Annotated in this window: 54 protein-coding genes and 1 tRNA gene (2 of these 55 running past the window's edge); 21 read left to right on the top strand and 34 right to left on the bottom strand. The window is 64.1% G+C overall.

Annotated features, from left to right (window positions below):
• The 3 genes in view from ileS to FFS35_RS05755 are tightly spaced (each overlapping or abutting the next) and all read left to right on the top strand, a layout consistent with a single transcriptional unit that may run on beyond the window.
• Positions 1–2,010: the 3' portion of an isoleucine--tRNA ligase gene (gene ileS / locus FFS35_RS05765; RefSeq protein WP_137786168.1), read on the top strand. Its footprint begins 867 nt before the window's first position; the window shows 2,010 of its 2,877 coding nt (coding positions 868–2,877); its start codon lies off the left edge, out of view; it ends in the stop codon at positions 2,008–2,010.
• Positions 2,007–2,513 (top strand): signal peptidase II, encoded by a 507-nt coding sequence (gene lspA, locus FFS35_RS05760; protein ID WP_137786167.1) that lies wholly within the window; start codon positions 2,007–2,009, stop codon positions 2,511–2,513. Before ileS ends, lspA begins: the two co-directional genes overlap by 4 nt.
• Positions 2,513–2,923: a DUF3035 domain-containing protein gene (locus FFS35_RS05755; protein ID WP_137786166.1), complete on the top strand. Its 411-nt coding sequence runs from the start codon at positions 2,513–2,515 to the stop codon at positions 2,921–2,923. The genes lspA and FFS35_RS05755 overlap by 1 nt, the downstream gene beginning before the upstream one ends.
• 27 nt (positions 2,924–2,950) lie before the next feature.
• Here FFS35_RS05755 and metC read toward each other — a convergent pair whose 3' ends face one another.
• The 3 genes from metC to FFS35_RS05740 form a co-directional block, all read right to left on the bottom strand.
• Positions 2,951–4,186, bottom strand: coding sequence for a cystathionine beta-lyase (gene metC / locus FFS35_RS05750; RefSeq protein ID WP_137786165.1), 1,236 nt, complete (start codon positions 4,184–4,186; stop codon positions 2,951–2,953).
• Entirely contained in the window at positions 4,144–4,980 is an 837-nt protein-coding gene (locus tag FFS35_RS05745) for a sulfurtransferase (protein ID WP_137786164.1), read from the bottom strand. The genes metC and FFS35_RS05745 overlap by 43 nt, the downstream gene beginning before the upstream one ends.
• A gap of 80 nt (positions 4,981–5,060) precedes the next feature.
• Entirely contained in the window at positions 5,061–5,219 is a 159-nt protein-coding gene (locus FFS35_RS05740) for a Flp family type IVb pilin (RefSeq protein ID WP_171007535.1), read from the bottom strand.
• A 148-nt stretch (positions 5,220–5,367) separates the two neighbouring features.
• Here FFS35_RS05740 and queF point away from each other — a divergent pair, with 148 nt between their 5' ends.
• From queF to FFS35_RS05725, 3 genes are all read left to right on the top strand, one after another.
• Positions 5,368–5,811, top strand: a complete 444-nt coding sequence (queF, locus tag FFS35_RS05735; RefSeq protein WP_137786163.1) for a preQ(1) synthase — start codon at positions 5,368–5,370, stop codon at positions 5,809–5,811.
• A 131-nt stretch (positions 5,812–5,942) separates the two neighbouring features.
• Positions 5,943–8,210, top strand: a complete 2,268-nt coding sequence (locus FFS35_RS05730; protein WP_249341471.1) for a glycosyltransferase family 4 protein — start codon at positions 5,943–5,945, stop codon at positions 8,208–8,210.
• 40 nt (positions 8,211–8,250) lie between these two features.
• Positions 8,251–9,531: a glycoside hydrolase family 130 protein gene (locus FFS35_RS05725; RefSeq protein WP_137786162.1), complete on the top strand. Its 1,281-nt coding sequence runs from the start codon at positions 8,251–8,253 to the stop codon at positions 9,529–9,531.
• Here FFS35_RS05725 and FFS35_RS05720 read toward each other — a convergent pair.
• On the bottom strand, positions 9,506–11,482 hold the full coding sequence (locus tag FFS35_RS05720; protein WP_137786161.1) for an oligopeptide transporter, OPT family: 1,977 nt from the start codon (positions 11,480–11,482) through the stop codon (positions 9,506–9,508). The genes FFS35_RS05725 and FFS35_RS05720 overlap by 26 nt on opposite strands.
• Positions 11,483–11,626: 144 nt before the next feature.
• On the bottom strand, positions 11,627–11,809 hold the full coding sequence (locus FFS35_RS05715; protein WP_137786160.1) for a CsbD family protein: 183 nt from the start codon (positions 11,807–11,809) through the stop codon (positions 11,627–11,629).
• Positions 11,810–11,969: 160 nt separating this feature from the next.
• Here FFS35_RS05715 and FFS35_RS05710 point away from each other — a divergent pair, with 160 nt between their 5' ends.
• Positions 11,970–13,256: a homoserine dehydrogenase gene (locus FFS35_RS05710; protein ID WP_137786159.1), complete on the top strand. Its 1,287-nt coding sequence runs from the start codon at positions 11,970–11,972 to the stop codon at positions 13,254–13,256.
• Positions 13,257–13,288: 32 nt separating this feature from the next.
• Here the strand turns inward: FFS35_RS05710 and FFS35_RS05705 are convergent, their stop codons facing one another.
• Together FFS35_RS05705 and FFS35_RS05700 are read right to left on the bottom strand one after the other, a co-directional pair.
• Positions 13,289–13,504, bottom strand: a complete 216-nt coding sequence (locus tag FFS35_RS05705) for a hypothetical protein (protein WP_171007526.1) — start codon at positions 13,502–13,504, stop codon at positions 13,289–13,291.
• Between the two features lie 57 nt (positions 13,505–13,561).
• The gene (locus tag FFS35_RS05700; protein ID WP_137786158.1) at positions 13,562–14,794 is read right to left on the bottom strand and encodes a multidrug effflux MFS transporter; all 1,233 of its coding nucleotides are present in this window, start codon (positions 14,792–14,794) and stop codon (positions 13,562–13,564) included.
• 123 nt (positions 14,795–14,917) lie between these two features.
• Here FFS35_RS05700 and FFS35_RS05695 point away from each other — a divergent pair, with 123 nt between their 5' ends.
• Complete coding sequence (locus FFS35_RS05695) at positions 14,918–15,409, top strand: hypothetical protein (RefSeq protein ID WP_137786157.1); 492 nt, start codon at positions 14,918–14,920, stop codon at positions 15,407–15,409.
• A gap of 54 nt (positions 15,410–15,463) precedes the next feature.
• Positions 15,464–16,420 (top strand): 2-oxoglutarate and iron-dependent oxygenase domain-containing protein, encoded by a 957-nt coding sequence (locus FFS35_RS05690; protein WP_137786156.1) that lies wholly within the window; start codon positions 15,464–15,466, stop codon positions 16,418–16,420.
• Positions 16,421–16,457: 37 nt separating this feature from the next.
• Here the strand turns inward: FFS35_RS05690 and FFS35_RS05685 are convergent, their stop codons facing one another.
• Positions 16,458–16,964: a helix-turn-helix domain-containing protein gene (locus FFS35_RS05685; protein ID WP_137786155.1), complete on the bottom strand. Its 507-nt coding sequence runs from the start codon at positions 16,962–16,964 to the stop codon at positions 16,458–16,460.
• Between the two features lie 106 nt (positions 16,965–17,070).
• Here FFS35_RS05685 and FFS35_RS05680 point away from each other — a divergent pair, with 106 nt between their 5' ends.
• The 9 genes from FFS35_RS05680 to FFS35_RS05640 all read left to right on the top strand — a co-directional run bounded on the left by FFS35_RS05680 (position 17,071) and on the right by FFS35_RS05640 (position 28,118).
• Positions 17,071–17,433, top strand: coding sequence for a hypothetical protein (locus FFS35_RS05680; protein ID WP_137786154.1), 363 nt, complete (start codon positions 17,071–17,073; stop codon positions 17,431–17,433).
• Between the two features lie 101 nt (positions 17,434–17,534).
• Entirely contained in the window at positions 17,535–19,643 is a 2,109-nt protein-coding gene (locus FFS35_RS05675) for a bifunctional (p)ppGpp synthetase/guanosine-3',5'-bis(diphosphate) 3'-pyrophosphohydrolase (protein ID WP_137786153.1), read from the top strand.
• A 78-nt stretch (positions 19,644–19,721) separates the two neighbouring features.
• On the top strand, positions 19,722–21,317 hold the full coding sequence (locus FFS35_RS05670; RefSeq protein ID WP_137786152.1) for a peptidase S10: 1,596 nt from the start codon (positions 19,722–19,724) through the stop codon (positions 21,315–21,317).
• Between the two features lie 86 nt (positions 21,318–21,403).
• Complete coding sequence (locus tag FFS35_RS05665; RefSeq protein WP_137786151.1) at positions 21,404–23,206, top strand: DUF885 family protein; 1,803 nt, start codon at positions 21,404–21,406, stop codon at positions 23,204–23,206.
• Between the two features lie 98 nt (positions 23,207–23,304).
• A complete protein-coding gene (locus tag FFS35_RS05660; RefSeq protein ID WP_137786150.1) occupies positions 23,305–24,321 on the top strand; it encodes a glycosyltransferase family 2 protein in 1,017 nt (338 codons plus the stop codon).
• Positions 24,322–24,445: 124 nt separating this feature from the next.
• Positions 24,446–25,408 carry an RcnB family protein gene (locus FFS35_RS05655; protein WP_249341469.1) on the top strand — a complete coding sequence of 321 codons (963 nt, stop codon included), beginning with the start codon at positions 24,446–24,448 and terminating at the stop codon, positions 25,406–25,408.
• Between the two features lie 85 nt (positions 25,409–25,493).
• Positions 25,494–26,177, top strand: a complete 684-nt coding sequence (locus FFS35_RS05650; protein ID WP_137786149.1) for a 2OG-Fe(II) oxygenase — start codon at positions 25,494–25,496, stop codon at positions 26,175–26,177.
• 46 nt (positions 26,178–26,223) lie between these two features.
• Positions 26,224–27,981 carry a single-stranded-DNA-specific exonuclease RecJ gene (recJ, locus tag FFS35_RS05645; RefSeq protein WP_137786148.1) on the top strand — a complete coding sequence of 586 codons (1,758 nt, stop codon included), beginning with the start codon at positions 26,224–26,226 and terminating at the stop codon, positions 27,979–27,981.
• A 62-nt stretch (positions 27,982–28,043) separates the two neighbouring features.
• Positions 28,044–28,118, top strand: a tRNA-Glu gene (locus FFS35_RS05640).
• A gap of 469 nt (positions 28,119–28,587) precedes the next feature.
• Here the strand turns inward: FFS35_RS05640 and FFS35_RS05635 are convergent.
• From FFS35_RS05635 to FFS35_RS05570, 14 genes are all read right to left on the bottom strand, one after another.
• The gene (locus tag FFS35_RS05635) at positions 28,588–29,838 is read right to left on the bottom strand and encodes a copper chaperone PCu(A)C (RefSeq protein ID WP_171007524.1); all 1,251 of its coding nucleotides are present in this window, start codon (positions 29,836–29,838) and stop codon (positions 28,588–28,590) included.
• A 1-nt stretch (position 29,839) separates the two neighbouring features.
• A complete protein-coding gene (locus FFS35_RS05630; protein ID WP_137786146.1) occupies positions 29,840–30,196 on the bottom strand; it encodes a copper resistance CopC family protein in 357 nt (118 codons plus the stop codon).
• The gene (locus FFS35_RS05625; protein WP_212742174.1) at positions 30,193–31,383 is read right to left on the bottom strand and encodes a methanobactin export MATE transporter MbnM; all 1,191 of its coding nucleotides are present in this window, start codon (positions 31,381–31,383) and stop codon (positions 30,193–30,195) included. The genes FFS35_RS05630 and FFS35_RS05625 overlap by 4 nt, the downstream gene beginning before the upstream one ends.
• A 2-nt stretch (positions 31,384–31,385) precedes the next feature.
• On the bottom strand, positions 31,386–32,240 hold the full coding sequence (locus FFS35_RS05620) for an MbnP family copper-binding protein (protein WP_171007523.1): 855 nt from the start codon (positions 32,238–32,240) through the stop codon (positions 31,386–31,388).
• Positions 32,241–32,296: 56 nt separating this feature from the next.
• Positions 32,297–34,333, bottom strand: coding sequence for a TonB-dependent receptor (locus FFS35_RS05615; protein WP_137786144.1), 2,037 nt, complete (start codon positions 34,331–34,333; stop codon positions 32,297–32,299).
• Positions 34,334–34,366: 33 nt separating this feature from the next.
• A complete protein-coding gene (locus FFS35_RS05610; protein ID WP_137786143.1) occupies positions 34,367–35,089 on the bottom strand; it encodes a superoxide dismutase in 723 nt (240 codons plus the stop codon).
• Between the two features lie 23 nt (positions 35,090–35,112).
• The gene (locus FFS35_RS05605; RefSeq protein ID WP_171007507.1) at positions 35,113–37,260 is read right to left on the bottom strand and encodes a TonB-dependent siderophore receptor; all 2,148 of its coding nucleotides are present in this window, start codon (positions 37,258–37,260) and stop codon (positions 35,113–35,115) included.
• A 20-nt stretch (positions 37,261–37,280) separates the two neighbouring features.
• Positions 37,281–38,399, bottom strand: a complete 1,119-nt coding sequence (locus tag FFS35_RS05600; protein ID WP_137786141.1) for a PepSY-associated TM helix domain-containing protein — start codon at positions 38,397–38,399, stop codon at positions 37,281–37,283.
• 155 nt (positions 38,400–38,554) lie between these two features.
• Positions 38,555–39,475 (bottom strand): alpha/beta hydrolase, encoded by a 921-nt coding sequence (locus FFS35_RS05595; RefSeq protein ID WP_212742173.1) that lies wholly within the window; start codon positions 39,473–39,475, stop codon positions 38,555–38,557.
• Positions 39,472–41,391, bottom strand: coding sequence for a TonB-dependent siderophore receptor (locus FFS35_RS05590; protein WP_137786140.1), 1,920 nt, complete (start codon positions 41,389–41,391; stop codon positions 39,472–39,474). Before FFS35_RS05590 ends, FFS35_RS05595 begins: the two co-directional genes overlap by 4 nt.
• On the bottom strand, positions 41,392–41,571 hold the full coding sequence (locus FFS35_RS05585; RefSeq protein WP_137786139.1) for a hypothetical protein: 180 nt from the start codon (positions 41,569–41,571) through the stop codon (positions 41,392–41,394).
• A 34-nt stretch (positions 41,572–41,605) separates the two neighbouring features.
• Positions 41,606–42,040: a DUF2244 domain-containing protein gene (locus FFS35_RS19910; protein ID WP_283214525.1), complete on the bottom strand. Its 435-nt coding sequence runs from the start codon at positions 42,038–42,040 to the stop codon at positions 41,606–41,608.
• A gap of 430 nt (positions 42,041–42,470) precedes the next feature.
• Positions 42,471–42,872 carry a DUF2946 family protein gene (locus FFS35_RS05575; protein WP_249341468.1) on the bottom strand — a complete coding sequence of 134 codons (402 nt, stop codon included), beginning with the start codon at positions 42,870–42,872 and terminating at the stop codon, positions 42,471–42,473.
• 382 nt (positions 42,873–43,254) lie between these two features.
• Positions 43,255–43,935, bottom strand: coding sequence for a tRNA (guanine(46)-N(7))-methyltransferase TrmB (locus FFS35_RS05570; RefSeq protein WP_137786137.1), 681 nt, complete (start codon positions 43,933–43,935; stop codon positions 43,255–43,257).
• 97 nt (positions 43,936–44,032) lie between these two features.
• Here FFS35_RS05570 and FFS35_RS05565 point away from each other — a divergent pair, with 97 nt between their 5' ends.
• Complete coding sequence (locus tag FFS35_RS05565; protein ID WP_137786136.1) at positions 44,033–44,797, top strand: hypothetical protein; 765 nt, start codon at positions 44,033–44,035, stop codon at positions 44,795–44,797.
• Between the two features lie 44 nt (positions 44,798–44,841).
• On the opposite strand, the gene metK is transcribed toward FFS35_RS05565, so the two are convergent.
• Positions 44,842–46,047: a methionine adenosyltransferase gene (gene metK / locus FFS35_RS05560; RefSeq protein WP_137786135.1), complete on the bottom strand. Its 1,206-nt coding sequence runs from the start codon at positions 46,045–46,047 to the stop codon at positions 44,842–44,844.
• A gap of 45 nt (positions 46,048–46,092) precedes the next feature.
• Positions 46,093–47,649 carry an apolipoprotein N-acyltransferase gene (lnt, locus tag FFS35_RS05555; RefSeq protein WP_137786134.1) on the bottom strand — a complete coding sequence of 519 codons (1,557 nt, stop codon included), beginning with the start codon at positions 47,647–47,649 and terminating at the stop codon, positions 46,093–46,095.
• Between the two features lie 134 nt (positions 47,650–47,783).
• On the opposite strand from lnt, the gene FFS35_RS05550 reads away from it, so the two are divergent.
• A complete protein-coding gene (locus FFS35_RS05550; protein WP_137786133.1) occupies positions 47,784–48,224 on the top strand; it encodes a VOC family protein in 441 nt (146 codons plus the stop codon).
• Positions 48,221–48,523 (top strand): polyhydroxyalkanoic acid system family protein, encoded by a 303-nt coding sequence (locus FFS35_RS05545; RefSeq protein WP_137786132.1) that lies wholly within the window; start codon positions 48,221–48,223, stop codon positions 48,521–48,523. Before FFS35_RS05550 ends, FFS35_RS05545 begins: the two co-directional genes overlap by 4 nt.
• Positions 48,524–48,559: 36 nt before the next feature.
• Here the strand turns inward: FFS35_RS05545 and FFS35_RS05540 are convergent, their stop codons facing one another.
• From FFS35_RS05540 to FFS35_RS05495, 10 genes are all read right to left on the bottom strand, one after another.
• A complete protein-coding gene (locus tag FFS35_RS05540; RefSeq protein WP_137786131.1) occupies positions 48,560–49,900 on the bottom strand; it encodes a sorbosone dehydrogenase family protein in 1,341 nt (446 codons plus the stop codon).
• Between the two features lie 51 nt (positions 49,901–49,951).
• Positions 49,952–50,863 (bottom strand): hemolysin family protein, encoded by a 912-nt coding sequence (locus FFS35_RS05535; RefSeq protein WP_137786130.1) that lies wholly within the window; start codon positions 50,861–50,863, stop codon positions 49,952–49,954.
• 1 nt (position 50,864) lies between these two features.
• On the bottom strand, positions 50,865–51,374 hold the full coding sequence (gene ybeY / locus FFS35_RS05530; protein WP_137786129.1) for an rRNA maturation RNase YbeY: 510 nt from the start codon (positions 51,372–51,374) through the stop codon (positions 50,865–50,867).
• On the bottom strand, positions 51,371–52,375 hold the full coding sequence (locus tag FFS35_RS05525) for a PhoH family protein (RefSeq protein ID WP_137786128.1): 1,005 nt from the start codon (positions 52,373–52,375) through the stop codon (positions 51,371–51,373). Before FFS35_RS05525 ends, ybeY begins: the two co-directional genes overlap by 4 nt.
• Before the next feature lie 107 nt (positions 52,376–52,482).
• Positions 52,483–53,823, bottom strand: coding sequence for a tRNA (N6-isopentenyl adenosine(37)-C2)-methylthiotransferase MiaB (gene miaB / locus FFS35_RS05520; RefSeq protein ID WP_171007533.1), 1,341 nt, complete (start codon positions 53,821–53,823; stop codon positions 52,483–52,485).
• On the bottom strand, positions 53,820–54,584 hold the full coding sequence (locus FFS35_RS05515) for a lysophospholipid acyltransferase family protein (protein ID WP_137786126.1): 765 nt from the start codon (positions 54,582–54,584) through the stop codon (positions 53,820–53,822). Before FFS35_RS05515 ends, miaB begins: the two co-directional genes overlap by 4 nt.
• Positions 54,556–54,978 carry a Fur family transcriptional regulator gene (locus FFS35_RS05510; RefSeq protein WP_137786125.1) on the bottom strand — a complete coding sequence of 141 codons (423 nt, stop codon included), beginning with the start codon at positions 54,976–54,978 and terminating at the stop codon, positions 54,556–54,558. Before FFS35_RS05510 ends, FFS35_RS05515 begins: the two co-directional genes overlap by 29 nt.
• 71 nt (positions 54,979–55,049) lie before the next feature.
• Entirely contained in the window at positions 55,050–56,927 is a 1,878-nt protein-coding gene (gene sppA / locus FFS35_RS05505; RefSeq protein ID WP_137786124.1) for a signal peptide peptidase SppA, read from the bottom strand.
• 32 nt (positions 56,928–56,959) lie between these two features.
• Positions 56,960–57,616: a glutathione S-transferase family protein gene (locus tag FFS35_RS05500; protein WP_137786123.1), complete on the bottom strand. Its 657-nt coding sequence runs from the start codon at positions 57,614–57,616 to the stop codon at positions 56,960–56,962.
• 34 nt (positions 57,617–57,650) lie between these two features.
• Positions 57,651–57,671, bottom strand: the final stretch of a protein-coding gene (locus FFS35_RS05495; RefSeq protein WP_137786122.1) for a (2Fe-2S)-binding protein. 531 nt of this gene lie beyond the right edge of the window; only the last 21 of its 552 coding nucleotides appear in the window; its start codon lies off the right edge, out of view; it ends in the stop codon at positions 57,651–57,653.

Raw genomic sequence — 57,671 nt, 5'->3', positions numbered from 1 at the left:
GGCCCATATATTGTTGCCAAGACTTTGGTCGATTCCTTTGTGAGTCGACTTGAGCGAGCCGAAACGAATGAGTTGGCTGGCGACCTATCAGGCCAAAAAGTCGAGGCGGACGTCGGCTTATCCGAGCCTTTTCTCGGAGCTAAGCTCGCCGGAGCGGTCGCCCATCACCCTATGCACCACCTCGGCGGCTTCTTCGCGAAGCCCCGTCCGTTCCTCGCCGGCGATTTCGTCACCACGGACGCCGGCACAGGCCTTGTCCACATGGCCCCGGACCACGGCGAGGACGATTTCGAGCTGTGCAAGGCGAACGGCATCGACCCTGTGTTCGCGGTCGATGCGAGCGGCTTCTACCGCGAGGATTGGGCGTGGCTCGGCGGGCAGGGCAGCGTCATCAACAAGAAGTTCGTCGCCAGCGATGGGCCGATCTGCACCGACCTGCGCGCGGCGGGGGCGCTGCTCGCGGCGTCGGACGATTTCAAGCACAGCTATCCGCATTCGTGGCGTTCCAAGGCGAAGGTGATCTTCCGCTGCACGCCGCAATGGTTCATCCCGGTGGACAAGCCGATCGAAGGCGGCGACACGCTGCGCCAGAAGGCGGTCGCCGCGATCGCCGCGACACGGTTCGTGCCTGAGAAGGGGCGTAACCGCATCGGCGCGATGGTGGAGGGGCGGCCCGATTGGGTGATCTCCCGCCAGCGCGCGTGGGGGGTGCCGATCGCCTTGTTCGTGAACCGCAAGACGGGGAAAGAGCTGTGCGATCCGGCGGTCAACGCGCGGATCGTCGCGGCCTTCCGCGCCGAGGGCGTCGATGCGTGGAGCGACGAGGCCGCGCCCGCGCTGCTCGGCCCGGATTACGATTTCGCCGATTACGAGCGCGTCACCGACATTCTCGACGTGTGGTTCGATTCAGGCTGCACCCACGCGTTCGTGCTGGATAGCGGCCGCTGGCCCGAACTGCGCTGGCCGGCGGACCTTTATCTCGAGGGGTCCGACCAGCATCGCGGCTGGTTCCAGTCATCGTTGCTGGAAAGCTGCGGCACGCGCGGGCGGGCGCCTTATGACGCGGTGCTGACGCACGGCTTCACGATGGATGCCAAGGGCATGAAAATGTCCAAGTCGCTGGGCAACACCGTCAATCCGCTCGATCTGATGAAGGAATATGGCGCGGATATCCTGCGGCTGTGGGCGCTGTCGGTGGATTTCACCGAGGACCATCGCATCGGGAAGGAAATCCTCGCCGGCGTGGCCGATCAGTATCGCAAGCTGCGCAACACCTTCCGCTATCTGCTCGGCGCGCTCGACGGGTTCGACGAGGGCGAGCGGCTGCCGGTTGCCGAATGGCCGGAGCTGGAGCGCTACATGCTCCATCTCGTCCACGCGCTCGACGGCCAGCTTCGGCAGGCGATCGCGGACTTTGACTTCAATACCTACGTCCGCCTGCTGAGCGATTTCGCGAACGAGGATCTGTCGGCGTTCTTCTTCGATATCCGCAAGGATTCGCTCTATTGCGATGCGCCGACCGATACGAAGCGGCGCGCCTATCGCACGATGCTGGACGTGCTGTTTCACGCGCTGACGCGCTGGGCCGCGCCGGTGCTGACCTTCACCGCGGAGGAAGTGTGGCAGTCGCGCTTCCCGAGCGAGGATGGATCGGTGCATCTCCTCGAATGGCCGGAATTGCCCGTCGAAAGCGGCGAGGACGTAAGCCAGCGCTGGCTCGCCGTCCGCGCCCTTCGCGTGCGCGTGACCGAAGCGATCGAGCCGCTGCGCCGCGAGAAGATCGTCCGCTCCAGCCTGGAGGCCGAGGTGACGGTGCCGGAAATGCCGCTCGCGGCGGATGCGCTTGCGGAAGCGTTCATCGTGGCGCAGGTTTCGCCGGGCGACGACGTGACTGTGGCGCGCACCGACTATCACAAATGCGGGCGCTGCTGGCGGTTGCTGCCGGAGGTCGCGGAGGATGACGGGCTGTGTAACCGCTGCGCCAAGGTCGTCGCCGGGGTGACGGCATGACGCGCACTATCCCCCGCATCGGGCTGATCGCGGCGGCGGCGCTGTTCGTGCTCGATCAGCTCGTCAAATGGATCGTCACCGGGCCGCTCGGGCTCGATTATCTCGGCGCGGTGCGCGAGATCGCGCCGATCTTCGATCTGCGCTTCGTGCAGAACGTGGGCGTCAGCCTGGGCATGTTGCGCGCGGAGAGCGAGACGGGGCGCTGGCTGCTGGTGGCGTTGACCGGCGCGATCGCGGCGGGCGTATTGTTCTGGATGTGGCGCGAGAGGAACCGCGTTGATCAGATCGCGCTCGGGCTGGTGCTGGGCGGGGCGATCGGCAACATCGTCGATCGGGTGCGGTTCGGCTATGTCGTCGATTTCGCCGACCTGCATTTCGGCGAGTGGCGTCCGTTTTTGGTCTTCAATGTCGCCGATGCGGCGATTACGATTGGTGTGCTTATCCTGCTGGTGCGCGCGCTCCTGATGCGCGACAAGCCCGGCAAGCCTGTGGAGAATCGATAATGCGTAAGATCGTCGTCGCCGGAGCCGGCATCGCCGCGCTCGCCCTGCTCGCCGGTTGCGGCAAGCGCGGCTACGATCGGGCGCGCCCCGACGAGTTCGCCGTCGCGCGCCAGCCCTCGCTGGTGATCCCGCCCGATTTCGCGCTCGTTCCGCCCACCCCGGGCGCAGCGCGCGTTCAGGCGAACAACGCCGCGCAGACCCAGACGCTGGAAGCGCTGTTCGGCGCCGCGCGGCGCGATCCGGCCGAGGCGGCGACGATCGGCCAGACCGGCGGCACGGCGGACGCCGGCATCCGTTCCTCCGTGGGCGATCCCAAGACCAACGTGGTCGACAAGGGGCAGACCACCCGCGATATCGTCGCCGCGCCGGAGGGTGACGGTCAGGACGCACGGGCGGCGACCCCCAAGTAAACGGGGGCCGACCGGCGCCGGACGGGCTCAGCCCAGCGCGGCGCGAAACCTGTCCAGCCCGCGTTCCAGATCCGCGATCAGATCGTCCGCGTCCTCCAGGCCGATCTGGAGCCGCACGAGCGGCCCGCCGAAATCAGGCGTCGTCACGCTACGGTATTTCTCCGGGTCGACCGGGAGCGCGAGGCTCTCGAAGCCGCCCCAGGAATAACCGATCCCGAAGTGATCGAGCCCATCGATCAGCGCCGCGCGCTCCCGCTCGCCGCCGCCATCGAGCGCGAACGAGAACAATCCGCTCGCGCCGCTGAAATCGCGCGCGAACAAGGCGTGGCCGGGGCAGGAGGGCAGCGCAGGATGCAGCACACGTGCCACCTCAGGCCGGGTTTCCAGCCAGCGGGCGATGGCAAGCGCGCTGTGGTGATGCCGCTCCAGCCGGAGGTGCATCGTCCGCAGGCCCCGGCTGCCGAGCCAGGAATCGTCCGGGCTGGCGACCTGTCCGAGCTGAAAGCTGGTATCGCGCAACCTCGCGAAGCGCCCTTTCGCCGCCGTCACCGATCCGAGCATCACATCCGAATGACCGACGACATATTTCGTGCAGGCAAGGATCGAATAATCCACCCCGCGCTCGATCGCGCGGAAATTGAGCGGCGTCGCCCAGGTATTGTCGAGCAGGGTGACGATCCCGCGCGCCCTGGCCGCCGCAACGATCGCGGGCACGTCCTGCACCTCGAAGGTGAGGCTGCCGGGGCTCTCCATGAAGATGGCGCGCGTTCGTTCGCCGATCAGATCGGCGATGCCGGCGCCGATCAGTGGATCGTAGAAGCGCGTCGCGATCCCCATCCGCCTGAGCAGCCCGTTCGCCAGCGAGCGCGTGGGATCATAAGCGGAGTCCGGCATCAGCAGTTCGTCGCCGGGCGACAGGACGCTGAGCAGCGCGGCGGCAATCGCGGCCACGCCGGAGGGATAGAGGAAGGTCGCCTCCGCGCCAGGCTCCAGCTCGGTCAGCGCATCGGCGAAGCTCCATTGAGTCGGGGTGCCGCGTCTGCCGTAGAACAGCCGATGGTGCGTGTCGGTACGCGCATACTCGCGCAGATGGGCAACGTCGTCATACAGGATCGTCGAGGCGCGCCAGACAGGGGCGTTGACGACGCCGCCGGTCCATTCCTTTCGGCGCCCGGCCGAAACGACGCGGGTGGCGTCGGCGATCTTGCCATTATCGCCGCTCACCGGCCGGTCTCCTTCGGCAGGTCCGGGCTTGCGCCCCATTCGGCCCAGCTACCGTCATAGACCGCCACATCACGACCGAGCAGATGCGCGGCAAAGGCGATGATCGAGGCGGTGACGCCGGAGCCGCACGTGGCCACCAGTGGCCGGTCAAGATCGACGCCGTTTTCGGCGAACACGCCGGCCAGTGCCTCGCGCGACAGCCATGTTCCGTCGCCATTGAAGAAGCGGCCATAAGGGATGTTGACCGCGCCGGGGATATGGCCAGGCACCACGCCGGGGCGTGGCTCCGGCTCTTCTCCCGCGAAGCGCGCCGCCGAGCGTGCGTCCACCACCTGCTCCGCCTGTGTGCCGAGGTTTGCGCGCATCGCCGCCATATCCCGCACCCCCGCACCATGCGTGCGCGGCGAGATATGGCGCGGGCGTGGCGGCGTCGGATCGTCGGTCAGCGGCCGGCCCTCGGCGCGCCATTTCGCGAGCCCCCCATCCAGGATCGCGACATCGGGCACGCCAAAGCTGCGCATCATCATCCACGCGCGCGCGGCCGTATGATGCGGCGACTCGTCATAAAGCACGATGCGCGTCCCATCCCCGAGGCCCAGTGCGGCCATCCGGCTGGCGAACTTCTCCACCGGCGGCAGCATCATCGGCGCAGGATTTGCCGTATCCACGATCTCGGCGAGATCGAGGAACACCGCGCCTGGAATGTGCGCGTCGCGATATTCCGAGGCGCCATCACGCCCGTCGCCGGGGAGAAACCAGGAGCAATCCGCGATGCGCAGATCGGGGGCGCCGAGCGTATCGGCCAGCCATTTCGTGGAGACAAGCGATTCCATGCCCGGCCCTTAGCGTGCCTGGCGGGTGACGCGAAAGTGGCGCGAGCGATCCCAGCGAAATGCCCGGAAAGATGCCGCGCTTACGTTGCCTTCATATTGCTCGATACATTGTTGAACGTGGTCTTCAGCTTGTTGCCCAAGCCACCCATCGCCGAAATCGCAGCCACTGCGATCAATGCCGCGATCAGGCCATATTCGATTGCCGTCGCCGCCTTTTTGTCCCGCAGGAATTTGAAAATCACAAGCTTTGTCCCGCTCCGATCGTCCAGATCGGATGCGTTTGCCGCAAATCATTTCATTTTTAATTAATTTACCGTGATCGTCACCCGCACCATATTGGCGAGCTGACGGTAGCATCCGGTCGATCGCGCGCCTATCTGGCGCCGCATGACGCTCCATCTCGGCCATGCCAGCACGCTGCCACCCTCGCCCGAAGAGGCGATACTCGATTACGTACCGAACCCGCGCCCCGGGCGCAGCTATGCCGTGCGCTTCGTCGCGCCCGAGTTCACCTCGCTGTGCCCGGTAACGGGCCAGCCCGATTTCGCGCATCTGGTGATCGACTATCTGCCCGGCGCCACGATCGTCGAATCCAAATCGCTCAAGCTGTTCCTCGGATCGTTTCGCAACCATGCGGCGTTCCATGAGGATTGCACGGTCGGAATCGGTGAACGGCTGGCTCACGAGATGAAGCCGCAATGGCTGCGTATCGGCGGCTATTGGTATCCCCGGGGGGGCATTCCGATCGACGTGTTCTGGCAGACTGGGGCGCCACCGGCGGGATTGTGGATACCCGATCAGGGCGTTCCGCCGTATCGCGGGCGCGGCTGATCTCGATCAGCATGGTTTTATCGTGCTGCGATGCACAAAATATGCAACTATCCACGCAGTCGCCGGTTTGAATTGACGAACAAAGGCGGATCATCCGCCGGAACCCAGCGATACCAGAAAGTGAGGCGGCGGTGGAAGGACGCATTCGGCAGACGGTTGATCACATCGCACTGATCGGCAATTTCCTGCCCCGCAAGTGCGGCATCGCTACGTACACGACCGATACGTATAGTGCGCTGCGGGAGAGGTTTCCCGACCTGCGCGTCGATGTTTACGCGATGGACGATCATCCGGGTCGCTATGAATATCCGCCCGCCGTGACCGGGACGATCGTTGAACAGGATCGCATTTCTTACATCGAAACCGCGCGACAGATCGAGCAGTCAGGCGCGCAGGCGATCTGGCTTCAGCACGAATATGGCATTTTTGGCGGTGCAGCAGGCGAGCACATTCTCGCCTTGCTCGATCGCACCACTCTTCCTCTCATCGTCACGCTGCACACCGTTCTCGAGAAGCCGGACGCGCATCAGCGCACGGTGATGGAAGGTTTGCTGCGCCGCGCCGCGCGCGTGATCGTGATGGCCGATCGCGGGGGCGAAATACTGGCGCGGGTTTACGGCGCCGATCCGCGGGCGATCGTGACTATTCCGCACGGCGTGCCCGATCGCGCCTTGATGAACCCGGCCGTGCTCAAGCCGCGCTTCGGCTGGGAGGGGCACAAGGTTATCCTCACGTTCGGCCTGCTCGCCCCCGGAAAAGGGATCGAGACGGTCATCGAGGCTTTGCCCGAAATCGTTCGCAACCATCCCGATGCGCTGTACGTCGTGCTGGGCGCGACTCATCCGAACCTCGTCGCGAACGAGGGCGAGAAATATCGCGATTCGCTGAAGGCGCTCGCTCGGGAACGCGGCGTTGAACAGAGCGTGCTCTTCATCGACGCCTTTGTCGATTATGATGAGTTGATCGATTATCTGCAGGCGGCTGATCTTTATGTTACGCCCTATCTCAATCCCGCTCAGATCACGAGCGGCACGCTGAGCTATGCGGTGGGCGTCGGCAAGGCGGTGATATCGACGCCGTATGTCCATGCCACCGAGATACTGGCGGACGGCCATGGCGTGTTGGTCAACTTCCGCGACTCGGCCGCGATCGCGCGTGAGGTGAACCATCTGCTCAGCAATGATCGTGATCGCGCCAGCCTTTCGCAGCGCGCCTATGCCCGTGGGCGCACGATGATCTGGCCGCGACTTGCCGAGCGCGCGATGGACGAGGTCAACGCGATCGTCGCGGCCCGGCCCGAGCGGTTGAGCAAAAGCAGCAACACGCCAAAATTTCTGCCGCCCGATATCGGCGCGGTCGAGCGAATGAGCGACAGAACGGGCATGCTTCAGCACGCGATCTACTCCGTGCCTGATCGTCGCCATGGCTATTGCATTGACGATAATGCACGCGCGCTGATGCTGATGAGCGCGATCGACACCATCGACGCCGACGTACGTGATCGATGGACGACCGTTTACGCGTCATTCGTTCAATATGCGTGGAACCCGGACAAGCGCCGCTTTCGCAATTTCATGAATTTCGATCGCACCTGGTGCGAGGACGAAGGCTCCGAGGATTCGAACGGTCGCGCGCTGTGGGCGCTCGCCGTCACCGCGCGGGACGCGCGCGAACGCAAGCATCGCGATTGGGCGACCGCATTGTTCGATGACACGGCCAGCCTGGCTCTGTCGCTCGGCAGCCCGCGTGCGCAGGCATTTGCCATGCTTGGCGCTGCTGCGATGCTGGAAGCGGCGCCCGGCAATCAACTGGCGCGCGCGATACTGGAGCGTTTTCCGGACGAGCATCTCGCCCTGCTCGATCGGACGAGCCGGCCCGACTGGCGCTGGTTCGAGATCGTTCTTGCGTATGACAACGCGCGATTGCCGGAGGCGATGATCCGCGCCGGCATGGCGCTCGATCGCCAGGATCTGATCGACTGCGGGATCGAAACGCTCGAATGGATCGTCGGGATGCAGACCGCGCCGGGCGGTCATTTCCGCGCGATCGGCACCGAAAGCTTTGGCCGCCCCTACGCCGATCCGCTGCCGTTCGATCAGCAGCCGCTGGAGGCGCAGGCAACGATCGAGGCGTGCGGCGCAGCCTATGAGGCGACTCGCGACTCGAAGTGGATGGCGGAGGCGCAACGTGCCTATCGCTGGTTCTTCGGAGGCAATGACCTCGATATGCCGCTGGCCACGTTGCCGGATGGCGGCTGCTTTGACGGGCTTATGCCGACCGGGCTGAACCGCAATCAGGGGGCGGAATCGATTCTGGCGTTGCAACTTGCCTCCTGCGCCATTTCAAGGCTTTCAAAGTCGGGCATAGCCGTGGCAGGTCGGGGGCGCGCCGTGGCCTGATCGGCGGCGCGCGACTTGAAAGACGGCACGAGGGCGGGTTTTGGAAATTTTCAATCATCGATTGCGGCTGCACGCCGATCCTTCGCGCGTGGTGGTCCGGCCATTCCATCTTGGCTGGCAATCGAACGGATCGGGCGTGAGCCGGTCGCAACGCCTTATCAGCGAAGTGCTCGGCATGACCGAGCGCGAGGCGAGCGTGCAGCTTGAGACCGTGCTCAAGGATTTCGAGGCGCGGCATTGGCAGACGCGCCGGGTGTTCATGACCCGTTACGATCGGATCGCGGCCCAGCACGGGCTGGATGGCAGCACGATCGGCGACGTGAAACGCCAACTGATCGGTGCGTATTTCTGCCACGAATACAGCTACGCCGCCGCCGCGCTGATGAACCCCAGCGTCGTGCCACATCACGATCAGACCGGCATGCCGAAGGGATCGCAACGGATCCTGATGTCGCTGCGCGCGGTTGGCGAGGGGCATATCTCCTCGGTCGTATTTCGCGAGGGTATCATCACCGGAAGGCGCGAGCTGAAGCTGGCGCCCGAACCGCCTTTCGCCACAGCCGCCGATGCCGAGGGGATAAACGAGGAACAGGCGCCGACCGGCCCCGTGACGGTCCAGCGGCACCGCGATTCGACGCTCTCCGGCACGGTGATCTTTCCGATTACCGACGCGCAGTCCAAGGGGCTTGAGGATCTGCGCCTGGTGAAATTCCAGCACGATAATGGCGATGCGGAATGGCTTGGCACCTACACCGCCTATAACGGCTCCACGATCCAGTCCGAATTGTTGCGGACGCGCGATTTCCGCTCGTTCGATCTCGTCCCGATGACGGGCACCGCCGCGCGCAACAAGGGCATTGCGCTGTTCCCGCGCAAGGTGGACGGCACCTATATGGCGATCGGGCGGCAGGATGGCGAAAACCTGTATCTGCTCAAGACCGACGATCTCACGCACTGGGATGACGGCGAACTCATTCTGAAGCCGGATCAGCCGTGGGAATTCGTGCAGATCGGCAATTGCGGCGCGCCGATCGAGCTGGATGAGGGCTGGCTGTTGCTCACGCACGGCGTGGGGGCGATGCGCAAATATTCGATCGGTGCGGCGCTGCTGGACAAGAACGATCCGTCGAAGGTTATCGGGCGCACCAACGGCCCGATCCTTGCCGCCGCCGATCAGGACCGCGAGGGCTATGTGCCGAACGTGGTCTATACCTGCGGCGCGATGCGGCATGGCGACATGCTGTTCATGCCATACGGCATCGCGGATAGCTCGGTGGGTTTCGCTTTCGTCGATATCAAGGCGCTGCTGGCGCTGATGTGACGAGGCCGCGCGCGCGGCGATAAAGCCACCATGTCAATGCCGTGAACAGCAGCGGCCCCGCAATGAGCGCGGCGGGGCCGAAGCCTTCGCCCACCACCGCCAGTGGCGAATCGGTGTTCGTCGCCGCGACGACGCCAGCGAAGGCGACGCCGAACAGGCTCTCCCCAACGATCATTCCCGTCGCGAGCAGCACCCCGAGACGCTTCGCGCCCTCAGCATCGGCGCGCCGGTCCGACCAGCGATCATAGCACCAGCCGAGCACCGATCCGATCGTGACCGGAAGGATCACCGCCATCGGCAGGTAGATGCCGATCCCGATCGCGAGCGGGGGCAGGCGCAGCAGTTTCAGGCGTCCCAGCACCTCGTCCAGCGCGATGAAGCCAACCCCCGCCAGTGCGCCCCATCGCAGCATCGGCCAGTTGAGATCGCCGCCCAGCACGCCCTTTGCCAGCGCGGAAATGAGCCCCGCCTGCGGCGCGGCGAGTGCCTGTGGCCCGGCGCCCGGCGCACCCGCAAAGCCGAAAGCGGTGTTGAGCAGATCGAGCACGATCGGCACCACCAGCGACCCGAAGCATACGCCGACGACGAGCGCCACCTGCTGCTTCCACGGCGTCGCGCCCACCAGCTGGCCGGTCTTCAGATCCTGAAGGTTGTCGTTCGAGATCGTCGCCACGCCGAACACGACGCCCGTAACGATCAGCGCGTAGGCGATCAGCGCCTGTGACGTTTCCGGCGGATTATCGCGACCGAACAATGCCACCAGCATCAGCGAGGCGGCGAGTATCGAGAGGATGCCGATCGCTGATACGGGCGAATTGGACGCGCCGATCAAGCCCGCCATATAGCCGCATACCGCCGCGATCATCAGCCCGATCACCGCCACGAAGACAAGCGCGCCGGCGATCAGCAGCACGCCCTGGGCGGCTAGCGGGCCACCCGCGATCACGCTCCACAACAGGATTCCGATCGGCACCAGCGTGGCGAGCGATACAATGGCAACGATGCCGATCGGCAGATCACGCTCGGTCAGCGCCATCGTCGCGCCGGTCTGTCGCGCACGGCTGGCGGCAATGGCGGAGGCGACGCCGCCCACCACCGGGCGCGCGATCCTTACCAGCGTCCAGACCGCGGCGACCCCGATCACCCCCGCACCGAAGAAGCGCACGTCGGCGCGGAAAACCGTGTTCGCCAGTTCCTCCGCACTGCCGCCGACGCTGCTGTGCGCGGTGAGGATCGGCAGCAATATCCACCAGCCTGTCGCCATGCCGACGAGTTGCGCCATGCCGACCGACAGGCCCACCAGATGGCCGACGCCGAGCAGCGCGAAGGAGAGGCCGCCCGAAATGCCGGTCGCGCCCGCGCCCACGCGAAACCAGCGCGCTGCCTCCGCGGCGGCGAGCTTCATCTGGGTGAGCAGCGCGAACCCGGCCGAGGCGAGGCTCCCTCGGATCAGCACCGAAAGGCCCTTCGCGCTTTCCGCTCCACCGTCGCGGGCGGCCGAACCGACTTCCAGCACCTCGGCGGCCGCGCGACCCTCCGGGTAGGGCAGGTCGGTATCCACCACGAGCGCGCGACGTAGCGGGACGGAGAACATCACGCCGAGAATGCCGCCAGTCGCGGTGATCGCCGCCGTCGTTACGAATGGAAAGCCATGCCACCATCCGATTATCACCAGCCCAGGCAGCACGAAGATGATCGCCGCAAGCGTGCCCGCAGCGCTGGCGATCGTCTGGACGATGTTGTTCTCAAGGATCGTGCTGTCGGGGAAGAGGCGAAGTACCGCCATCGATATCACCGCGGCGGGGATCGAGGTGGCGAAGGTCAGCCCTACCTTCAGCCCCAGATATACATTGGCCGCCGTGAACAGCAGGGTGATGATCCCGCCGAGCAGGATGCCGCGTATGGTAAGCTCGGCAACGCCAGTGCGCGGGGTGTCGGTCGAAATGCTCATCCGCGATCATTAGCCACCCCGGCCAAAACGCACCACCCCGACGAACATTGCGGAATGCTGCCCGATGGCGGCAATTCCGGCATGTTCGCCGGGGCGATTGTTATGGCATCAGGCGTGTCGCGGACCGCCTGGTGCGTCAAATCGTCAGATGTTGTCGCCGAGCTTGCCCTTGACGTCGCCAACCGCCTTCTGCGCATGGCCCTTAACGTTCTGGGCAGCGCCCTTGGCCTCAAGCTCGCGGTCGCCGGTTGCCTTGCCGATCTCTTCCTTGACCTTGCCGGCGATCTCGTTCGCGGTGCCCTTCACCTTGTCCTTGAACTCACCCACGATGTTTCTCCTCACAACTACTAAATGACAATGCGGGGGAACACGAAACGATCCACATGCTGATCGCGATCAGGTCGATTTACGCGGCGCGCCCTGTCCCCCTTGTCGCGTCACCCGCCGTAGCCCAAGAGCGGCCGCACGAACTTTGCGGGGAATCGACATGGCGGAAGCGTTGCGCGTGGCTTTGGCTGGGCTGGGTACGGTCGGATCGGGTGTGATCCGCGTGCTCGAGGCCAATCGCGCATTGATCGAGCGCCGTGCCGGCCGCGCGATCGAGGTGGTTGCCGTTTCCGCGCGCGATCGCGGCAAGGATCGCGGCGTCGATATCGCGGGTTTCACCTGGGTCGATGACACCGTTGCGCTGGCCGACGCGGCGGCCGACGTGGTGGTGGAGCTGGTCGGCGGGGCAGATGGCCCGGCGCTGGCGCTCGCCCGCGCCACATTGGAGAACGGCAAGGCGTTTGTTACCGCGAACAAGGCGATGCTCGCACACCATGGCGTCGAACTGGCGGAGGCGGCGGAAAGGGCGGGCGTGCCGCTCAAGTTCGAGGCGGCGGTTGCGGGCGGCATCCCGGTCATCAAGGGGTTGCGCGAAGGCGCCGCCGCGAACGAGATCGCGCGGGTTCAGGGCATCCTCAACGGCACCTGCAACTTCATCCTCAGCAAGATGGAGGCGGAGGGCCGTGATTTCGGCGAGGTGCTCGCCGAGGCGCAGGTGCTCGGATATGCGGAGGCCGATCCAAGCTTCGACATCGATGGTGTGGACGCCGCGCACAAGCTTTCGATTCTGGCCAGTCTCGCATTCGGCACGCGGCCTGCGTTCGACGATGTGGCGATACGGGGCATCCGCCAGTTGATCGCGGGTGACATCGCGGAGGCGGCTGCGCTGGGTTATCGCGTCCGCCTGATCGCGCAGGCGGAGCTTGGAGCAGGGGGGCTGTTTCAGCGCGTCCAGCCGCAGCTCGTGCCGCAAGACCATCCGCTCGCCCATGTCACCGGCTCGACCAACGCGGTGGTGGCCGAGGGGAATTACGTTGGCCGGCTCCTGTTCCAGGGCGCGGGGGCGGGCGACGGACCGACAGCCAGCGCGGTGATCGCCGACCTTATTGATATCGCGCGCGGCGAGTCCGGCCCGCCATTCGCGATGCCGGTAAGCGCACTGACCGACGCGCCGGCGGCAAATACCGGAGCACGGCGCGGCCGTGCGTATTTGCGTTTCATGGTTGCTGACCGGGTCGGCGTGCTCGCAGAGATCGCCGCCGCGATGCGCGACGCTGGCGTTTCGATCGAAAGCCTCATCCAGCGTGGTGCGAACGCGGATGGCAGCGCACTTGTCGCGATTGTTACCCATGAAGCGCCCGAGTCCGCAATTTCCGCGGCGCTGGAGCGCTTGCGCGGTTCGCAGAGCCTTGTCGGCGAACCGATGTGGATGCCGATCCTCGACTGATCAGGGTTGCAAATTACCGCTGACCAGCAGGGTTAAACCGCCTCGTCGTCTTCGCCGGTGACGCGAAGCTCTTCCTCGTCCGGGTCCAGGTCGAGATCCAGATCCGGGGCGAGATCGGTTATGACGGTGCCATCGCTCGGCCCTTCGTGAGTGACCTCGATGATTTCGGCGCGCTGGCTCTCGTCATAGCCTTCCTCGTCGTAGCCATCATCGCCCGACCCATGGCCCGCCACTTTATGTCCGCCCATGCCAATCTCCTTCATATCCACCGAACCCGCGCCGAAGCGCGCGGTTCCCCGGGATCGTCAGGTAGCCGGATGGAACAGGCGGCCACGCTCGGTGATTGCGGCCAGCGCCAGCGCGGCGAGCGCGGCGATCAGGAAGCCCGTGGTCAGTGGCATGGTCGTGCCGTTGAACGCCTGCCCGATCAGCGAGCCGACCGCCGAGCCGAATGTCAGCGAAATGAAGCCCTGCACGCTTGATGCGGTGCCGGCGATATGGCCCATCTTCTCCATCGCCATGGCAGAGAAATTGGACGTGGTGAGTGCAAAGCACGCCAGCGTGATCGACTGGAGGATGCCGAAAATCAGCACCGTTTCATGCCCGGTCGCCGCGATAGCGAGATGCAGCGCGGTCGTCGCGACCATCACGAGCACCGCCCCGTGGCTGATGCGCCGCGTCCCGAGCCGCATGACCAGACGCACGTTCATCAGATTCGCCACCATCATCATGCCGGCGCTGGCCCCGAAGATGACCATCAGCAGCCTGGGCTGCCCGAACGTGTCCGCCATGATCTGCTCGATCGAGCCGAGATAGCCATAAAGCGCGGCGGTAAGCGCGGCGGCGGCAATCGTGTAACCGAGCGAATAGCGATCGGAGAGCGTCGTACGCCAGCCGGCGACGATCGCGGGGATGCGGATATCGCGGCGATCTTCAGGCGGCATCGTTTCCGGCACGCGGGCGATCACCCAGAGCATCACCAGTATCGCAAGGCCGGTGACGATCCAGAATATCGTCCGCCATGTGCCGAACAGCAGGATGATCGTGCCGAATGCTGGCGCCACGATCGGCACCGCCATGAACACCATGAACGCAAGCGACATGATCCGCGCCATTGCGCGGCCGGCAAAACAATCGCGCACCATCGCTACCGTCGCCACCCGCGATCCCGCCACCGCCGTGCCCCCGATGAAGCGGGCGGCGAGCAGCAGCGGAAAGCTTGCCGAGATCGCCGCGAGCACATTCATCGTGGCATAGGCGGCGAGCGCGCCGATCAGCATCCGGCGTCGCCCGAAGCGATCGACCAGCGGGCCGTGGAACAATTGCCCGATGCCGAAGCCTGCCCCGAAGATGGTGATGACGAACTGCCGGTGATTGGGATTTGCAACGTGGAGCGAGCTGCCGATGTCGGGCAGCGCCGGCAGCATCGTATCGATGCCGAGCGCCGCCATCGCCATCAGCGCGGCGACGAGCGCTACGAATTCGCCGAACGGGATCGGCGCGCCGCGTGGCGTGTCCTGGGTCAACGATGCTGCCATGCGATCGCGGTTACCGTTCGCCGCACTGGAAGTCACCCCATTGGATGACATGGCCGAAAAGCGCGTGCCCTTGCTACATGCGCCAGGGTGTCGTACCTGTGTAATACAGGTAGGGGAGACTTTATGATCCGTACAAGCGGCTCTTTTGCACTCATCGCGATCGCGGCGGCCACGCTTTCCGCCTGCGACAAATCCGGCGACGGCACGTCGATATCGATCGCGTCGGACAATGGCGCGGGCAGCTGGTTCGACGGCAATTCCGGGGCGGTGAAGATCGATACGCCGGTCTTCAAGGGCGAGTTCAATCTGCCGAAGATCAATCTGACGGCAGAGAATTTCGATATCAACGGGGTTCACCTCTACCCCGGATCGCGGATCGCGGCGGTCGATATCAAGCCTGAACGGAGCGACGACGAGGGAATCGTGACGGTCCGATTCGAAAGTCCCGCTTCGGTCGATACGGTGCGGAGCTGGCTCAAGGATCAGTTCGATCGAAAGGGCGCCAAGGTTACGGTCGACGGCAACAGCCTTCATGGCGAGACCGACGACAAGCCGTTCCGCTTCGATCTTGCGCCAAAGGGCGACAAGGCAGCCGGCACGGTGACGATCGGCTAGCGGCGTAGCGGGGCAGGGGCTATGAGCGCGGTTTGCAATTTACGGACGCGATACATGCTCGATACCCCGCTGGCCCAGGTGCCGACCCTCAGCCTGAAGGACCAGGCGACCGACCCGATCGCGTTCGCGGCGGCGATCGGCGGCTCTTTCGAGCGTTTCGGGTTCGCGATCGTCGCGGATCACGGCATCCCGACCGATCTGATCGACCGCGCGTGGCGTGAAACGGAGGCGTTGTTCGCACTGCCCGACGCGGAAAAGCGCGGCTATTTTGTAGAGGGCGGCGGCGGGGCACGCGGCTACACGCCATTCAAGACCGAGATCGCCAAGGACGCCAAGCACGTTGACCTGAAGGAATTCTGGCATGTCGGCCGGGAATTGCCGCAGGGCCATCGCTTCGCGGGCGAGATGTCGCCGAATATCTGGCCGACGCGCCCGGAAGGATTCCGCGATACCTTCCTCGAACTGTTCACCGCTTTCGATCGCGCAGGAGACCGGTTGCTATCCGCGATCGCCCGGCACCTGAAGCTGGCGCCCGACTGGTTCGAGCCGGCCGTCGCGGACGGCAACAGCGTGCTGCGGCTGCTTCACTATCCGCCAATCCCCGCCGATGCGGAGGGCGTGCGCGCAGGCGCGCATGAGGACATCAATCTCATCACGCTGTTGCTTGGCGCAGAGGAAGCGGGGCTGGAATTGCTAGATCGCGATTCGGGCCGCTGGCTGGCGATCAAGCCGCCGGAGGGGGCGATGGTGGTCAATGTCGGCGACATGCTGCAACGCCTGACCAATCATGTCCTGCCATCGACCACGCACCGCGTCGTCAATCCGCCGGTCGAGCGGCGCGGCCATTCGCGCTATTCGATGCCGTTCTTCCTGCATCCCGCGCCCGATTTCCTCATCGAGACGCTCCCGGGCTGCGTGAGCGCGACGAACCCTGACCGTTATCCCACGCCCATCACCGCGCACGATTATCTCCACGAGCGGCTCGTCGAGATCGGTCTTATCAAGAAATAGGCGGTGTCGCGCCGCTCCGTCGGCGGCGCGTCAGGCGTTATTCGGCAGCGTGGGCGATGTCGGCGTCGTTCACCACGTCTTCGGGAAGCGCCCAGTGCAGATCGCCCTTGGTGAGGATGCGGCCGTCGTGGCTGATGACGGCGATCGGCTGGACCGGGCGGTTGTCACGCGTATCGACAAGGATCGGAAAGGCGGGCACCCCCGTCTCCCAGCGCTCCCCCCATTGCCGCAGTGCAACCATCGCGGGGAGCAGCGCGTGGCCCTTGTCCGTGAGAAAATATTGGATCTTGCGACGGTCTTCGGGCAGCGATTGCCGATCCATGATGCCATGTTCGACGAAGCGTGCCAGGCGGCTCGCAAGAATATTGCGCGCGATGCCCAGTTCGGACTGAAATTCCTCAAAGTGTTGCAAGCCGTTGAACGCGGCCCGCAATATCAGGAACGCCCAGCGCTCTCCCATTGTCTCCAGCGCGGCGGGAAGGCTGCATTCCGTCAGGCGCTCGCGCAGTTTCTCCAAAGGGGCACTCCTTGATTTACAATGCATTGTAGCCGAGGGCGGCTTGGCGACGTACTAAATTATCAGTTGCCACTTGCAACTCGCAAGTGCAACAAGTAAGTAGCCTCCAGCAACCTATTTTGCGAGGCAACATATGATTCGCTCGATTATCGCCGGGGTCCTCACGTCCGCTGCGCTCCTCGCTTCGGCGGGCGTATCTGCCCAGGCTCCGAACGGTTATTTCACCGCCACGCCGGTTAACGCGTCGACGAAAGACGTCGTCATGACGCGCGATACGCCGTGGAACCTTCAGGACGGCGTCTATGTCACCGGCAAAGCGCCGATGCGCGAAATGGTCGCGTGCCAGATGATGGCGCACACGGTGGGTGCGCTCTCGTCCTTCACCGTCGAGGGCAAGGCATTTGACGAAACCGCGCTCGGCGAGTGCAACGGCAAGGCGAAGGGCGGCAAGGTCGCCGTTGCCAAGGCCGGGCCGAACCCGTCGCCCGCCAACTGATCCGAATTCTCTATTAGAGAAATGTGGTCCTTCCGCCGCCCGCCGCGGCGGGAGGACCATTTCTGTTGCAAAGCAATAGCCGAACGCGGCATCGTGCGAGCGTGCTGAGACAATATGAGCTGATCGATCGGGTCCTGGCCTACGATCCGGAAGCCGACGAGGCGCTGCTGAACCGCGCCTATGTGTTTTCAGTCAACGCGCACGGCACGCAAAAGCGCGCCTCGGGCGATCCCTATTTCAGCCACCCGATCGAGGTGGCAGGCATCCTTACCGAGCTGCACCTCGACGACGAGACGATCGCCACCGCGATCCTGCACGATACCGTGGAGGATACGGTGGCCACGCCGGATCAGATCCAGCACCTGTTCGGCGATAATGTCGCGCGGCTGGTCGATGGCGTGACAAAACTGTCGAAGATCGAGGCGCAGACGGAGAATGAGCGCGCCGCGGAAAACCTGCGCAAGTTCCTGCTCGCCATGTCCGGCGATATCCGCGTGCTGCTGGTCAAGCTGGCCGACCGGCTGCACAACATGCGCACGCTCCATCATATCTCGAAGCCCGAGAAGCGCCGGCGCATCGCCAAGGAGACGATGGACATATATGCCCCGCTCGCGGAGCGGATCGGCATGTACGAGTTCATGAAGGAGATGCAGACGCTCGCCTTCCAGCAGCTCGAGCCGGAGGCATATGAATCGATCACCCGCCGGCTGGACCAACTGAAATCCGGCGGCGGCGATCGCATCACGAAGATCGGCGCCGGCCTCAAGACCCTGCTTGCCCGCCACGGTGTCCAGGCCGAAATCTCCGGGCGGGAGAAACATCCCTATTCGATCTGGCGCAAGATGCAGGAGCGCCACATCAGCTTCGAGCAGCTCTCCGACATCATGGCGTTCCGTGCGATCGTTCCGACGGTCGAGGATTGCTATGCCGCGCTCGGGCAGATCCACCGGCGCTGGCCCGCGGTGCCGGGGCGGTTCAAGGACTATATCTCCACGCCCAAGCGCAACGGCTATCGATCGCTGCATACGACCGTGATGCACGCCGAGAACCAGCGCGTCGAAATCCAGATCCGGACCGAGGATATGCACGCGCAGGCCGAATACGGCCTCGCCGCGCACTGGGCATACAAGCAGGATCTGAAGGTCCGCCCGGAAACGCAGCAGCAGAACTGGATCGCCGATCTCGTCGAAATTCTCGAAAATGCCGCGACGCCCGAGGAACTGCTCGAGCATACCCGGATGGCGATGTATCAGGATCGCATCTTCGCCTTCACGCCGAAGGGCGAGCTGATTCAGCTTCCCAAGGGCGCGACGCCGATCGACTTCGCCTATGCGGTGCATACCGATCTGGGCGATCAGGCGGTCGGCGCGAAGATCAACGGGCGGGTGGTGCCGCTGCGCACCGAGATACAGAATGGCGATCAGGTGCAGGTGCTACGCTCCAAGGCGCAGACGCCACAGCCGAACTGGCTGGGCTTCGCGATCACCGGCAAGGCGCTGGCCGCGATCCGCCGGCATCTCCGCCAGGTCGAGCGCGAGCAGATCATGACGCTCGGGCGCAAGCTCTACGACGATATTCTGGCGCGCTTGCCCGCGCCGCTCGCGGCCGGGGCGCTGGAGGAGGCGCTTAAGCGCCTGAAGCTTGCCGATGACGTGCAGTTCCTGACGGCGATCGCGCGCCGCAAGCTGACCGATGCGGAGGTGATGGAGGCGTTGATGCCCGGATCGGCCGGCGCGGAAGTGGCGGAAGCGCCGCCGCAATCCTCCGCGATCTCGATCGAGGGGCTTGCGCCCGGCGTCGCCTATGAGCTCGCTACCTGTTGTCATCCGGTGCCGGGCGACCGCATCGTCGGGCTGCGGCGGCCGGATGCGTCGATCGAGGTGCATTCGATCGATTGCCGCACGCTGGCCGAGCTGGCGGAGCGGACCGACGAGGAGACCGACTGGATCGACGTGCAATGGGGCGACGCCACCGAGGGCGCGGTCGCGCGCATCACCGTGGAGGTGCGCAACGAACCCGGCGCGCTCGGCGTGATCGCGACGATCATCGGCCAGCACAAGGCGAACATCATCAACCTGCGGCTCGATAATCGCGACACCGGCATCCATACGAATACGATCGACGTGGAAGTGCATGACGCGCATCAGTTGATGCGGCTGCTCGCAGGGCTGCGCGCGGTGGAGGCGGTGGCAGGCGCCGAACGCGCCTGATCGCACGGCGGGTTGCGATTCGACGTTAAGCGCGCGAAGAGACGGCCATCGAAATTCATGTAAATCGAGGGTTTAGCCATGATCGCGCGCGCCGCCGCCATTCTTCTTGCCACCGCATCGGTCGCCGCCGCCGCACAGGATGCCCGGCCAGCCGAGAAGGGGGCCAAGCCCGCGCTCACCAACGCCGAAGTCGCGAAGCAGGAGGTTGAAGCCGCCTATGCCAACGCGCCGGTGCAGGAGCGTGAGGAGCGTTCCAGGGGCAGCGTCGCGGTAGCGGGCCGCACGCTTGCCTACACCGCGACCGCCGGCACGCTCACGATCCGGGATACGGAGGGCAAGCCGACCGGATCGATGTTTTACACCGCCTACACGCTCGACGGCACGAAGCCGGGCACGAAGCGGCCGATCACCTTCTTCTACAATGGCGGGCCGGGCAGCCCGACCTTCTGGCTCCACATGGGATCGTTCGCGCCGGTCCGGCTGCGCACCGGCAACCCGGAGTTCATGCGCCCTGCACCGTTCGATTTCGGGCCTAACCCGGATACGCTGCTCGACAGGACGGACATGGTGTTCCTGGACGCGATGGGCGCGGGCTATTCGCGCGCGTTGGGCGAAACGAAGCCGGGGCATTTTTATGGCGTCGACGAGGATGTCGATGCCTTCGCGCGCGCCATCATCCGCTATGTGACGAAGAACGGGCGCTGGAACAGTCCGAAGTTCATCTTCGGCGAAAGCTATGGCACGACGCGCTCCGGAGCGCTCGCCTATCAGCTTCAGGATCGCGGCATGGCGCTGAACGGCGTGGTGCTGCTCTCGTCGATCATGAACTATGGCTCCCGCCAGCCGGGGCTGGATCAGGTCTATCTCAACTATCTGCCCAGCTACGCTGCGACTGCGTGGTATCACAACCGCATCCAGAATCGCCCCGCCGACGTGGCGACCATCGTGGAGCAGGCGCGGGCCTTCGCGGTGGGGCCATATGCCTCTGCGCTGGCAAAGGGGCAGTCGATCTCCGATGCGGAGCGCGATCAGGTCGCCAACCAGCTAAGCCAGCTGATCGGTCTTTCGCCGGAGTTCATCAAGCGCGCCAATCTGCGTATCGATCTGCCGCGCTTCCAGAAGGAATTGCTGCGCGACAGCCGCAAGCGGATCGGCCGCTTCGATTCGCGTTACACGGGCACGGATGCGGATGCGGCGGGCGAACGGCCTGAATCGGATGCGTCGTCGGATGCGATCTCTGGCGCGTTTATCGGCACTTTCCAGAATTACGTAACCAACACGCTCGGCTACAAGACCGACATGCAATATCGCCTGTCCGCGCGCGACGCGGCGGGGTTCGACTGGAACTGGAAGCACAAGGCGCCGGGCGGCGGCTATGCTGCGCAGCAAAACAACCCGAACACCGCGATCGATCTGGCAACCGCGATGCGGGAGAACCCTTATCTCAAGGTGCTTTCGATGAACGGCTGGTACGATATGGCAACCCCGTTCTTCGGCACCGAATATGATCTCGGCCATATGATGCTGGAGCCGGCGCAGGCGAAGAACCTGTCGTTCACTTATTATCCCGCCGGGCACATGGCGTATCTCAACCCAGAGGCGCTGCACGCGATGCGGCGCGATCTGGTCAACTGGTACGATAGCGCACTCGCCGGCCCGGCGGCGGCAAACTGATCGACGGCGCGCGGGTGTATTATTGAGTTGCGACACCCGCGCGTCGCGCTACGATATGCCATCACCCACATAAAGAGGGGCACCAGATGGACCGCCGTACATTCCTGACTTCCACCACCGCAGCATCGGCGATCGCGCTGATGCCCGCCGCGCTGCGCGCGCAGGCTGCGTCCGGTGACGCGAAGCTTAACGCCACATTCGATCGGATCATGGCCGATCTGCTCAAGGAAGCGCCCCCGCTCGCCACCGTGCTCGGCATGGACAAGGGGCCGAACGCCGCGCTCAAGCACAAGCTCGGGGATAATTCCGCGGCGGGCCGCGCGCGCGGGCAGCGGATGCTCAAGCAGGCGATCGGCGAGATCACCGCCATCGCTCCGACAACGCTCTCTCCGGCGTCGAAGCTCGATCGTGAAGTGGTTCTCTATTCGCTCAACGCCCAGGCGATCCCCATGGATCGCTTCGGGCTGGATTCGGTACAGCGCCCGTATCTGATCTTCCAGCAGGGCGGCGTCTATTTCGAGACGCCGGATTTCCTCAATTCCTCGCACACGATCACCAATGCGGAGGATTGCTCCGCCTATCTCGATCGTCTGGCGGCAATGGCCACCACGCTCGACAACGAAACGGCGCTGCAGAGGAGCGAGGCGGCGCGTGGCTATGTGGCACCCGGCTGGTCGCTTGATCTGACGCTGGGGCAGATGGGCAAGTTGCGCAGCCCCGCGCCGGCTCAAAACGGCCTTACCGAGTCGCTCGCCTCCCGCGCGGCTAAGGCGAACATTCCCGGCGACTGGGCGGCGAAAGCCAGCGCGATCGTCGAGAAGCAGGTCTATCCCGCGCTCGATCGCCAGATCGCGCTGATCAGGGAACTGCGTCTGAAGGGGCGGACCGACGACGGCCTGTGGGCCGTGCCCAAGGGCGACGAGATATATGCCGCGGCGCTCGCCGAGGCGACGACCACCAGCTATACGCCCGCCGAGGTGCATCGCATGGGGCTGGACCAGGTCGCCTCGATCACGGCGGAGCTTGAAACGATCCTCAAGGCGAACGGGCTGACGAAGGGCTCGGTCTCGGAACGGCTCAACGCCCTGAACGTCCGGCCGGACCAGCTCTATCCGGATACCGATGCTGGCCGCGAGCAGCTGATCCGTGATCTCAACGCAGGCGTCGCCGCGATGACCGCGAAGCTGGGCCGGCTGGTCAACAACCCGCCCAACGCACCGCTCGAAATCCGCCGCGTGCCGGTCGAAATCCAGGATGGCGCATCAAACGGCTACTATTACCTCGCCGCACTAGATGGCTCCCGACCCGCAATTTACTGGATCAACCTCAAGAGCGTTGGTGACTGGCCGAAATATTCGCTACCGGCGCTGACTTACCACGAGGGCGTGCCGGGCCATCATCTGCAACTAACCATCGCGCAGCAGGCCAAGACACCGCTGCTGCGCAAGCTTTCGTTCTTCAACGCCTATTCCGAAGGATGGGCGCTTTACGCCGAGAATCTCGCGGACGAGGTGGGAGGCTATGCCACGCCGCTGGAGCGCGCGGGCTTCCTGCAGAGCTACCTCTTCCGCGCCGCGCGGCTGGTGATCGACACTGGCATCCATACCCAGAAGTGGAGCCGCGAGAAGGCGACTGCCTATATGGTGCAGACGGTGGGCTTCGCGCAGCCTCGGTCGCAGCGCGAAGTTGAGCGTTACTGCACGCAGCCTGGGCAAGCTTGCAGCTACAAGGTTGGCCATGCCGCCTGGGTGCGCGCGCGTGAGAAGGCGATGGCGATCCAGGGCAAGAAGTTCGACGAGAAGAACTTCCACGATATCCTGCACGCGGGCGCAATGCCGCTCACCATATTGGAGCGGATGGTGGAAGAGCGCGCCCGCGCGGGCGCGTGAACCTGCGGAGGGGGGCGCCGGACAAGCCGCGCGCCCCCCGTCCGTTGCTCGCAACAATCTGGTGATTTTCACCCGGCTAGCCGATAAGGGGCGCCGCCATGCAATGCCGCCCACAGCTTTCCGTCGTCATTCCTTGCTATAATGAGGCGGCAACGCTGCCGCTGCTGCATCAGCGCGTGTCGGCGGCGGTGCGCGCTGTAGTGGGCGATGATCATGAGATCGTGCTCATCAACGATGGCTCGCGCGACGATAGCTGGCCTATCATGCAGCGCCTCGCGGCGTCGGACCCGCGCCTCGTTGCGATCAACCTTTCGCGCAATCACGGCCATCAACTCGCGCTTACCGCCGGGCTGGATCTTTGCGTCGGGCAGCAGATACTGATCCTCGACGCTGATCTCCAGGATCCGCCCGAACTGCTCGCGGAGATGCGAGCGACGCTGGCGCGCGAGGAGGCCGATGTCGTTTACGCCGTGCGTCGGAAACGCGATGGGGAGACGCTGTTCAAGAAGGCGACCGCCGCCGCGTTTTATCGCGTGCTCGATCGGGTGACCGATACGCCGATCCCGCTTGATACCGGCGATTTTCGATTGATGACACGGCGCGCGCTTGATGCGTTCCTGTCGTTGCCGGAACAGGCGCGCTTCATTCGCGGAATGGTCGCGTGGGTAGGGTTTCGGCAGGTGCCGTTCCCCTATGATCGGGCCGAGCGCCACGCTGGCGAAACCAATTATCCGCTGTCGAAAATGCTGCGCCTCGCCTTTGATGCGGTGACTGGCTTCTCGACCGCGCCATTGCGCTTTGCCAGCCATGCTTCGGTCGCGCTGGCCGGCGCGTCGATGCTTCTGCTTTTCTACATCGCCTGGGGTTATTTCGAGGGCAGCCCGGTGCAAGGGTGGACTTCCACGATGCTGGTGGTGACGGTGCTCAGCGCAGTGCAGATGTTCGTTCTTGGCATGATCGGCGAGTATCTCGGCCGGCTCTATATCGAATCGAAGCGCCGTCCTCTCTATCTGGTCGCCGACGTAGCCGGGCCGGTGCGCGGTCGCGCTTCGCTTGGATATAAGTCGGATCAGCCACCAGCAGCCGACTTCACTGGTACGGCAAACGAGGCTTGATCCTTTCAGTCGGCTGACAGCTCGGTTCAGCGCGCATTCGCCATCGCTCGCTCATAACGGCATCATCAACAGGGCCGGCCATGCGTCGGCGATGGAGTGACCGGGAATGAGAAAGCTTATTTCAATGACCCTGATGGCCGCCGCCTCGCTGCTGCCGCTGTCAGCCTCCGCGCAAGATAATGCTCAGCAACGCGGCGATCGCGGCGATCGCGGCGGTGCGCCGCGCGGCGATCACCAACCGCATCAGTTACCCGGCGGCGGCTGGCAACGCCCCGCAGCGCCGCAGCAGGGTCAGGCCCCGCAGCCGCAACTTCAACAGCGTCCGCAATGGCAACGCGCTCGGCCGGATGGCGGCCAGCGTCCGCCGATGCCGGACGATCGCGCCAATGTTCAGCGCCCGCAATGGAATGGTGGCAATCGCGATCAGGCCCAGCGGCCGCAGTGGCAGGGCGGTCGGCCAGATGGCGCGAACGCGCAGCCTTCGCCGTGGAACCAGCGCCCGCAATGGGCACAGCCGGGGCGCGATACGCCTGCTGGTCGCCCGGGCACCGTCCAGCGTCCGGACCCGAACGAGCAGGGTCGCGGATCCGGGCGCGAGCAGCATCGCGCCGATTGGCGCGATTCTCAGCAGACCGGCGGCTGGCAGCACTCGCGTCCTGACAACTATCGCGGTGGCGGCTGGCAGGATCGCGATCGTTATCAGGGCGATCCTCGGCGCGGGTGGGATGATCGGCGTGGCAGCGGGGGCGATCGTTACGCCAATGGAAATCGTGGGCGATGGAGCCGCGACTGGCGCCGCGACACCCGTTATGACTGGAACCGCTACCGTTATCAGAATCGTCAGGCGTTTCATCTGCCGCGTTACTACGCGCCCTATGGCTGGGATTATGGCTATCGCCGGTTCTCGGTCGGGATGACGCTCTCGAACATGCTGTTCGCGCAGGATTACTGGATCGATGATCCGTGGAGCTATCGCCTGCCGGAGGTTTACGGGCCTTATCGCTGGGTGCGCTACTATAACGATGCCGTTCTGGTCGATGTTTATTCCGGGCAGGTCGTGGACGTGATCTACGATATATTCTGGTAAGCGCTCCGTTCGACGATATGTCGGGTGTCGCCACCGGCGGCACCCGCCTTGTCATCGGGCGCACCACACGCGAAATGGCGCGATCATGACGGCGAATCTCGGATCTCCAGTGCAACCATCGCAACTGCGGCGATTGATCGGCGAGCGGGTGAAGGCGCGGCTGGATGCCGATCCGCGTATGGAGCGTCTGCCGAGCGACCTTGCGGTCGCCTATCGCTGCCGCGACTATCTTGATGCGAGCCGGTGCGCGCAGTTGATCGCGATGATCGACGCGAACCGCCGGCCCTCAACCTTGCTTACCGACCGCGACAGTTCGGAAGTTCGGACGAGCGAAAGCTGCGATATGCAACGTGCGGCCCCCGAAGTGCGCGAGATTGACGAGGGCATCGCCGCGCTGCTCGGCATCGCACCCGAAAATGCGGAAACGATGCAAGGCCAGCGTTACGAAGTCGGCCAGCTTTTCCGCCCGCACCACGACTATTTCCATGATCGCGAAAGCTACTGGCCGGCGATGAAGATCAGCGGCGGGCAGCGGACCTGGACGGCGATGGTCTACCTCAACGACGTGGAAGAGGGCGGCGCAACCTGGTTTCCACAGGCCGGGCTTCGCGTTGCGCCCCGGCGCGGGATGCTGCTCACCTGGAACAACATGAACCCGGACGGCAGCCCGAACCTGGCGACGCTCCATGAGGGGTCGCCCGTCACCGAGGGGGTGAAATATATTGTCACGAAATGGTTTCGGGAGGGCCCCTGGATAGCGGGCTGCTGATACCGACGGGCTGCGCGAGAGCGATGAAATGTGCCAATAGGCGGCGATGAACATATCTGTCCTCGGCATTGAAAGATCCATCCTTGGCCAGCCGTGGCGCTGGCGCGCATTGGCTTCGGACCAGCGCGAAGATTTGATACCCGACGATCTGGTCACGCAATTGCTGCTGGCGCGTGGCGCGCCGCGGGATGCGCTGGAGCTCCACCGTAATCCCACCATACGCGGGTTCATGCCCGATCCTTCGATTTTCCGGGATATGGACCGCGCAGCGGCCAGACTTTCCGACGCGGTCGAGAATGGCGAGCGGGTCGCAATCTTCGGCGATTACGATGTTGACGGGGCCACCTCTGCGGCCCTGATGATCCTGCTGCTGCGAGCGCTGGGGCTGGAGGCGCGGCCTTATATTCCGGATCGGTTGATGGAGGGTTATGGCCCGTCCGGGGCCGCGCTCGTGCGTCTGGCGGGCGAGGGGGCGACGCTGATCGTTACGGTCGATTGCGGCGCACAAGCGTTTGAGGCGCTGCATGCGGCGCAAGCGGTGCCGGTGGACGTGATCGTGGTCGATCACCACCAATGCGCCACCACGCTGCCGCCGGCACTGGCGCTGGTAAACCCGAATCGCCTGGATGAGGCGGAAGGGCGCGCGCATGGCCATCTCGCGGCCGTGGGGGTTGCCTTCCTGCTCGGCGCGGCGCTGTTGCGCGAATTGCGGAAGCGCGGCTGGTTTGCCACGCGCCCGGAGCCGCGCCTGATCGACCTTCTCGATATCGTCGCGCTGGGCACCGTGGCGGATGTGGCGCAGCTACGCGGGCTCAACCGGGCGTTCGTCGCGCAGGGTCTGAAGGTGATGGCCGGCCGCCAAAATATCGGGCTTGCGGCATTGATGGACGCGGCGCGACTGACTCGCGCGCCAACCGCGGCCGATCTGGGCTTCGCACTTGGCCCGCGGATCAATGCCGGCGGGCGAGTGGGGCGCGCCGATCTCGGCGTGCGCCTTCTTACCACGCGCGATCCGATCGAGGCACGGGATATAGCAGGTGAACTCGACCGTCTGAACGAGGAGCGGCGCGCGATCGAAATGTCCGTCCAGGAGTCCGCTGAGGGCTTAGTGGCGCACGACCGCGCGGTCGCTGTTGTCGCGGGCACAGGATGGCATCCTGGCGTTATCGGCATCGTCGCAGGGCGCTTGAAGGAAAAGCGTGGGCGACCCGCGATCGTCATCGCGATCGATGAAGCGGGGATCGGGAAGGGTTCCGGGCGCTCGATCGTCGGCGTCGATCTCGGGCAGGCGGTGCTCGCGGCGAAAGAGGCAGGGTTGCTCGTCGCAGGCGGTGGACATGCAATGGCCGCTGGATTGACGATCGAGGCGAACAATATTCCGGCCTTCACGGACTTTCTGGAGGAACGGCTGGCCGAAAAGATCACAGCAGCGGCGGCGGACCGCGCTCTGCTGGTCGATTCGGTCCACGCACCGGGCGGCGTTACTCCGGAACTGGTCGAGGCGCTTGAGGCTGGCGGCCCCTATGGCACCGGCTGGCCTTCGCCACGCGTCGCGATCGGACGCGTGCGCCCCGTTCGCGTCGATGTGGTCGGCAATGGGCATGTGCGCGCAATCATGGCCGGCGACGACGGCCGCAGCTTCAAGGCAATGGCCTTCCGCGCGGCGGACACGGCGCTGGGCCAGGCCCTGTTGGGCGCAGAGCCGCACCGTCGGCTGTGGCTGGCCGGCCGGCCAAAGATCGATACATGGGGGCAGCGGCCGGCGGCAGAGCTTCATCTAGACGATGCAGCCTGGGCAGATTGAGTTTGCGGCGATTGTTGCCTTGACCGCGCCGCTTCCGTCGCCTAACCGCCGCTTCGCCCAATGGCCCCTTCGTCTAGCGGTTAGGACGCGGCCCTTTCACGGCTGAAACACGGGTTCGATTCCCGTAGGGGTCACCAGATTCTGACGAAGCCAGGAATCGCGGTAATTGAGCGCGTTTCCGCAAGTTTAGAGATCGAGACTGTTCGCGATCCGCTATCACCTGCTGCGTTTCGCCAGCACGGCCGCATTTTGCGCGATCGTGAACATCGATCAATAATCATTCAGTTCGTCGCTTCAGATCCGTAAATATCGAAAGTACCAGACCATAGGATCAAATTCCCCGTAAGAATATGACATTCTTATGAAATTATCCAATAAGCTACAGTGTAAAGCGGTAAAAGTAATCACCGGGTAATCACCAAAATTGGCGCGTTTTCGTAGATTAGCGCAGTGGCGGCGGTGCGTGACCCGTGCATTCCTAGCAGTCGTCTCGGCCGGAACCACTGCACCCAAGGCATCCTCCGGCTCGCCCAGAAGGACTGCTCGTGCCGAAACTCGGCATTCCTCCGTGCGAGAGGGACATATCTTTCAGTTGCGTGAGCGGTCTTAATGCCGATGGCTTTCAGCAGGGCGCGCACCAAGCGGCAGAACCGTGAGTTGAACATCCACTTTTCCTACGCGCTGGAATGTCAGCGTCAGCGGCACCGTGTCTCCGGCGACGAACGGCGCGTAGAGGCCCTCGAACATGAGATGGTAGACGCCGGGCTGCAGCGTCACCTGTCCGTGCGCTGTGATCGGCAAAGCGTTGAGGTCGCGCATGCGGGCGATGCCGCGGTCGGTGCTCGACGCGTGCAGCGTCACCCGCTCGGCCCAGGGGCTGCTTGCCGCGATAAGCCTGTCCTCGACCGGCTGGTTGTTGACGATCGTCAGATAGCCAGCGCCCGTGGGCGCCCCGCCGGGCATAGCCGGCGCCCATGGGTCGACGATAGCGATAGGGCCGCTGACCTGCACCTCGCCGCCATGAGCGTGCGCGGCATCGGTTGTATCATGAGGTGACAGATAAGTGGTGATATAGGCAGTCGCGGAGATGATGGCGGCGAACAACAGCAGTTCACCAACGATCATCCGTCGCAGCCGGATACGCGCCCTGTCCTGGCCGGCAAGTTGCGGTGTGAGCACGACCCGGTTGACCCCGGCGAGTGCGAGCAGCAGCGCTGTCAGCCCCAGCTTCGTTAACAGGGCTTGCTGGTAGGCAAGCGCGAGGTCGATGCGAAACTCGAGCAGGAGCGTGGCAGTCGTCAGCGCGGCGATAAGTAGAGCCATAACGACCCAGACCGCTTGGCGGCTGAAGCGACCGACCAGCTCGGGGAAATTCGTCGAGGCGGTGCGACCGGTCGCCAGCAGAATCCAGAGCCCACCGCACCACCAGGCGGCGGCGGTGACATGCAGGATTATGGTGATTGAGGTGAGCATCCCGCGTGAGGCGGAATGGCCTACGACGCCGAACGCGACAAGAATCAAGACCGCGCCAATGGGTGCGGTGCGGCGTTCGGTTTTGAGCGCCAGCCATAGGCCACCGATCAGCTGCAGGCCGAGGGCGACGCCAAGCGGTGACAGGAAGATCGCAGCGAGAGTGGGGGCATCCGCATCGCCGCCGAGCCGCAGGAAGAAGATCAGCGCCGTTGCGCAGGAGGTGAGGACGAGCAGACTGCCGGCAGATCGCACCAGACTGGTCGGGAGGTGCAGCGGCGTCTTGAGGCCCCACGCGAGCGACACACGCGCGATCGCCAGCCCGGCCCCGGTCAGCGCTGCGGCGTAGCCCAGCGCCTTGACGATGGCAGCGATCGCCTCAAGCATGTCAGGGCTTGGGCGCGCGCAGCACGACGATGATGCTGCCTTCGACGACATGCCCGTCGCGCGACAGCGCCCGCCAGCGGACCTCGTTGCGGCCACGCGCGAACCCTGGCCTCGCGGCATTGAAGGTCGTAGCGCTTCCGGTCGGCGTGAAGGACAATTGCCGTTCGCCGGCAGCCGTGACGAGCGTCAGCGAGGTCAGCGAGGCGGGTTCGAGGAAGGTCAGCGTCAGCACCGGCGGGGATTGGGTGAGCACGCTGCCACTCGGCGGATTGGAGCTACGCAGTGCCGTATGGGCCTGAACGGCGGCAGGTATCGCCGCCAGTATCAGAGCGAGAGCCGCCCGAAATCCTTTCGTCATTTGCTCTTGTCCTTTCGGAGCCAGGGATTGGCGAAGCGCGGATCGTGGAGCAGCGCCCCGTCTGTCAGGGAATTAAGGAAGGCGATAACGTCAGCCCGCTCCTCGCGCGTCAGCGTAAAGCCCGGCACGAACGAGCTTTTGAAGGGATTGGTGCGCCCGATACCGGCATGGGGTCCCGACGCGATCGTCCGGCCGCCAGCCGCATAATGATCGAGAACACCATCGAGCGTCGCGATCGAGCCGTCATGCATGTAGGGACCGGTCACCGCGACATTGCGCAGGCTCGGCGCGCGGAACCGGCCCATATCCTCCGGCTTGCCGGTGATCTCCATGATGCCGGTGTTGTCGGCCGGATAAGCCCCCTTGCCGTCAAGATTATAGAGGCCGGTATTGTGGAAGGCGATCTCCCCGGCCTTGTTGCGCTCGTGGAGCACTGTGTCGGCAAGGTTCAGGCCATTGTGGCAATGGTGGCATTCGAGGCGTTCGGAGAAGAACAACGCCTCGCCGCGGATCGCGGCATCGGACACCGCATCGACATCGCCTTCGTAGCGGTAGCGGTCATAAGGCGACCGCATCGACACGATCGAGCGCTCGAAGGCGGACAAAGCCCGGACGACGGTCGCGAGCGAGATTTCACCATTGGCCTCGGGAAAGGCCTCGGCGAAAAGTCGCCGATAGATCGGCTCGGCCGCGAGCCGCTTCACCATCTCCTGTTCTTTCCCCGCCAGACCCAGTTCGATCGGTTCCTGGCCGATCAGCGGCACCAGCGCCTGCTGCTCCAGATGCCTGAGCAGAGGATTGGCCCAGGTCAGCACCGGGAAATAGGCGACGTTGACCAGCGACATCGAGTTGCGGGGGGTCGACTGGCCCGTTACGCCCCTTGCGACCGCGCGCCCATCGGTGAAGGCGCGGGATTGCTGGTGGCAGCTCTCGCACGACATCGAGCCGTCAGCGGACAGGCGCTTGTCGTAGAAAAGGTGGCGTCCCAGTTCGACCTTGGCCGCCGTCGTGGGATTGGCGGCGGGCTCCATCGGCTTGGGCGCCCATCCCGGCAGACCGAAATCGTACCGGCTGGGCACCATCGCCTCGATCGGCTGCAGCGCCGATTGTCTTTGCTGGGCGTGCGCGATGCTGAACAGCATCAACATCGCGGACACAGCCAGAGCGATATTCGACGCGCGCTGCACGGCTATTCCGCCCGCACCCATTTCTGCCCGGCCGACGGCTGTCCGTCGAACGCAAGGCCGAGGCGATCGAAGATCGCGGTGCAGTCGCCATCGCCGGGGAAGGACATGCAACCCGATGCTGACTTCGGCGCATTAACCGTGATGTCCGTGCCCGCGAGCAGCGCGCCGAGGTCGAGGACCACGGTGGATTTCGCGGGATCGAAGCCTTCGAGCCGATAGTGCGGTCGGTTGGGATTGGCGCAGGGTGTCGTCGGCGCGGTCATTGGCGAGCCCTCACCGCAATTGGTGCTGCCAAGATGGATCGAGAAGCCGGTAGCGGCATTGGGACCGCCCGCGCCGCCGCTGGTCTCCAGATCGATCCCGGTGAACTTGTAGCCGATCCGCCACGGCCAGGTCATTGCGGTCACGTTGAGCGGCGCGGCGGCGAGCGTCGGGTCCTGATGATTGACCGCCTGCGGGACGCCGATGTCGAAGACGAGCCCGCGATAGTTGCCCGCCGGCACCGTGCCGCGCACCACCATGTTCGTCGCCGCGTTGCCGTTGCAATTGCCGGTACCGTTCTCGAAATCGAGCAGCGCCACCTGATCGCTCTGCCACTGATCGTCAGGGGTGAGCGTCACCGGCACTTCACGACCCCTGGCGTCGATCAGCTTCACCGCCGAGACGTATAGGCGCAGGTCTTGGAAACGCAGGCCTGCCTTCGCTGTGCCGACATTGGCATAGGCCTTGTCGCAACGCGCCGGTTCGCTCCCGACACGGGCATCGAAGCGTATTTGGACCGGCTGTGCCTGCGCCAGCGCGGGCACGGCAATGGAAGCGCTAATCAAAGCTATTCCGCCAGTGATGATCGATCGCATAACATTCTCCATTATCTGTCTGTTGTATGAGTTCCGGGTGCTGGGTGAGTGCATCTTCAGAAAGATACCGACCCTCGAATGCCGATCGTCCTCGGCGGCACGCGAGTTGCGAAGGCCACAGGGTTCGGGAAGATTTCGTCCCGCTCGTTGAGCAAATTGTCGCTGAACACGCCCAATGTGTAGCGTCCGAAGTCGAACGTGGCGCTGGCGTTCAGCAGGTCCAGCCTGTCGCCTTGCGCCGTCAGGCTCGCCGTGCGCTGTGCGACGTTGCCCGCGCCGCGCCGATTATAGTCCACGCGCACGCGTCCCTGGACGCTGGCGGAAAGGTTTGCCTGTGCATCGACGAAGAAGGTGAGGTTGGACTTCGGGATGTAGTTGAGCCGATCACCCTGCGCATAGGCGCTTCGAGGAGCAACCGACACGACCTCCGTGTCGAGCAGCGCGCCGGCGCTGCCCAGCGCCAGCCATGGCAACGGGCGAAGCTCGAGCGACCAATCGATCCCCTTGATATGCGCGCGGCCGACATTTCCGGTGTATCCAAGTCCGATCGAGTTGGCGATCGTCGACACCTGCATGTCGCTGTAGCGGCTGATAAAGCCCGCCACTTCGCCCGTTAGCAGGCCGTCCATCGTGCTGAACTTCGTGCCGAGTTCATAGCTCCACAGCTTTTCCGGTCCGAACGACGGCGGAACAGCCGCATTGACGACGTTGAACCCGCCGCTGCGGAAGCCCTTCGCAACGCTGGCAAAGACGTTCCAGCGCTCGCCGAGCCGATAGGAGACGTAAATCCGCGGGTCGACGGAATCGAACGTCTGGTCCGCCTGGTTTGCCGAGGGAGCCTTCTCCTTGTCGGAGAAGTACCGCAGGCCGCCGCCGATCTCCAATCGGTCCGTCAGGTCGAAGCTGGTGTTCGCGTACACCGATATGCTGTCACTCTTGATGGCGGCGATGTTGGGGAAATTGACGGGTGTGCCGACAGTGCCGTTCGCCGGCCCCAGCAGGTAGAGCGTGTTGTCCGAGAAGTAATCGCCGTGCCGGTACAGACCGCCTACAGCCCAGCGCCAACGACGATCGCTTTCCGAACTCACCCGCAGTTCGACGCTCTGCGCCTTGTCGTTATTGTCGAAGCGGAGGAACCGGCCATTGCCGGCGAAGGGGCTGTAGAAGGCGCCGCGCGACACGTTGCGGAAGGCGGAACCGACCGCGAGCAGGTTCACGCCTTCCAGGTCCCAGTTGGCGGTCAGGCTGTAAAGTTCGTGATCGTTGGAGGCGGGCTGCACCGCATCGGGAGCGAATGCCGGCAGGATCAGATTGGCATCGGCATTCTCGCCGTTGCTGAGCGAGCCGACATCGTTGCGATGGATCTGCACCATTGGCGTCAGCGATAGGCTGTCCGTGAGGTGGATCAGCCCCTTCACACGAATCTCGAAAAGCTCGCCGTTGTTGATGTTACGGCGGCCCGCTGTCGGCGCGTCGATCCAACCGCCCAGATTCTCGTAGATGCCGGAGACGCGAAGAGCGATGCCGTCGCTGACCGCCAGATTGGCTACGCCGGTAATCCGCTGCGACGCTGCGCCGCCCTTCGTTCCCCACAGCTCCGCGTCAGCGCTCAGGCTTGTCTCCCCGATCACCGGCGCCCGGGTCAGGAAGCGGACGGTGCCGCCAAGTGACCCCTGCCCGTAAAGCGTGCCTTGCGGCCCCTTCAGCACCTCCACCCGTTCCACATCGAGCGCGCGGAAGTCGAGCGGGCGGCCCAGCGGACCATCGGCAGCGATCTCGTCCAGATAGATGCCGACCTGCGGAAAGTTGCCGCCGCCGTCCCCCACGCCGCGCAGCATCGCGCGGTTCTGTGCCATGCCGGTGACGACATTGATCAACTCGGGAACCGCGAAAGACAGTTCCTGAAGCGTGGTGATCCGACGTTCCTTCAGCTCCGCGCCGTCGATCGTGTCGATCGTGATCGGCACGTCGATCAGCCGCTCTTCGCGCTGCTGGGCGGTTACGACGATGTCGGCATCATCCGTGCGGTCCTGCGCTACTGCGGGCACGGCCATGGTGCTCGACAAGAGAATCCATAAGAATCGTTGTGTCATACCTTCCCCCTTTTGGAATGGTGTCTGGAATGGTCAGCGACGCGATGTCGCCGCAGCGAAGCGATCCGAAACCGTCTTCCAGTTCACCACCTGCCACCAGCCATCGAGGTAATCGGCGCGACGGTTCTGGTATTTGAGATAGTAGGCGTGTTCCCAGACGTCGTTGCCCAGGATCGGCGTGCCCTTGACCTCCGCGGCATCCATCATCGGATTGTCCTGATTGGGGGTGGAGGTGATGGCGAGCTTGCCGTCGGCGCCGACGATCAGCCAGACCCAGCCGGAACCGAAGCGCGCTGTGCCCGCCGCCTTGAATTGCGCCTTGAACGCGTCGAGCGATCCGAACTGCGCGGTGATCGCCTTTGTCAGTTCGGCAGACGGCTGGCCCGCAGTGGCGGGCGGCGCCATCGTCGCCCAGAAGAAATTGTGGTTCCAATGCCCACCGGCATTGTTGCGCACCGCAGCGGGCAGCGCGCCGGCACGCGCAACCAGTTGCTCCAGCGTCTGGCCCGTCAATGCCGGATCGGCCGCCACCGCCTTGTTCAGATTGTCGACATAGGCTTGGTGATGCTTGCCGTGATGAATGGTCATGGTCTGCGCATCAATCGCAGGTTCGAGCGCGTTTGCGGCATAGGGAAGCGGCGGGAGGCTGAACGCTGCCGGTTGCGGCGAAGCTGAGGGTTCCGACTGTTGCGCCTGTGCGATGGCCGGATTCAGCAGAGCAGCGGCAGTGGCGAGAATGGCAGTAATGGTACGCATGAGTTTGGCTCCTTTGGCGAGGATCAGAATTTGCGAGTGAATGACAGTTCGACACTGCGCGGCGCGCCGATGAAGACGAGGCCGGACGCATAGCCCGACCAGTCGGCATAGAATTCGTCGGTCAGGTTGCGCCCTCGCAGCGTCAGCGTACCGAACGGTGCGTTCCAAGATACCGCCGCATCGAACGTCGTGAATGCGTTGACCTTCGTGACGTTCGCAGTCTCGGTATAGAAATCGCCATTGTGGCGCACGCTGCCCACCAGCGTTATCGGCAGCGCCTTGGGCGCATAGGTAACGACGAGATCGGCAAGTTGCTCGGGTACGTTCTGTGGTCGGTTGCCGGCACGGTTGAGCCCCCCGGCTTCGATCAGCTGCAAATACTTCGCATTGAGCAGCGTGCCGCTTGCGGTCACGTTCAGTTCCGGCGTGACCGGCAGGTTGAGCGATAGTTCCGCCCCGCGTGATCGCTGAGAACCACCTTGAAACACCACGGCCGGATTGATCGGGTCGCGGGTGAGGATGTCGTCCTGCTCGATGTTGTAAACCGAGGCGGTCAATTCAACGCCGCTACCGGTGAGCGACGTCTTAATTCCGGCCTCGTAAGAACGGCCGGTGGTCAGCTTGTAGCGGGCGTTGGTCGCGCTCAGAAACAGCAGGCCGCTGACCGGCGTGACGGTATATGTATATTGCGCGAACAATTGGGTCCGCGGCGTAATGCTGTAGACCGTGCCTGCCCGCCATGAGATCGGGTGATAGCTCTGGCCGTAGGTCTGGACCGCGCCGCTAGTAGCGTTGAGGACGCGGCGATCGAGCTTGACATCGTCATAGCGAATGCCGCCGACGACCAGCCACTGATCGGTCAGGTTAAGTGCGTTTTCCGCGAAGATCGCGAGCGCATCGACCTTGGCGGTGACGTCCTGACGGGTGTCGAAATTGGCAGGTGTGTCGGCCGGGAATGTGCCGCGCACCGGATTGAACGGGTCGAGCGACGTGCCCGTGCCGAAGCGGCGAACCGTGAAGAAGTCGGTCTCGCCATATTCCGCGCCGATCGTGAACCGGTTGCGCAGGCCGCCGATGCGCCCGTCGAAGGCAAGGTGCAGCCGCTGGTTCCAATATTGATGATCGTGGCTGATATAGGTCGCGCCGCGCCCGATCAGCCCGGTCGCCGCGTTGAAGCTATATTCGTCGGCGTCCTTGTAGTCGCGGAAGCTGTCATAATAGCTGGTGTCGCTGACGATCTTGAGCGTGTCGGTCAGCGCATATTCGGTGCGCGCGCGCAGCCAGGTCGTGTTCGACCCGTCATGGCCGTCGGTATAGTCATAGTTGGTCCGGCGCATCGCCTTGTCGAGCACGAGGCCCGAACTGCCGGAAACGGCCGAGGACGGGTCACGGGCGACCGCGCGGGAGACGACCGGCGTGCCGTAATAGGCCGTGTTGAACCGATCCTCAAAGTGATCGACCGAGACCACCAGCGAGAAGCGGTCGCTGGGCTTGAACAAAAGCGACCCTGTCGCGGCGAACGTCCGGCTGTCGGTATCGTCGATCCAGCCCGAGGAGCGCGAGAAAGAGACGTCGCCGCGCACGGCCACGGTCTTGCTCAACGGCAGGTTTGCGTCGGCGGCGAGCCGTCCGGTGTCGAAGCTGCCGTAGCTGGCCAGCATCTCGCCGCTCGCCCCTTCCAGATTGGGGCGGCGGGGCACGAAGTTGATCGCGCCCGCAAGTGCGCCTTCGCCCGAGGTGACCGAGGCAGGACCCTTGATGACCTCGATCCGCTCGAATGACCAGGCGTCCCAGTTGCGTAGGCCGACGTCGGAATTGGCCATCCGCACGCCGTCATAGAGATAGTTCACGGCGCGGTGGAAGCCGCGCATCGAGACCGAGCCGATCGATCCGGGCAGGTTGCCAGATGCGACGCCGGGTGCGGCGTTCATCGCTTCGATCGCGGTGCGAACGCCTTGGAGCTGGAAGTCCTGTTGCGTGACTACGTCCACGACTGCCGGAGTCTCGCGAATGGTGAGGCCCAGGCGGCCGGAGACTTCGGTCTCCTTCTCAAGCTGCTGGCCGGTCACGATGATCGTATCGCGCTCCGGGCGATCGGCGTCGTCGTCACTCTGGGCGAGTGCCGGCGAGGCGACGAAGCACGCGGCGACGGCGATTAGCGATGATTTCACGAGAGACTCCCTGTTGCATTTTATTGGGCGCGGGCGGCGAGGCGCCGACGCCAGTGAAGGAACCCGGTCACGAACAGACCGAGCGGAACGAAACCAAGGATGATGGCGAGGATGCGGGTCGAAAGGCCGCCAACCGATCCGTCGTGGAGGACGCGGATCCATTTGGCGGTCGTGGTGCTGGTATTGCCTCGCTGGACGTCATGCACGGCCAGTACCTCGCCCGAATATTGATCGACGAAGACGAAGCTGCTTGGAAATCGGCTGTGCGGATCGCCGGGCATTTGCACCCGCATGCGAAATGGCTCGGACCCCATCCCGGGTACGTCGATGAAGGCGAGCCTTGCTTCGGGGACCACACGGTGCGCAGCCGCCAGTGCTTGCGATACTGGGATCTGGACGCCGCTCGACGCCGCCGATTGCGGGTCCGGCACCTTGTCAGGCGGTGCGATGACGGCGGTCAGCAACTGGGTCTTGACCGTCGGCAACGCCAATAGTGCTCCGGTGCCGACCAGGATGAAGAGCAAGGCCATGCTCCACACGCCAGCCAGCTTGTGAAGATCGCGCAGGCGGCGGATCGGCGGAGCCTTGCGCTTGAAAGCCAGCGCCTTGCGCCACGGCCCGCGCGGCCACCAGACAATGACGCCGCTGACCAGAAGCACCAGCATCGCGAAGCCCGACCAGCCGACGATCTGGCTGCCGATCTCGCCGGCGAGCAGGTGCATGTGGAGCTCGTAGAGCCAGCTCATCAGATAGCCGCCCCATGGCTCGGCGCGCAGCACCCGAATCCCATCCGACGAGAACCACACCATTTCGCGCTCGGCGTGATGGCTGTGATGATCCGACGGGTAGTAGCGCGCCGGAATCGCACCGCCTTGTCCGGTGGCTTCAAGGGACCAGCTGCCATGCGGATCGTGCCAGCGTGCTCGCCCGGTGGCGAGCGCACGATCCCAGACCGGCGAGGTCCAGCCCGGTGCCGCCGTGCTCACCCTCTCCTCGATGGCTGGATTCAGCGCACCGTCGATCTCGATGTAGAACACCAGGGCCGAGCCGGTCGCACCCAGCAACGCGAATAGTCCGCCAAGCGACAGCCCAAGCCAGAGATGAACCTGTCGTAGCAGAATGCGCGTGCGCGATCTCATGCGGTGCGGCTGGGTGCGCTGGCGAGTGCGGCGTTGATGCGTGGGATCAACGCCCGCCGCTCGGCGACCGCGATCCGTGTCACGACCGCGTGACGCTCGTGCTTCTCGCGACGCCTCGATAGGCGTCGGTTCAGTCGATATGGCTCGGTCAGAGGTCATGACGGATGAAGCAGGCCGCGAGATCGCAGCCACCAGAGCAGTTGCTCGAACCAATGGTCGCTGGTCGCGCCCTTCGGCTTCAGGTCGAAGCCGTGCCCGCCGCGTTCATAGATATGGAGTTCCGCCGCCGCGCCGGCGTGCCGCCATGCGTCGTAAAGCAGCACCGCGTCCCTTGGCTGATACTCATCATCCGCGGCCGCTGCGATGAAAGCTGGCGATGCGTCCGCCGGGACCGGGGTTCGAACGCCGCCATAGATCAGCGCGACGAAGTCCGGGCGCAACGCTCTATCTCCGATCGCCAGATCGGCGGCGAGAAAGGCTCCTGCCGAAAAGCCGATGAACCCCACCCGCTTGGGGTCGATGCCCCATTCGGCGGCGCGCTGGCGCACGGCCGCCATGGCGCGCGCGCCGTCCTCCACCGCGTGCGGCTCCCCGGCAAAGCGTGGCGCCTCGGTGGGAACCCCTGTCTTCGCGCGCGCCATGAGGATTTCCATCTCTCTGAGATGGACTTGTGGAAGCTGCATCGGATCGGGCGCGCTTCGTATCGTGCGATATTTGAGCACGAATGCCGTGATGCCCTGCTCTGCAAGCTTGCGGGCGACGTCGGTTCCTCCGGCCTCATAGCCGAGCCCGACGAAGCCTCCGCCCGGCGCAACGATCATGGCCGTGCCGTTCGCTCGGCCGGGTGCGGGCCGGAACAGTTCGAGCGTCGGCTCGCTGACATTGAAGATCAGCGTGTCGCCCGACGTCTGCTTTATCCGGGTTTCCGGGACGCCGAGCGGAGTGACGGTGTGTGGCGCATAGAGTGGAATGACCTGCCCATCGCCTGCCGGCGTTTGTGCAGCTGCCATTGTCGTGAATAGCGCGACGGCAAGCAGGCCAGCCTCGAACCTCAGGAGAGAAGCCAGTCCCGTCACAGCTCGACCCTCAAAGAAGCCGTCAGCGTGCGCGGCGCGCCGGGCTGAATCCAGTCGGGCGAGAACTGGTGCTGGGAGACATAGTAGCGCTTGTCGAAGACGTTCTTGAGGTTGATCTGCGCGGTCATGTTGGCGCCGCTCAGGCGGAAGCTGTAGGCCGCCTGGGCGTCGAAGCGGACATAGGATGGCAGAGTCACCGTGTTGCCGACGTCCCCGAAGCGGTCGGCCTGGTAGAAGGCACCGCCGCCGATCACGCCGCCGGGAATGATGCGGTAGCGCGCCCACAGGCTAGCCGCATGCTCGGGCGTATTCGCCAACTTCAGAGGGCCACCGTCCACCTTGGTATCGGTGTAGGCGTAGGAGCTGATCACCGAGAGTTCCGGCGTGATCGCGCCGCTGAAATCGAGTTCGATACCGCGCGACCGTGCACGCCCGATCGTCTGGATCACCGGGAAGAAGGTGAAGTCGCCGCGATTGGTCTTGACCAGATCGAAGGCCGCGACGGTTGCCGTGAAGCGCCTGTCCGCCGACTGGAACTTGTAGCCGATCTCATACTGCCGCCCCACTTCAGGATCGAGCTTGGTGCCATCGGGATTGACGCCGTTATTGGCGGAAAGCCCGCGCTGGAACTGGCCGTAGAGCACGTGCCCGCGCGCGAACTCCCAGACCGCGCCGACACGCGGCGAGGTGAAGCTGACCTTGTTTGGCGCGAGGCCCGGCGACGAATAGATCGTGCTGGTCCAATCCTGCCGCACCGCCAGCACGGCGTGGACGCCGCCGCCGAAGTCGATATTGTCCTCAGCCGAGACCGAGTACCAGCGGTCGCGGTCGACGATGTCGACCGGCGCGGCGGTGCTGACGTCGAGCGGGGGCGTGTTGCCGAGCGCCGGCTTGTCGACGCTCACCGATGACACCTGCTGGAAATAGGACAGGCCGGTCTTGCCTTCGCGAAACCATTCCACGCTCACCGCCAGCTTGTGGACGAGCGAGCCGGTGCGGACGTCGCCCAACAGATCGGCGCTGACTTGGTCCATCCGGAAATGCCCGTCGGGACGAACGTTGAAATAGTAGCGGGCAAGCTGGCGCGAGGAGGCGAACACGTCCTCGCCGGTGGTCAGGTCGAGCCGATATGGGGCCACGTCAACCTCGCGCGTGTCGGAGCGCATGTGGATGCCGCGCAGCTTCAGTTGCCAGCCGCTGCCAATTGCCTGGGCGACGTCCAGCCGATAGAGCTGGGTCTCGTCCTTCGACAGGATTGGCGCGTCGTTGTACGCGGTGTGCAACGGGATGTTCGCGGGCCGATCGCCGTCCGACGGGATGCCATAGTCATTGCGATAACGGTGGTTGAAATAGCCGACCGTCAGCGCGACGCGCGTGTCGCTGCTCGGCACCCAGGCAAGCGATGCGTTCACCGTGCCGAGCCGCTCGACCACATAGTCACGGTTGGAATCGGTGGTGAGATAGCTGCCCGATACGGACGCCAGCCAATGCTGTTCGCTATCCAGCGCTCCGCCGATCCGCGCCGAACTGCGCGACAGGCCATATTCGCCGACCGTCTGGTCGAACTCTACCGATCGCGCCGCCACCAGCGGGCGGGAGCGGATGTTGACGAGACCACCGGGCTCGGCGCGGCCGAACAGCACCGAATCCGGACCCTTGACGACCTCGACCGCCTCAACATTCGTCAGATCGATGGGCAGGCCTCGCACCTTGGCGCCATCGAGATAATAAGTCCCGCTGCCGAACAACGAGCTCTGCGTCGTCATCGAGACGGTGGAGAAGCCGCGCAGGACGAGCAGCGGCGCGGTCGCGCCGCCAAAGCCGAAGTCCGAAGACACGCCGGCGACATTGCGCACCGCATCGGTCAGCGTGATCGCATTCTGGTCGCGCAGCACCTGGCGGGTGACGACCTGCACCTATTGCGGAGTCAGCAGGATCGGCTGTCCGGTCTTGCTCGCGCTGGTGGGCTCGTCCGGCGCATATTGGCCGGTGACGACGATATCAGCGTCGCTTGGCCGCTCATGATCCTGCGCGAGAGCGGATGAGCTGGTAGCACAGGCGAGTGCCGTACCGAGCGCGATGATGGAAGTCTTCATGATATTCCCCCTTGGAAGCTGATTTCTTGCTGTTTCAATTTCGGGCGGCGCCGAGCGCGGCAGCGATGCGGGGCTGAAGCGCCCGTCGTTCGGCCGCCGAGACGCAAAGCCCGATGGGATGGCGCTCGCGCCGGAAGACGAGCCAGAGGTCGCAGTCGAGTTCCGTGCGTCCCGAAGCTTCCAGCCGCGTCCAGAAGACCGGTAGCCTGACGCTTGACCGGCGACCGCGATTGTCGAGGCGCTCCAGCTCGACTTGACCATCGACTACCCTAAGACGCTCTTCCGGAACCGGCCCGCGGTTGAAGATGTGGAGGGCGACCGCCAACGCGCCGATGTCGAGCGCGGAGAAGATGAGCACCGGCCAGGCGCCGAGCAGGACGAAGCGCAGCGAGACGATTGTTGCCGCCAACCCGGCGGTGATGAGCAAATATTTGCCTTGAATGGGCAGCGCCGATCGCGGCGCGCTCATGCGGATTTCCAGACCCTCGCTGACGGGCTGCTCCCAGGGCCCCGGTCTGCCGCGATCTCCGCGGGCCGCCGTCACTGGACAACCCCGGCAACGGCGGCGAAACCACCACCAGCACTCAGATCCGGGCTGATCAGCGCGTCGCCCATCCGGAAGAGCAAGCACAGTCCGATCAGAATCCACGCGGACCGTCGAACCTGGCGAAGCCAAGCGATGAAGGGCGGCATTCGGGACGGCGCGGCGTGGACATGGATGGTGTACCGGCCACGCGTCGCCGGCAGGACAAGTGATGACATTGCAAAGAACCTCGGCTGGCCGGGACCAGCGCCTAGAAGCGCAGGGCGGGCCAAATCTGACGCGGGTGCGTAAGCGCGCAATCCGTAGGCACGCCATAGCGCGCCCACGGACCCCCTCGCTCAAGCGGCGATTGCGATCAGAGTGCCGGAGGTCCTCGCAGAGGAGGACGAAGATAGGAGACTATGCTGCTTGCAGACAGCGTCAGAGGACGCGTGCCCAACGCCAGAACAAACAGGATCGCGGCAGCAAGCAGGATTGGATCAGCCGCCGGCAGCGACAGTGCAGAAAGACCAGCGAACGCGCAGGGCTGCTCGGCCTTGCCGGGATGACCGTCGTTATCGGATTTGTGCTCGAGTCCCGGAACGGTCATCACCATGGTCGCGGGCCCCATGCCGGAGCAGATGCTCACTACGATCTGGCCATTGGACACAGTCGGCATGAAGCCGGCTGGAATGGCGATCTTCAGCAGCAACGCCAGCGCGATGATCGCGCAGGCGAAGGGCCGATTGGCAAAGACGAGGCGACGCAGCCGGTGCACAGCCTGCGCTCATAATATCAACTACCGAGCTTGTCATTCCGCAATGAGCCTTGAGACGATTTGTCTATGGCTACTGGCTGAGGGAATAGTATCTGGAGGCGTCATTGGAAGCCATGAGGCTGCGAGATGCACCATGTGCGACGTTTGGTCGGCTGCTCGCAAGTGCGGCCATTCGCTCGATGCCGTTTGATCGGGCAATGTGTCCAATTTCGCTGTCCAGTAACGCGGGCGGCCAAAAATATTCACTCGCGTGAACGGAAGCAAAAGACCTCATGACCCAGCCGAAGAAAAGTAATCACCGGGCAATCACGCGTTTCGCTGAAATCTTTAAGTATCGTAGTGGCTTAGAGTAAGAACGGCGGCAACTGCGAGCTCTGGCGGGTTAACGGCGGCGAAAGGTCATATACCACACCTCGTGCCCCTGTCGTCGCGCCTTGCGCTCGTAGCGCGTTTCGGGCCAGTCGGCGGGGCGCGTGAGGAAATCGCGCGGCTCGCGCGCCGTCCATTCGAAATCACGACGTTGATCGAGAATCATCATCGCCCAGCGGCAATAGGTTGGATCGTCAGTGCCAAGCCGGAATTCGCAGCCCGGCTTCAGCTTTGCCGCGATCAGGTCCAGCGGCCCGTGGTTTACCATCCGGCGTTTGGCGTGTCGCGCCTTTGGCCAGGGATCGGGATGCAGCAGGTAGACGCGGCTCAGGCTGGCATCCGGCAGTCGCTCGATCACATCCAGCGCATCGCCCATATGAAGGCGGATGTTATCCAGCGCACGGTCGCGAATATGGCCGAGCGCGCCGACCACACCATTGAGAAACGGCTCGCAACCGATGAAGCCTGTGCCCGGCGCCGCCTCGGCCTGCCCGGCAAGGTGCTCGCCCGCGCCGAAACCGATCTCGATCTGAAGGGGGCGATCGTCCCCGAATAGCGAACGGGGGCCAAGCGGACCGCTCTCGGGGACTGAAACGCGCGGCAGCAAGTCCTCGACCAGGGCAGCCTGGCCCGCGCGCAGTGCATGGCCCTGGCGCCGGCCATAAAGGCGGCGGATCTTCGTGGGGTCGTTCATGATGGCGCGCGCCTAAAGCGCTGCGCGATCAAGGGCAATGCCGCGTTCATCCACGCGATCGTAAACCGCGCTCGACCGAGGGAAACAGGAGAAGATGATGCGTTGGGCGTGGGCGTTCGCAGTGCCGCTTGCGGCTTTGCCGGCAGCGGGCGATGCGCAGCTTGATTCGGCGAAGTCACTTTCCTTCGTAAAGCGTGACGGCCGCTGGACGAGTATACCCTTGCTGTGTGACTCGACGAACCGCGATCGCGCGATCGTGCTGGGTGCGCCGGGGCAGGGGGGGCAAATGGACCTCATCGCCTTCGCCAAACCCGCGTTGACGGCGCAGCGCATGGTGGTGCGCCTGGGGTTGGGCGATCCCGGTGCGGGGCAGATTTACTATCCATTGCTTAACCTTGCCGGCGGACAGATCGGCAATGTCCACGCGATCAATCCGGGGATGGTGGAGGCTGGCGCGACCACGCCTGCCGTCGTCTCGATCACGCTGGGCAAGCAGACGACCAATTGCCGCTTCGTCGCGCAAACGCGGGTACTCGCGATAACCGGCCGGCGCTCGATCCAGGTCGTGCGGACCGAGCGCAATGGCTATCGCTACACCAGCTATAATTTTGACAGCGAACTGCCCGAGATCGTGCAACCCGGGGGAGGGCAGGATACTCAGGCATCGCTCACGATCGATGGCGGCAGACTGGTCGATCAGGTCGGCGGCCGGCGCACTTATGAATTTGCCAATCGGGGCTTCGTCTATCGCGTGATGGTTTCGGTGGAGCCGACCCACCCCGGGGGCGGAGTGGAAGTGACACAGGGCTCGCGCACGATCGTCCGCGAGGCGTTCGGTGCCTATACGGCCGCGCTGCGCTAGACGATCACGCCGGGCGCGCACAAACGGCGCCCGGCGACAGGCGCTCAGGCAGAGACGGCGGCCTTGAGCTGATCGACCAGATCGGTCGCCTCCCAGGTGAAGTGCCTGCCGTCTGTATCGCGGCCGAAGTGGCCGTAGGCTGCGGTACGCGAATAGATCGGCGCGTTAAGCTTCAGATGCTCACGAATGCCCTTGGGGGTCAGGCGCACCAGCTTCGGCAGCACTTCCTCAAGCTTTGCTTCCGGCACTGTGCCGGTGCCGTGGGTATCGACATAGAGCGAGAGCGGCTCAGCGATCCCGATCGCATAGGAGAGTTGGATCGTCACGCGGCGCGCTAGACCTGCGGCAACCACATTCTTGGCGAGATAGCGCGCGACATAAGCGGCTGAGCGATCCACCTTGGTGGGATCCTTCCCGCTGAACGCCCCGCCGCCGTGCGGAGCCGCGCCGCCATAGGTGTCGACGATGATCTTGCGACCCGTTACGCCGGCATCGCCGTCGGGCCCGCCGATCTCGAAAAGACCGGTCGGATTGACATAAATCTTGTCTTCGGCCGGCAGCCAGCCTTCCGGCAGAATCTCGGCGAAAACGCCCTTGACATAATCGCGCAGCTTTGCCTGGCCCGGCTCGTTCGAAAGGTCGGCGGAATGCTGCGTCGAGACGACCAGCGCGGTCGCGCGAACCGGGCGCTCGTTTTCATATTGCAGGGTCACCTGGCTCTTGGCGTCCGGCTCCAGAAACGGCGCCTTGCCCGAATGCCGATCCTCGGCCATCCGCTCCAGGATCTTGTGACTGTAATACAGGGTAGCGGGCATCAGCCCCGGCGTCTCGTCAGTCGCATAGCCGAACATGATGCCCTGGTCGCCGGCGCCTTCGTCCTTGTTGCCGCTCTCATCGACGCCCATCGCGATATGCGCGGATTGCGGGTGAAGGTTGTTAGAGAAGGTAAAAGTCTTCCAGTGAAAGCCCGACTGCTCATAGCCGATGCGCTTCACCGTTTCGCGCACCGTGCGCTCGATCTCGTCCTCGACCCCAACCGCCCAGTTGCCGTCCGTATCCATGATCCCCTTGCCGCGGATCTCGCCCGCCAGCACGACCATATTGGTGGTGGTGAGCGTCTCGCACGCAACACGCGCCTCGGGATCCTTCGACAGAAACAGATCGACGATCGAATCCGAAATCTGATCGGCAACCTTGTCCGGATGGCCTTCGCTGACCGACTCACTGGTGAAAATGAACGACTGACGCATGATCGCTCCGATTACTTAACGATATAAAGATAGCTTTATATCGCCCTAGCGCCGCCGCCACCGGAAGGCAACCGCGACACCCGTCAGAAACAGCGTGACAAGCAGCGCGGCCCAGTTTCCGATCCGTGAGAATAGGGTCGGCGGAGCAGGCTGCGGCATTGCGACATCGATCGCGCCGGCCTTCTCATGCGGCACGGTCGCGATCAGGCGGCCATCGGCGGCGATCACGGCAGAAATGCCCGTGGGGGTCGCGCGAACGATCGGCAGGCCTTCTTCTATCGCGCGCATCCGTGCCTGCGCCAGGTGCTGCGGCGGCCCCCATTTACCGAACCATGCGTCATTGGACGGATTGAACAGAAGGCGCGGGCGATGGGCCTGGTCGATCACCTGCCCCGAAAAAATGATCTCGTAGCAGATCTGCACCCCCACCGCGCCAAAGCCGGGGAGCGTCAGACTGCGCGGCCCGGGTCCGTCGGCGAAATCCACGTCGCCGGGCACCAGCCGCGCCAGGCCAAGCGGCTTGAGCAGCCACGGCATCGGCAGATACTCACCATAAGGGACAAGATGCGCCTTGTCGTACCGCGACACGATTCGTGCCGATGGATCGATCGCGAACACCGAATTGCGCGCGCTGATGACATTTCCGTTGCGGTCGAACTGAAGCGCAGTTCCACCGGCGAGCAGCATATCCGCCGGCCCGAGCAGCGCGGCCAACCGCCGTCGCAGATAATAGGGGCTGGGTTGAAAGCCATATATGTACGCGGGATAGCCATCCTCAATGAAATCGCGGACGACTCCCTCTGGCCAGACGATCAGGCGCGGCGTCACACCCGCCGTCCCCGACAGGGCGGACAGCTTGCGTAAGAGCAGTTCGCCGTCACTCTCACCGCGCTGATCCTGCGAGACGTTGGGCTGCACGACGACGAGCCGCGGCGCGTTTTCTGGCGGCGCTGCAGGAGTCACGAGCCTGCCGTAGCTGAGCGCTTGTGCGGCGATCATCGCTGAAAGCGCCGCCACGCCGGCGATGACCGGAAGCGGGCGACGCGGGATCAGCAGTAACGCGCCAGCCAGCAACACCGTCAGGCCGGAAAGGGCATATGTTCCAACCGTGGCCGCCAAGGTCGCGACCGGCTGCACCGGCACCCAGATCACACCGAGCGGATCCCAGGCGTAGCCGGTGAACACAACGCTGCGCAGCCACTCGGTCGCGATCCAGGCCGCCGCGATGGCGAAGACATAGGCAGGATCGGGCTTGCCTCGCCCGCGGATCAGCCAGCCGGCGCCTGCCGCGATCGCCGGATAGACCGCAAGATAAAGTGCCAGCGCGATTGGCGCTGCATAGCCCAGCAGGGGTGGCATCTTGTCCTGAAAGTCAAAGGCGTGCTGGAACCAGTTGTTGTTGATCGTGAAATGGCCGACGCCAAAGACCCATCCCAGCCACAGCGCGCACTTCAGCGTAGGCGCGCGATGGATCAGCCCGATCCAGGCGGCGAGGCAGGCAAGCGTGAGCGGCCATAGGTTCAGCGGCGCAAAGCCGCACGCGGCCAGCGCGCCCAGCAGCAGGGCACCCAGAGCAGGGCGACGGGCGAGGGACATCATCATCGATCCTTCGTCGTGCCAGGGCCCGCCCCGGCGAAACGCGCCGCAATATCCCGCGCGCGCGGTTCATGCGGGAGGCGCAGCGCCGCTTCAAGCCCGGGGCTGGAGAATATTCTCTGCAGGTGTATGATCGAAACATGACACTTCGACCATTTCACCTCGCTTTTCCGGTTCACGATCTCACCGCCGCCCGTGCCTTCTACGGCGGGGTGCTTGGATGTGGTGAGGGACGATCCAGCGATCGCTGGATCGATTTTGATCTGGGAGGGCATCAGATCGTAGCGCATCTGGATGAATCGATGCGACCGGCCGAAACATGCAACGCCGTCGATGGTCATGAGGTGCCGGTGCCGCATTTCGGAATCGTGCTGACGATGAACGATTGGCGTACGCTGGCGGCGCGGGTGGAGGCGGCAGGCGTTCGCTTTGGCATCGCGCCGCATATCCGGTTCGCCGGGCAGCCGGGGGAGCAGGCGACGATGTTTTTTCGCGATCCATCCGGCAACGCGCTGGAGTTCAAGGCGTTTGCCGACGACGCGATGCTGTTCGCGACCGGCGAGAAGGAGAATGCCGTATGACCGCTCCGATCGAAGTCGATGTTCCCCACAAGCTGGGCGCCGCCGCTGCCCGCGAGCGTATCGGCAACGGCTTCGGCAAGTTCGCCGATTTCGTGCCCGGCGGTGCGATCACCGAGCATCGTTGGACAGGGGATACACTGCACTTTACGGTGGAGGGGCTTGGCCAGCGCGTGACCGCGCAACTCGATGTCACCGATACCACCGTCCATTGCACTTTTACGCTTCCCGCGTTCCTTGCAATGTTCGCCGATCGCATCCGCGCCAAGCTGGAGCGTGAGGCGCCCAAGCTGCTCGAATAGCGGGCGGCGGAGCCCATCCGCCGCCCAAAAGAGTGTTTACTTCGTCGACGTGGAGCTTGCGCTTACCCGCCAGATACGATTGCCTACGTCGTCCGCCACCAGCAGCGCACCAGTCTTGTCGGTGATGACCGCCACTGGACGGCCCTGCGCCTCGCCGTCCTTGTTGAGAAAGCCGGTCAGCACATCGACAGGTTTCGCCCCCTTCATCGGCCAGCCGGAATCGGCAAACGGCACGAAGACCACCTTATAGCCCGACAGGGGCTTGCGGTTCCACGATCCGTGCTCGCCGATGAACGCGCCGTTGGTGAAGTTCGCGCCCAGCTTCGCATCTGCCGCGAAGGTCAATCCAAGCGCCGCTACGTGCGGTCCAAGCGCAAAGTCCGGCCGCTTTGAATATTGCTGCAGCTGTGGATTCCCCGGCTCCACCCGACGATCGGGATAACCACCCCAATAGTACCACGGCCAGCCGAAGTGATCGCCGAGTTCCACTGCCGTAAGATAATCCGGCGCGAGATCGGAGCCGATCATGTCCCGCTCATTCACCACCGTCCAAAGCTGACGGCTGTGAGGCTCGAGCGCCATGCCATTCGGATTGCGCAGTCCGGCGGCATAGACACGATAGGTCTTCTCCTTCGGCCACACCTGCAGGATATTCGCTCGAAAGCGCTCCGCGCTCATGCCGTTCTCGGCGATGTTCGACGATGACCCGACGGAAAGGTACAGCGTCTTGCCATCCTCCGCTGCGATGACGTTGCGCGCCCAGTGATTGCCGCCACCATTGAGCTTGATGACCAGTTCCGGCTTCGCGTCGATCTTGGTCATGCCGTCGGTGTAAGGCACCCGGACCAGCGTGTCCGTGTTCGCGATATAAAGCTGGCCGTCGAACAGCACCATGCCGAACGGCGAATTCAGCCCGGTCATGAATATCGACTTCACTTCCGGCACGCCGTTTCCATCGGCATCGCGGAGCAGGGTAATCCGGTTGGCGGAGGGCACGCCCGCGCCGGCGCGACCCATCAGCCAACCCATCACCTTGTTAGTGATCCCGCTCGTCGCGCGTGGCGGTGAATTGGTTTCGGCGACAAGGATGTCCCCGTTGGGCAGGCGATAAAGCCAGCGCGGATGATCAAGCCCGGTCACATATGGTGCGACCGACAAGCCAGTCGCCGCCGTCGGCTTGCCGCCATCCGGCCACCCCACCGCCTTCGCGACCTTCATCGTGGGAATCCACTGAGCGCGCGGATCGGTGATTTCCGGGCGCTGACCCTCGACGTTGGCGATATCGACGCGTGCGGTGTCGGGCCACGCGATCCAGGCGATTATGCCGATCACGGCGAGCACGATCAGGCCGGAGACGATAAGAATATGTTTGCGCATCTTCTGACGATAGGCGGGCGCGCGGCGAGACGGAAGGGGCTGATCGTCGACTCAGCCCTCGACATGTTCCGGCAACGGGCGCGGGGGATGAAGCCGAACGCGATTCACGCGTCGTTCGTCCGCGTCCACGACCTCGATCCGCCAGCCACTCGGGTGATCGATGCAGGTTCCGGTTTCCGGGACGTGTCCTGCGAGCACCGCGGTCAATCCGCCGATCGTATCAACATCGCTCTCGGCTGCCCCTAGTCTGGAGTCGACAATTTCGCCGATATCCTCGAGCTCGGCACGCGCATCTGCTTCCCAGGCGCCGCCATCCAGCGGAACCAGCAGCGTTTCGGGCGCATCGTCATGCTCGTCCTCGATCTCGCCGACGATCTCCTCGATCAGATCCTCGATCGTGACCAGCCCCTCGGTGCCGGAATATTCGTCGAGCACGACCGCGAGATGCACGCGGGTCTGGCGCATATCGGCGAGCAGATCGAGTGCGCCGCGCGACATCGGCACGAACAGGGGCTGGCGGATCAGGCCCGCAATGCCGTCTGGTCGCGCTCCGCCGGCCGCCAGGGTCGCGAACACGTCCTTGATATGTACCATCCCGATGATCGTATCGAGCTTTTCCCGATATACGGGAAGGCGGCTGACGCCTGCTTCGGCCAGCACCCTGACCACATCGTCGAACCCGGTCTTTTCTTCGACCGCGATGATATCGGCTCTCGGAACGCCAACATCGCCGGCGTCACGCTCGCCAAAATGGAGCAGGTTTCGCACCATCTGTCGTTCAAGCAGCGTCAGATCGCCCTTGGCATCGGGGGCCGGATCGTGCTCGTGGCGATCGATCGCCTCTTCGAGTTGGTCACGCAACGTATCTTCGTGCTGATCGCCGAAAATAAGGTTGCGCAAGCCGCGCCAGATGCCGCTTTCATTGGAGTCGCCGTTGTCGGCGCTACTTCGGTCTTCGGGCAAGTCAGTCCTCTTGAATATGATATGGGTCCGCGATGCCGAGATCGGCAAGTGCGTCGCGCTCTATGGCCTCCATCGCATCGCCCTCGACATCGGTCAGATGATCGTAGCCTAGCAGATGCAGCGTACCATGCACGATCAAATGCGTGAGGTGCGCATCGGGCGTTATGCCGCGCTCCGCCGCCTCGCGTTCGCACACGCCGTGGGCCAGCACGATGTCGCCAAGCAGCAATTCGCCATCGTCCGTATTCTGGCTGACCGTGTCGATCAGATCAGCCTGCACCATGGGAAAGGACAGGACATTGGTTGCCTTATCCTTCCCGCGATACTGGCGGTTGAGCGCGTGCACATCGTCGTCGGAAGCAAGCCGAACGCTTACCTCGACGAGCATCGGAGCGGTAAGCAATGCGCCATGCGGTGTTCGGAGGACCGCCGCCCGTACGGCGGTCGTCGCCAGCGCGGACCAGTCCCGCTCCGGCCATGGATCATCCCGGCTTAGCTCGATCTCGATCATTTTGCGCCGTCGTCGCCTTCATAGGCGGCGACAATCCGCCCGACGATCGGATGGCGAACCACGTCAGCCGCGGTGAAGCGGCAGAGCGAGATACCCTCTATCCCTTCCAGCCTGAACGTGGCGTCCGCGAGCCCGGACGCGCCCACGCCGCCTGGCAAATCGGTCTGGTTCGGGTCGCCGCAGACCACCATTCGGCTATTCTGGCCGAAGCGGGTGAGGAACATCTTCATCTGTGCCGGCGTGGTATTCTGCGCCTCGTCCAGGATCACGAACGCGTCGGCCAAAGTTCGTCCGCGCATGAAGGCGATCGGGGCGATCTCGATTTCACCGGATGCGATGCGCCGCTCGACCTGCTCGGCGGGCAGGCAATCGTATAGCGCGTCATAAAGCGGGCGGAGATAGGGATCGACCTTCTCCTTCATGTCACCCGGCAGGAAGCCGAGCCGTTCGCCCGCTTCTACTGCGGGCCGCGACAGGATCAGTCGCTGGACCGACCCCGTGATAAGTTGCGCCACTGCTTGCGCGACCGCGATATAGGTCTTTCCCGTGCCCGCCGGCCCAAGGGCGAAGATCATGTCGTGGGTCGTCAGTTCGCGCATATAGTGCGCTTGCGCGGCCGTGCGCGGCACGATGGTTTTCTTGCGCGTGCGGATCATGACCGACGGCACCTGCGCGCGCTCGGCCGAGATGATCCCGTCCAGCGTCGGCTCAGCCGCCATCGCGATCGACGCATCGACCAGCCCTGAGTCTATGTCCTCTCCACGCTGGATGCGGGCATACAGGTCATTGAGCACGTCACGCGCTATCGCGACCTGTTCGGCCGTGCCCTCCAGCCCGATGCGGTTGCCACGCGCGGTGATGTAAACCCCAAGCCTGTTTTCAAGCGCCACGAGATTCTGGTCATATTGACCGAACAACCGGGCAAGCAACTGTGGCTTGTCGAACAGCACGTCCACTCGGCTGCGTTCGCCAGAATGGGCGGGGACGGGCTTACGGCTCATGCGCCTCCTTCGATTCTCGCCAATACGGCGTGCGCTCAAGGTGCGGCGGGGGCCGCCTTGTCGCAAGCACTAAAGGCAAAGGATTTCGTTACTGTGTCTCTGCGGCATCAAGCCGCTGCGGCAGCGGCGGGCGAGGAAGAAATCTCGCGAGCTGTGATCGAATTTGGCCCCGCCTGAAGCAGCTCCACCTGAACCATCGTGCCGACAGGGGCGGCCGTGTCGAGCAACACCGATTGCAGCCACGGAGATTTTCCCAGCATCTGGCCCGGCCGTTTGCCCTTCCGCTCGATCAGCACCGAGCATCGGCGGCCGACCGATTGCTGATTGAAGGCGAGTTGGTCGCGGTTGAGCGCAGCCTGCAATCGTTGCAGGCGGTCGTCCATCACTTCGGGAGCGATCTGCTCGTCCATCGTCGCCGCCGGCGTGCCGGGGCGAGGGCTGTATTTGAAGCTGAACGCCATGGCGTGGCGCACTTCCGCCACCAGGCTCAGCGTATCGGCAAAGTCGGCTTCGGTCTCACCGGGGAAACCAACGATGAAGTCGCCCGACAGCGCGATATCGGGCCGCGCTGCACGCACCCGGTCAAGCACGCGCAGGTAGCTGTCACGACTGTGGCTACGATTCATCGCCTTGAGCACCCGATCACTCCCAGACTGGACTGGAAGGTGGAGGAACGGCATCAGTTTCTCCACATCGCGGTGCGCGTCGATCAGGCCTTGGGTCATGTCATTGGGGTGGCTGGTGGTATAGCGGATGCGCGCCAGGCCCTCGATCCGATCGAGCGAGCGGATCAGATCGTGGAGCCCTTCGCCGCCTTCGTCGGCCCAGGCGTTGACGTTCTGCCCAAGCAGCGTGATTTCTCGCGCGCCGGCGTCCACCAGGGCCTTCGCTTCATCGATGATATCTCGGAACGGGCGGCTCACCTCTGCGCCGCGCGTATAGGGCACGACGCAATACGTGCAGAATTTGTCGCACCCCTCCTGTACCGTCAGGAACGCGGCCGGGCCGACCTTGCGCCGGGCCGGCAATGCGCCGAATTTCGACAGCACCGGCATGTCGGTGTTTAGAGCCGCGGCGCCGGCAACCGCATCGGCGACGAGCCTTGGCAGATTGTGATACGCCTGCGGCCCGACAACCACATCCACCTTCGCGCGGCGCACTATCTCTTCGCCTTCGGCCTGGGCGACACACCCCGCGACTGCGATCATCTTGTCAGGATCGTGCTTCCGCAGACGCCCGATATCCGAATAGACCTTTTCCGTCGCTTTTTCGCGAATGTGGCAGGTGTTCAGCACCACCAGATCGGCGGCAGCGGCGTCGTCTGTTGGCGTGAGGCCATCGGCGGCCATGAGTTCGGCCATCCTCTCGCCGTCATAAACGTTCATCTGGCAACCGAACGACTTGACGTGGAAGGTTGTGGGCGCGGTTTTGGTCATTGCCGCGCCTATACTAGGGGCGGCGGACGATCGCTACCCGCTGCTGCGATACGCGCGCGTGCTTCGGCGGCGATCGCCTTGCGACCAGGGAAGTCCCGGGGATCGAAAGGATGGCAGAAGTGCAGCGTAGCGGTGAAAGTACCTGCCCGGCCAAGCACACGACGGGCGTGATGCTGGCCCGGCTCGTCGCCGATCCATGCCAGTTCCCGCGTCGCGACACCATAATCTATCCGCACCGGCTGGACGAGAACGCCGGGCAGCGGCGGATCCAGCACCGCAAGCAGCGCGGCCTTGAACGGCAGAAGACCCGAACCGTCGCCGGTCGTACCTTCCGGGAAGATGGTGATCGCCCATGTTTCCGCGAGCGCCGCCCGGAGCTGGTCGATCTGGCCGGCGATACCGAGCCGGTCGTCGCGACGGACGAACAACGTGCGGTTCAACGTGCAGAGCCAGCCTACCAGCGGAACGTCGCGTAGATCCGCCTTTGCCACGAAAGCGCTCCCGGTCACGCCGGCGATGATCGGGATGTCCATCCAGCTGAGATGATTCGCCAGGAATATGACATCGCGGCGGAGCGGGGTGCCAGTCACCCGCCTGCGCGCGCCGATTATCCGACCGAGCGACCCGAGAAACCACCTTGGCCAAGGTGAGGGGAGCCGCAGCAGACGCCAGAATAGATGGAGTGGCACCGCCAGCAGCAGCACGGCGATAATCGCCGCGAGTCTCGAGTAGAAGCGAACCGCGTCAATCCTTCCGGCTGAGACTGACGCCATAAAGCTCCATGCGATGATCAACGAGCCGGAACCCCAGCTTCTCCGCAATCTGCTTCTGCAATTGTTCGAGTTCGGGATCGACAAACTCGATCACACGGCCCGTCTCGACATCGATGAGATGGTCGTGATGCGCCTCAGGCGACGGCTCGTAGCGCGCGCGTCCGTCGCCGAAATCATGGCGATCGAGGATGCCGGCCTCTTCAAACAGGCGCACGGTGCGATATACCGTCGCTATCGAGATTCCGGGATCGATCGACGAGGCGCGGGCGTAAACCCGTTCGACATCGGGATGATCCTCCGCTTCCGAAAGGACGCGCGCGATAACGCGGCGCTGTTCGGTGATGCGCAGGCCCTTTTCGTGGCAGAGGGCTTCGAGATCGATCTTGCGAGGCATATACCCCATGTAATGCGCAAAGCTTGTTGCGAAAAGCGCTACCGACTCGCAACAGCCGACAGGGACGACGATTAAAGCCCGAAACGCGCGAGCAGAACGTCGAGCAGACGGGCGTCAGAGGGCGCGCCGGCGTTCGGCCCGAAGCCACCGCACTCCAGGCAGGCGGCCTGAACGCCTCCTCCGGTCACCAGCCGCTTCACATCGCCCAGCGCGCGCGCCAACAGGGCGCGCCTTTCAAATGCTACGCGAGCAAATACATCGCCTGGCGTGGCGCTCTCATCGTCGTCATCGCGATTGAACTGACGGGCAATTTCCGTTGCCCATCCCGGCTTCTTTTCGAGATAGATCACCTCGGCCGTCGCAGGGTCCAGCCTTGCCCGCTTCGCCGCCTCGGCCACCGCATCTTTGAGCGTGCCAAAGCGATCGACGAGCCCAATCTGCCGAGCGGTGCCCCCGATCCACACGCGTCCCTGCGCGATCTCATTCACCTTGTCCGCGGGCATCCTGCGCGATTGGGAAACGCGCGCCAGGAACAGCGAATAGCCATGCTCGATCGCGGACTGGAACACCGCGTCGGTCACCGGATTTGTGCCGCCCATGATATCCGGTTGACCGGAAAGCGGGGTGGTGCGGACGCCATCGGTGGTGACGCCGATCTTCGCCAGCGTATTCTCGAACGTTGGAATGATCCCGAAAATGCCGATGGAACCGGTAATGGTCGCGGGCTCTGCGAAAATCACGTCGCCGGGCGTAGAAACCCAATACCCGCCCGAGGCCGCGACACCACCCATAGAAACAACGACCGGCAGACCCTGCTTCTTGGCTTCCATCAGCGCCAACCGGATGCGCTCGGATGCGGTGACCGATCCGCCCGGCGAATCGACCCTCAACACCAGCGCCTTCAGCTTCTTCGTGGCCAGCCCGTCATAGATGAACCTGGCAATAGTATCGCCGCCCGCGGTGCCTGGGCCGGCCTTGCCATCCACTATGTCGCCGGCGACAGTAACCACCCCGATCTCGCCGTTCTTGGGCAGCGGATGCGCATCGACCCACGAATCATAATCGATCGTCTTGAACCACCCCGCAGGCTTCTTGGAATCCCCGCCCGCCAGTTCGGCGACACGACGACCGAAGGCCACCCGATCGCCCAGTTTGTCAACAATGCCGTCGGCCAGGTTTGCCTGGGCGATATCCCCCTGCGCGCCCTGCACCACCTTTTCTGGCGTGACGAGCCACGCAGCGATTTTGGCCTTCGGGCGTGCGCGTGCGATCGCCTCTTTCCACTGGTCGAACAATCCGTTTTGCAGGACGGTTGCCGCCTCCTTGGCTTCGGGGCTCTGGTCGCTGCGGGTATAGGGTTCGACGAAAGACTTGTACTTCCCGACACGATAGACGTGCGCATTGACGCCCAGCTTGTCGATCAGCCCCTTGTAATAGAGTTGGCTGCCGCCCGGCCCCGCGAAGATCGTCCCTCCCATGGGATCCATCCACACTTCGCTCGCGGCCGAGGCGAGGCGATAGCCGCCGTCCGTGTAGCCGGTGGCGAAGGCGAGCACCGGTTTGCCGGCGGTGCGGGCGCGGGTCAGCGCATCTGCCACTTCGCCGAGCACAGCGGGATAGGCGCCGCCGAAATGATCGAGATCGAGCACGATCGCCCTCACGCGTGTGTCGTCCCTGGCTGCATCGATCGCCCGCACGACATCGCGCAGGCGATACTGGCGCGGGGCGTTGCTTTCGCCCGTGACCATCGCGAATGGCGGCGTTTCCGATGGTTGTTCGACGATCGATCCGTTGATGTTCAGGACGAGCGCGCCATCGCGCACCGCGCGGGCCGTCGGCCGACTGTTAAGCGCGGCGAACAGCAGCCCGAAGAACAACAGCATCGCGACGAGCACCAGCGCGTCCTTGATACCGACCAGCAGTTTCCATGCACCGCGTACCAGGCTCATCGTCAACTTTACCCACGTTATTCAGTTCCGTCTTAGCGCGAAGTGTATGGTTCGGGCAATACGCTTACTGCCTCACTCTGGACCTGACGCGCCCGCAGGTACGCCGGCCGTTCCGACAGCCGTTCCCAATACGCAGCGATGGCGGGTTGCAGGTCGTCATCCAGCTTGAGAGTGCGGGCCAGCAGCAAGGCATAGCCAACCGAAATATCCGCGCCGGTGAACCTGTCTGCGACCAGCCATTCCCGACCGTCGGCAAGCGCGCGATCGACCGCGCGCAACCTTGAGCGATACCATTGCGCATAGTCGTCCGCAGCCTGTGGCAATCGTCGCTCGGGTGCCTCCAGCCTGCGATAGCGCAGCACCAGGGTCTGCGGAAAGGTGAGGGTCGCCTCGCCGAAATGAAGCCAGTTTAGCCACGCGCCATAATGCGCGTCATCAGCCGTGACCGCGATGGCGGTTGGGCCATGCCGGACCGCGAGATACTCGATGATCGCTGCAGATTCGCTCATCCGTGTCTGTCCGTCCACAAGCAGCGGTATGGTGCCCAACGGGTTCTGTTCGAGATACTCGGGCTGCCGGATACGCGGGGGGAACGGCATGAGATGCATGCGATAGGGCAGGTCCATCTCTTCCAGCGTCCACAGTGCTCGGAATGATCGCGCGTCCGCGCAATGCCATAATTCGATCATCTCGATTTCTCACCAGCAGGGGCCAATTGCATGCTCAACGCCGCGGCGCCTGATC

Source organism: Sphingomonas sp. 3P27F8, assembly GCF_005502745.1.
In the GTDB taxonomy this organism is placed as follows: domain Bacteria; phylum Pseudomonadota; class Alphaproteobacteria; order Sphingomonadales; family Sphingomonadaceae; genus Sphingomonas.
This window is presented reverse-complemented; position numbering and strand designations above follow the sequence as displayed.

Excerpts from the sequence above, each read along its gene's own strand:
- FFS35_RS05500 (WP_137786123.1), bottom strand. The coding sequence starts at position 57,616 with ATGATCGAATTATGGCATTGCGCGGACGCGCGATCATTCCGAGCACTG.
- FFS35_RS05510 (WP_137786125.1), bottom strand. The coding sequence starts at position 54,978 with ATGCCTCGCAAGATCGATCTCGAAGCCCTCTGCCACGAAAAGGGCCTG.
- queF (WP_137786163.1), top strand. The coding sequence starts at position 5,368 with ATGACGCTCCATCTCGGCCATGCCAGCACGCTGCCACCCTCGCCCGAA.
- FFS35_RS05680 (WP_137786154.1), top strand. The coding sequence starts at position 17,071 with ATGATTCGCTCGATTATCGCCGGGGTCCTCACGTCCGCTGCGCTCCTC.
- lnt (WP_137786134.1), bottom strand. The coding sequence starts at position 47,649 with ATGATGATGTCCCTCGCCCGTCGCCCTGCTCTGGGTGCCCTGCTGCTG.
- FFS35_RS05570 (WP_137786137.1), bottom strand. The coding sequence starts at position 43,935 with ATGAACGACCCCACGAAGATCCGCCGCCTTTATGGCCGGCGCCAGGGC.
- FFS35_RS05540 (WP_137786131.1), bottom strand. The coding sequence starts at position 49,900 with ATGCGCAAACATATTCTTATCGTCTCCGGCCTGATCGTGCTCGCCGTG.
- FFS35_RS05745 (WP_137786164.1), bottom strand. The coding sequence starts at position 4,980 with ATGGAATCGCTTGTCTCCACGAAATGGCTGGCCGATACGCTCGGCGCC.
- FFS35_RS05585 (WP_137786139.1), bottom strand. The coding sequence starts at position 41,571 with ATGAAGACTTCCATCATCGCGCTCGGTACGGCACTCGCCTGTGCTACC.
- FFS35_RS05720 (WP_137786161.1), bottom strand. The coding sequence starts at position 11,482 with ATGAGCATTTCGACCGACACCCCGCGCACTGGCGTTGCCGAGCTTACC.
- ybeY (WP_137786129.1), bottom strand. The coding sequence starts at position 51,374 with ATGATCGAGATCGAGCTAAGCCGGGATGATCCATGGCCGGAGCGGGAC.
- FFS35_RS05635 (WP_171007524.1), bottom strand. The coding sequence starts at position 29,838 with ATGCTTGAGGCGATCGCTGCCATCGTCAAGGCGCTGGGCTACGCCGCA.
- FFS35_RS05620 (WP_171007523.1), bottom strand. The coding sequence starts at position 32,240 with ATGCGATCGATCATCACTGGCGGAATAGCTTTGATTAGCGCTTCCATT.
- metK (WP_137786135.1), bottom strand. The coding sequence starts at position 46,047 with ATGCGTCAGTCGTTCATTTTCACCAGTGAGTCGGTCAGCGAAGGCCAT.
- recJ (WP_137786148.1), top strand. The coding sequence starts at position 26,224 with ATGAACATATCTGTCCTCGGCATTGAAAGATCCATCCTTGGCCAGCCG.
- FFS35_RS05655 (WP_249341469.1), top strand. The coding sequence starts at position 24,446 with ATGACCCTGATGGCCGCCGCCTCGCTGCTGCCGCTGTCAGCCTCCGCG.
- FFS35_RS05665 (WP_137786151.1), top strand. The coding sequence starts at position 21,404 with ATGGACCGCCGTACATTCCTGACTTCCACCACCGCAGCATCGGCGATC.
- FFS35_RS05515 (WP_137786126.1), bottom strand. The coding sequence starts at position 54,584 with ATGGCGTCAGTCTCAGCCGGAAGGATTGACGCGGTTCGCTTCTACTCG.
- sppA (WP_137786124.1), bottom strand. The coding sequence starts at position 56,927 with ATGAGCCTGGTACGCGGTGCATGGAAACTGCTGGTCGGTATCAAGGAC.
- FFS35_RS05710 (WP_137786159.1), top strand. The coding sequence starts at position 11,970 with ATGGCGGAAGCGTTGCGCGTGGCTTTGGCTGGGCTGGGTACGGTCGGA.
- FFS35_RS05525 (WP_137786128.1), bottom strand. The coding sequence starts at position 52,375 with ATGAGCCGTAAGCCCGTCCCCGCCCATTCTGGCGAACGCAGCCGAGTG.
- FFS35_RS05550 (WP_137786133.1), top strand. The coding sequence starts at position 47,784 with ATGACACTTCGACCATTTCACCTCGCTTTTCCGGTTCACGATCTCACC.
- FFS35_RS05565 (WP_137786136.1), top strand. The coding sequence starts at position 44,033 with ATGCGTTGGGCGTGGGCGTTCGCAGTGCCGCTTGCGGCTTTGCCGGCA.
- FFS35_RS05695 (WP_137786157.1), top strand. The coding sequence starts at position 14,918 with ATGATCCGTACAAGCGGCTCTTTTGCACTCATCGCGATCGCGGCGGCC.
- metC (WP_137786165.1), bottom strand. The coding sequence starts at position 4,186 with ATGGGGCGCAAGCCCGGACCTGCCGAAGGAGACCGGCCGGTGAGCGGC.
- FFS35_RS05700 (WP_137786158.1), bottom strand. The coding sequence starts at position 14,794 with ATGGCAGCATCGTTGACCCAGGACACGCCACGCGGCGCGCCGATCCCG.
- FFS35_RS19910 (WP_283214525.1), bottom strand. The coding sequence starts at position 42,040 with ATGAGCGCGCCGCGATCGGCGCTGCCCATTCAAGGCAAATATTTGCTC.
- FFS35_RS05690 (WP_137786156.1), top strand. The coding sequence starts at position 15,464 with ATGCTCGATACCCCGCTGGCCCAGGTGCCGACCCTCAGCCTGAAGGAC.
- FFS35_RS05755 (WP_137786166.1), top strand. The coding sequence starts at position 2,513 with ATGCGTAAGATCGTCGTCGCCGGAGCCGGCATCGCCGCGCTCGCCCTG.
- FFS35_RS05705 (WP_171007526.1), bottom strand. The coding sequence starts at position 13,504 with ATGGGCGGACATAAAGTGGCGGGCCATGGGTCGGGCGATGATGGCTAC.
- FFS35_RS05685 (WP_137786155.1), bottom strand. The coding sequence starts at position 16,964 with ATGCATTGTAAATCAAGGAGTGCCCCTTTGGAGAAACTGCGCGAGCGC.
- FFS35_RS05650 (WP_137786149.1), top strand. The coding sequence starts at position 25,494 with ATGACGGCGAATCTCGGATCTCCAGTGCAACCATCGCAACTGCGGCGA.
- FFS35_RS05610 (WP_137786143.1), bottom strand. The coding sequence starts at position 35,089 with ATGCGTACCATTACTGCCATTCTCGCCACTGCCGCTGCTCTGCTGAAT.
- lspA (WP_137786167.1), top strand. The coding sequence starts at position 2,007 with ATGACGCGCACTATCCCCCGCATCGGGCTGATCGCGGCGGCGGCGCTG.
- FFS35_RS05545 (WP_137786132.1), top strand. The coding sequence starts at position 48,221 with ATGACCGCTCCGATCGAAGTCGATGTTCCCCACAAGCTGGGCGCCGCC.
- FFS35_RS05600 (WP_137786141.1), bottom strand. The coding sequence starts at position 38,399 with ATGAGATCGCGCACGCGCATTCTGCTACGACAGGTTCATCTCTGGCTT.
- FFS35_RS05615 (WP_137786144.1), bottom strand. The coding sequence starts at position 34,333 with ATGACACAACGATTCTTATGGATTCTCTTGTCGAGCACCATGGCCGTG.
- FFS35_RS05630 (WP_137786146.1), bottom strand. The coding sequence starts at position 30,196 with ATGACGAAAGGATTTCGGGCGGCTCTCGCTCTGATACTGGCGGCGATA.
- FFS35_RS05670 (WP_137786152.1), top strand. The coding sequence starts at position 19,722 with ATGATCGCGCGCGCCGCCGCCATTCTTCTTGCCACCGCATCGGTCGCC.
- FFS35_RS05660 (WP_137786150.1), top strand. The coding sequence starts at position 23,305 with ATGCAATGCCGCCCACAGCTTTCCGTCGTCATTCCTTGCTATAATGAG.